The organism is Streptomyces sp. SID10853 (assembly GCF_010548145.1).
In the GTDB taxonomy this organism is placed as follows: Bacteria; Actinomycetota; Actinomycetes; order Streptomycetales; family Streptomycetaceae; genus Streptomyces.
The window spans coordinates 1-44,092 of record NZ_JAAGLN010000036.1; the positions used below are offsets into that span (position 1 = coordinate 1).

The following is a 44,092-nucleotide window of genomic DNA, read 5'->3' on the forward strand; positions in this document are numbered from 1 at the left end:
CGCCCGGGGCACCGGCGGCCACACCGGCCACCCCGGCTCCGCAGCCGGGCCACCGGCTCGCGGGCCGCCGTGCCGAGGTGGCGCGGCTGCGGGACCTCCTGGAGGACGTCCGCCGCGGTCGTGGCCACGCACTCCTGGTACTGGGCGAACAGGGCATCGGCAAGACCGAGTTGCTGCAGGAGATGACTCAGCTCGTCAATCCCGACGTGCGCGTGGTGCGCTCGTCGTGCAGCGCGATCCCCTCGTCACCGGTCTACTGGATCTGGGAACAGGCCGTACAGCAGCTGGGAGCCGAGGACGCGCACAGCGCGGATCTCCCGCCCCAGGCCGACTGGACGCCCGCCCAGCACTTCGCCCACCAGATGCGGATCTGCCGGGCCGTACTCACCGCGGCCGAACACGGCCCGCTCGTCGTGCTGCTGGAGGACCTGCACTTCGCCGACGCGCGGGTGCTCGACCTGCTTCACCTGCTGACCAGGCAGATCGGCCACGCCCGGGTGATGGTGCTCGCCTCGCTGCGCGACCACGACCTCGCCAAGGACCAGACGCTGCGGCGGGCCGTGGGGCGCATTCTCCAGGAGAGCAACACCAGCACGGTCTGGCTGAAGGGCCTCACCGACGCACAGAGCAGCGACCTCATCACCGCGGTCCGGGGCACGGCACCCCCGCAGGAGGAGGTGCGCAGGCTCCAGGAGGCCACCGGCGGCAACCCGTTCCTGCTGCACAGCCTGCTGTCGGCGCGGACGGCGGCGGCGCCCGGGGGCGGACCGGTGCCCTTCGAGGTGCGTGAGGTGCTGTACGAGCGCCTCAGCGAGTGCTCGGCCGACACCCGCGACGTCCTCACCCTGTGCGCCGTGATCGGCGTCCGCGTCTGGCGGCCGCTGCTCGCCGGGCCGCTGTCCTCGCGCGGTCTGCCGCCGTCCCTCGTCGACGACGTACTGCGCACCGGTCTGCTGCGCCCCGACTCCACCGACGAGAGCCATCTCTCCTTCACCCACGGGCTCGTACGCGACTTCCTCCTGGAGGGCGCGCAGCCCCTGACCCGCGCCCTGTGGCACCAGGAGGTCGCCGTCGTACTGGCCAAGCGGCACCAGCCGGGCGACGACACCGCGGAGATCCGCCGGCACTGCCTCCAGGCGGCCCGGATCCTGGGTGCCGACGAAGGCGTACACCCGCTCCTCGCCCTGGCCGACCAGGCGCAGGCGCGGTTCTTCCACCACGAGGCGCAGCGCCATCTGGAGGACGTGGCCTCCGTCATAGCGGCACTGCCCGGGGACGAGAGGACATCGGCGGTCGAGCTGTATCTGCACAAGCGGATGATGTGGCTGCACGCCCTGCTCGAAGGCTACGGCTCCCCACGGGTCAAGCACGCGTACGACCAGGCACGTCAGCTGGAACGGACCCTGGACAACACCCAGCCCACGGAGCTGCTCCACACCCGGGCCATCGTGGCCATCGCCGAAGGCCAGTACACCGCGGCGGCGGAGACCGCCGGCCTGCTCCATGAACTGGCCGAACACGGCGGGGGCCAGGCGGCCAGATCAGCGGCCTGCTACGCGGACGGCGTCACGCTGCATGTACGGGGCCGTCTCGACCAGGCACTCGACGCACTCGGCCAGGGCGTCGGCATCATCGACCGCCTCCTGGACGCGTCCGGCGGCCGGCCGAGCACGGCCAACGGCCTCCTGCACGACCAGCGGATCGACTACCGGGCCTACCTGGCACTCACCCACTGGCTGAACGGCGATCAGCGGCAGGCCCGGCACTACCGCTCCGAGCTGCTGCAGCTGACCCAGTCGGACCGCTACGAACGGCCCTGGGACCGCGCCTTCGCCCGCTATGTGGACGCCCTGCTCGCCATCGCGGAAGGAGACGTCCAGGGCGCCTGGAAGGCAGGAAAGGCCGGGGTGGACCTGACCACCAGGTGCCAACTCGTCTACTGGCACGACATGCTGGCCGTTCCGCTCGGCTGGGCCGAGGTGCGCCAGGGCATGCACGAGAGAGGACTGGCGCGGATCCGGGCAGCGCTGCGCGCAGCGGCCGGACACCGGACCCTGCTGCGCCGCACCCTGCATCTGGGGCTGCTCGCCGACGCCCTGCGGCACGCGGGCTGCGAGAGCGAGGCGCGGCGGACCATCGCCCGCGCCGCCCAGGAGATCGAGGAGCGGGGCGAGTACGTCTATCTGCAGCCGCAGTGGCCCTTCGCCGCCCTCCTCCGGGACCATCTCGTCGAAGGCGCATCCGGGGTGACGCCGGGGTACCGGACCGTGTCCACGCAGGGGTCAGCCGACTGACAGGTCCGTGTCGACCGATGCCGTCGCCAGCGGTGTCGGTCGCCGCAGCCGGGCCAGCACCAGATGCGCCGAGGCGGCCGACAGCGCCAGGACCACGCAGGCGGCCCAGACGACGGCGGAGCCGAACGCCTGGATGAGCTGCCCGCTGAGCAGCGGCGCCAGGGCCACGGACGCACTCCACACGGACAGGAACCACCCCTGGTAGGTGCCGTGACCGTGCGCCGGTGCCAGGGCGGCGACCAGCGCCATACAGGTCGGCCACACCACGATCTCCCCCAGGCTCCACAGCACGACCGTCGCCGCGTACCCCGGTACGGAGTGGACGACCGCGGTCAGCCCCAGCCCGGTCCCGGTGACGAGGGTGGCGGCGGCCAGTGCGATCTCGGGGCGCATCCGCCCGGCCAGCCGGGTCAACGGCAGCTGGAGCACCGCGATGACCAGACCGTTCATCATCATCACGAGGCCGTAGTCCGCGGGGGAGAGATGGTCGGCCGTCATGGTCAACGGCAGGGCCACCAAAGGCTGCTGGAACAGCAGGCCCAGCAGCAGCACCGAGCCGAGCAGCACCAGGAAAGGCCGGTCGCGGTGGACGCCACGGGTCCGCCCGGCCGAGGTCTCCTCGCTGGTCGCGGTCTTCTCGGGGCGCGTCTCCGGCACCCACCGGTAGACCATGGCCCCGGCCGCCACATTGGCCAGCGCGTTGACCACGAACAAGGTCAGGAAGCCGTGCTCGGCCGCCGCCCCCGCGGTCACGGCGGCGGCGGAGAACCCCAGGTTGGTGGCCCAGTACAGCAGCGAGTAGGCGCGCGGCCGGTCCGCCTCGTCCACCAGGTCGGCGACGGCCGCCGCCCGGGCGGGGCGCGAGGCGTTGAGTCCCAGCCCCACCACCAGGGTGCCCAGGAGGACCAGGGCCGGGGAGCGGGCCGTGCCGAGCAGCACCATGCCGGTGACGGCGAACGCCTCACTGGCCAGCAGCACGGCCCGGCGGCCGATACGGTCCGCGAGTACGCCGCCGAGCAGCGAGGCGATCCCGCTGCCGACGCCGAACACGGCGAGTGTCAGACCGGTGAACGACGCCGAGTAGCCGCGCTGGGTGGTCAGGTAGATCGCCAGGAACGGCACCACGAACCCGCCGGCGGAGGTGATGAGCATGCCACCCCAGAGCCACCAGTAGGAACGCGGCAGTCCGCCCACGGTGGGCCGGAGCGAGGTCACCAGGCGCCGCGCGCCGCGGCGTACCGCACGGTCGCTCTTGCTCAACCCTGTTCCTCGTATTCGACGTGCAGTGTCCGGGCCAGGTAGTCGCGGTAGGTCACGGCCGCGGCGTCCGAATCGTGCCGGGACAGCACGATCGCCGGGTACCCGGACCAGTCCGGATAGCAGCGCACCTGCGCGCCGGGGCCGACGGTCTGCACCACGTAGTCGACCTGCGGGTCGGTGCGCACGACGTCCAGGCCGCGTACCCGGTTGATCCGTCCGCCCTTGCCGACCGGCACGAGGTAGGCCGCGGCGTGGCCGGTCGGCACCGGCTCCTCGCTCCAGCAGAGCGGTTGCCGGCCGAGATGGATACGCAGCGCCTCGGCGGCCAGGTCGATGCCGCTGCTGACGTGGACGAGGTGGTGCATGAAGCCCCCGCCGCCGATACGCGCACCCATCTCAAGCAGCACCGGCCGCACCCCGCCGACCAGCCTCAGCTCGGTGTGGGTGGTGCCTTCGGTGACGCCGAAGGCGTGGTGGGCGCCGATCACCTCCGCCTCGATCGCGGCCAGTATCTCGGCGGGCAGCTGGGCGGGGGCCCGCAGCGTGGTCTCCTCGAAGTAGGGGCCGGTCAGCTCCCCCTTCCAGCTGATGGCGCAGACCCGCACCTCGCCGTGGAACACGAGGGACTCGGCGGAGATCTCCGGCCCGTCCAGGTACTCCTCGACCAGCACACCGGCCTGCTCGGCCGTCCCTTCGCCGGGCGCCAGATGGGTGTCGACGAGTGCCCGGGTGCGGGCGACGGCCTGCTCCAGGCCGTCCTTGTCGTCGGCGCGGATCACCCCGAGGCTGGAGAAGCCGCTCGCCGGTTTGACCACGACGGGGAACCGCAGGTCCAGTGCCTCGATCCAGCCGTCCGGATCGCCGACGACCCGGAAGCCGGGCGCCCCCAGGCCCGCCTTCCGCAGCCGCTGCCGCATGCTGCGCTTGTCGCGCACCACCGCGGCCGCCTCGTCGGACAGACCGGGGAGCCCCAGCTCGCGGGCGGCGCGTGCCACGAACGGCACGACCTTCTCGTTGCCCGCCATGATTCCGGCGAAGGGCTCCCGCCGGTAGCGGTCGGCGAGCGCGGACAGGGCTCCTTCCGGGTTCCCGTCGATGTCCAGCGGCAGGACCTCGACGACCGCGTTGGCCCGGGCGGCGGACTCCGCCGTGTCGTCTCCCCTGGGGACGAGGACCAGGTCGATGCCGGCACGCGCGGCGGCGTCGAACACCCAGGGGTGCGTGGACAGTTGTCCGACGAGGACGAGTTTCGGGCGCTGTGGCATGACGGCTCTCCGAAGGTTCGGCTGCAGGGGCGGGTCGGGGGTGCGCGGCGCCGGCCGGTACGGTCCTGCCGCAGATTACCCGGGTGATCTTGACGTCGGCTTGCAATCCCTTTGATGTGCGGGGCTCAGCGGCGCGCTCAGCGCACGTGTCCCTCGGCATCCGTCCTGCTCAGGACCGATCGCAGACCGTCGGCCAGTTCGTCGGCGTCCTCACGGGTGAAGATCAACGGCGGGTTGATGACCAGGGCGTAGGGGTTGGTCCGCAGGATGATGCCCGCCTGTACGCGAAGGGCGTCCGACACCTCCGACGTACCGTGCGGCAGGGGCCTGCGGGTCGCCCGGTCGGATGTCAGCTCCACGGCCATCAGCAGGCCGAGCCGCCGGACCTCGCCCACGACCGGCAGGTCGGTCAGTCCGGCCAGCCGCCGGCCCAGATGGTCACCGACCGCCGTGGCGTTGGCGAGCAGCCCCTCGCGCTCGATGATGCCGATGTTCGCCAGCCCCACCGCGCAGGCCGTGGGGTGACCCGAGTAGGTGTAGCCGACCGGGAAGCCGAGGTCGCCGGTCACGGTGGCCGCGACCTCGTCGGTCGTGAGGACAGCTCCGTGCGGGAGGTACCCGGAGGTGATCCCCTTCGCCGTGACCATGATGTCGGGGGTCACACCGAAGTGCTCGGCGGCGAACCAGTGCCCGGTGCGCCCGTAAGCCGTGACGACTTCGTCGGAGATCAGCAGGATGCCGTAGGAACGCAGCAGTTCGGCCACGCGCGGCCAGTAGTCGGCCGGCGGTACGACCGCGCCGCCGCCGCCCATGACCGGCTCACCGATCATCGCGGCGATCCGCTCCGGGCCGATCCGCTCGATGGTCTCGCGCAGCTCGGCCAGGCAGAAGTCGGTCACGTCGGCGCCGTCGAACAGCTCCCGGCGGTAGGGGTGCGGCGGGGTCAGGAACTCGACGTCCGGGAGCGAGGGCCCGAACCCCTCGTGGTAGACCGGGAAGCCCGAGACGCCGCCACTGCCGTAGCCGATGCCGTGGTAGGCCATCCGCCGGGACAGCACCCAGGTCCGCCCGCTCTCGCCGCGCCGGTGGTGGTAGAGGCGCGCCATGCGCAGCGCGATCTCGTTCCCCTCGGCCCCGCCGCTGGTGTAGTACACCCGGTTCAGCCCTTCCGGGGCCAACCCGGTGATCCTAGTGGCCAGTTCGACCGCGCGGTCGTTGCTGAGGGGCCCCCAGGTGTGGAAGTACTCCAGCCGGGTCATCTGCTCGGCCGCGGCCTGTGCGAGTTCCTCGCGGCCGTGTCCGACCTGGCACACCCCGAGCACGGCCGAGGCGTCCAGGTACTCCCGGCCGGCGGCGTCGCGCACCCGGCTGCCCGAGCCGGACACCAGCATCGTCCGGTCGGTGCGGTGCGCGGGAAGTGTGGGGTGGATGAGCGTGGCACGGTCCGCGGCAGCGAGCCCTGCGGCGAGCGCTTCGGGCACGGCGGAGGTTACAGAGGTCACGGTGGACTCCTTCGTCACGGCTGGGGCTCCTGTCCACCCTCACCGCGGCCGCTTGCCGGACGCTGGACGTTCCGCTGCGCCCGGAAGGGCCGCCGCGCGCCGGGCACGGGCGCCTCCCGGCCGCCCGGCAGGCGCCGCGTCAAACGGACGCCAAGAGCGCGGTGCGACAGTCGAGCCTCCTCCCCCGCCTTCCTGTCCCGCGCTTCCTGTCCCGCGCTTCCTGTCCCGCTTGCTGTCCTGCGCCTGCCGGCCCGGCGCCGCGACCCGAAAGGACCATGGTGAAGTCAATCCTCTTCTACCTGCCCACAGTTGGCAGCCACGATCAGATCCTGCGCGGCATGTCCGGCGTCAACCCGCAGAACTACCAGAACATGCTCCGGCAGCTCACCCGCCAGGCCCAGGCCGCCGACGAACTCGGCTACTGGGGCCTGTCCTTCACCGAACACCACTTCCACATCGAGGGGTTCGAGGTCTCCAACAACCCCATCATGCTGGGGCTGTACCTGGCCATGCAGACCAAGCACATCCGGGTCGGCCAGATGGCCAACGTGCTGCCCTTCCACAATCCCGTACGGCTCGCCGAGGATCTGGCGATGCTCGACCACATGACCCGCGGCCGCACTTTCGTCGGCATCGCACGGGGCTTCCAGAAGCGGTGGGCCGAGATCTTCGGCCAGGTGTACGGAGTGGGCGGAACGCTCTCCGACGCGGGCGACAAGGACCGGCGCAACCGCGCGCTCTTCGAGGAGCACTGGGAGATCCTCAAGAAGGCGTGGACCACCGAGACCTTCTCGCACTCGGGCGAGCAGTGGACGATCCCCGTCAAGGACCTGGAATTCCCCTACGACGCGGTCCGCCGGTACGGCCGGGGCGTCGACGAGAACGGCATCGTCCAGGAAGTCGGCATCGCGCCCAAGCCGTACCAGCGCCCCCACCCGCCGGTCTTCCAGCCGTTCAGCTTCAGCGAGGACACCTTCCGCTTCTGCGCCCGGGAGGGCGTGGTGCCGATCCTGATGAACACCGACGACCGGATCGTCCAACGTCTGATGGACCTCTACCAGGAGGAGGCCGAGGCGGCCGGACACGGCACACTGCGCCGCGGCGAGCGGGTGGGCGTCATGAAGGACGTCCTGGTGTCACGGGACGCCGACGAGGCGCACCACTGGGCGGCCCGCGGCGGCGGCTTCATCTTCGAGAACTGGTTCGGCCCCATGGGCTTCACCGAGGCACTGCGCAACGTCGGTGAGACGGGGCCGATCGGCTCGGACTACGGAACGCTGGTCGAGCGGGGTCTCGAATGGGTCGGCACCCCGGACGACATCAACCGCAAGATCGAGAAACTGGTGGAGAAGCACGACCCCGAGTACCTGCTCCAGTGCCAGTACTCCGGCCTGATCCCGCACGAGGTGCAGATGCGCAGCCTGGAGCTGTGGGCCACCGAGATCGCACCCAACTGGCTGTGAACAGGAGTGGTGACGGTGGACCACCAGGTATGCGAGATCGACGCACTCCCCCTGCTCGGCGGCGGGACCCTCACCGGCGCCCGGATCGGGTACGCCGTGCAGGGCAGCCTCGACCCGGACGGCAGGAACGCCGTGCTGTGCCCGTCCTTCTTCGGCGGTGACCACACCGGCTACGACTGGCTGATCGGCGAGGGCCGGCCGCTGGACACCGCCCGGTACTGCGTGATCACGGCGGGCCTGTTCGGCAACGGGGTCTCCAGCTCCCCCAGCAACCACCCGTCGGGGGCGGACTTCCCGCTGATCACCCCGCAGGACAACGTCGCCGCACAGCACCGGCTCCTGACCGAGCACCTGGGCGTACGGGAGCTGGCCCTGGTCACCGGGTGGTCGATGGGCGCGGCGCACACCTACCAGTGGGCGGTCTCCCATCCCGGGATGGTGCGCAGGATCGCCCCGGTCTGCGGCTCCGCGGTGACCAGCGAGCACAACCGGGTCTTCCTGACCGGTCTGGCCGCGGCGCTGGCGGCCGACGGCGGCGCTGAGCGGGGGCAGCGGGCCGCCGGCCGGGTCTTCGCGGGCTGGGCGGCCTCGCACCCCTTCTGGGCCGGGCGGGCCTACCGGGACATCGGCTTCGCGGACCGGGAGGGCTATCTCGCCGGGTTCTGGGAGCAGTTCTTCCTGGCAGGACCGGCCGCGGCGGACCTGCTGGCCATGGTCCGCACCTGGGAACACGCGGACGTGGGGGCGACCCCCGGCTACGGCGGCAGCGCCGATGCGGCCCTGTCGTCGGTCACGGCCGAGGCCGTGCTGCTTCCCGCCGCCCTTGACCAGTGCTTCGCGGTCTCGGACGAGGAGCGGGCCGCCGGCCTCATGCCGCACACGGCCCTTGAGGTGATCCCCGGAGTGTGGGGGCATCTGGCCGGGGCCGGCGCGAACCCCGCCGACCGGGAGTTCGTCGGCGGAGCACTGCGCGCGCTGCTGGCACGTCAGCCGTCGGCGGACGCGGTACGGGCCGGTTGACGGTTCGGTCGACGTACACGGCCCAAGGGGAATCGGACGGTGCCTGTGCGCACCGTCCGATTCCCCTTGGGCCGGTCAGGATCAGGTCGAATAGTCGGCGTTCAGCCGTACGTAACCCTCGGTCAGGTCGCAGCCGTACACCGTGAACGCGCCATCGGAGATGCCGAGTTCGATGCCGATGACGACCTCGGTGCCCGCCATCTCGGCGGCGACGGCTTCCCGCACCTCGTCCTCGTCGCGCGTGCCCGGCAGGCCCGGCGGATAGACCGCCACGTCACCGAAGCGGATGACCACGCGGTCCTGCTCGATGTCGGTGTCGTCGGAGCATTTGCCGATCGCCATGGCGACCCGGCCCCAGTTGGGATCGCCGCCGTGGACCGCGGTCTTGACCAGCGGTGAGTTGACCACGGCCTTGCCCACGCGCTTGGCCTGGGCGTCGTCCCTGGCCCCGGTCACCCGCACCTCGATCAGCTTGCCGGCGCCCTCGCCGTCACTGGCGATGTCCTTCACCAGCTCCAACGCCACGCCGTACAGGGCCTCTTCGAACGCGGCCGGGCTCACGTCGCCCGCCAGGCCGTTGGCGAAGAGCGCCGCCGTGTCGCTGGTGGAGGTGTCGGTGTCGATGCTGACGGCGTTGAAGGTGCGGTCCATCACCCGGCGGAAGATGCGGTCCTGCTCCCCGGGGTCCAGCCGGGCGTCGGTGGCGAAGAAGGTGAGCAGGGTGGCCATGTCGGGTTCCATCATCCCGACGCCCTTGGCGATGCCCACCAGAGACGCGTCGCCGATACGACGGCTGACCAGCTTGGGCCGGGTGTCGGTGGTCATGATGGCGCGGGCGGCCCGCTCGAAGCCGCCGTCCGGCAGGGCCGCGGTCAGGTTCTTCAGGTGGTCGCGGATGGCGGGCATCGGGTACTGACGGCCGATCACCCCGGTGGATGCGATGAGGAGTTCGTCCTCGGGCACGCCCGTGGCACGGGCGGTCAGTGCGCGTACCTCGCGGGCGTTGCGCTCCCCCTCGTCGCCGGTGGCGACGTTCGCGTTGCGGGCCAGCACCACCACGCCCCGGGCGTTGTGGTCCGCGCAGGCGGCGCGGCTGATCACGACGCTGGGGCCCGCGAAGCGGGACCGGGTGAAGACCGCGCTCACCGTGCTCGGCACGGTGGACATCAGGACGGTGAAGTCGTCGCGCCCGTCGTCCAGGAGACCGACCGGCGCGGTGTGCACCGCGAATCCCCGCGGCGCCTCGTTCTCTGCCATGCTCACTCGTCTCCCGGAGCGGATAGGGGGCAGGTCATGATTATCCATACCATGGAATGCATACAAATGCGATGGGAGCCGGCCGGCAGCAGCTCTTGCGCACTCCTCGTGCGCGCTCCCGCCGGCCGGCTCCCCGGACCGTGCCCGCGGCTCAGCTGCGCGGGGTGAAGCTCACCACGTCACCCGCCCGCTCCCCGCCCGAGAGCTGCCCGTTGCGGTCGGTACGGATGTAGACCCGGTGCAGCCAGCGGTCCCGGCCGTCCCAGCGGGGGGTGAACGGCGTACGGGCGTGTGTCGTACGGAAGTTGTCGACGATCAGCACATCACCCGGCGTGAGGTGGACCGCCTCGGTGACCTCGTCGAGCGCCTTCGACAGCGCGTCGACCGCCTTCGTGTCCTCGGGCCCGGCCGGTTCGAGCAGTTCCCTGTCATACCCGAGGAACGGGTCATCCGGATCGCCGTACAACGGCTTGACCTGCGCGATCGCACCCGGATCCGGCACGCCGCCCCGGAAGGCGACGTCCACGGAGCACGGCATCCTGCGGTCGAAGAGCCGCGCGCGCTGCTCGGCCGTGAGCAGCGGCAGCGCCTTGCGGACCGAGGCGACCAGGGTGGCCGCCGTACGCTCGTGGTCCGCCCGGGAGCAACCCAGCATCACGTAGTTCGGCTGGAGGGTGTGGTACGTCATCTCCGTGTGGAACTCCAGCAGCACCTCGGAGGTCTCGGACGACAGGTAGTGGGCGTTCGGGGAGGGGTACACGTCGTGGTAGACGGTGCCGGCGCGCAGCTCCCGGTACCCCGTGTGCAGGCCGAGGCGGCGGCCGACGGCGCCGAGCATGGCCTCCATGACCAGCAGCGGACGGTCCACCGGTGCCGGGGTGCTGTTCGGGGTCGTCGGCAGCGCCTCGTCGTCCTCCACGGGCAGGCCCCGCAGCAGCAGGTAACCGTCCTGGTTCCCATGGGCGTTGAACGAGTCCAGCTCGGCCACCAGGCCGGCGGGCAGGCCGGCGGCCGCGGCCTTCGCGGATTCCAGGAAGGCGTACAGGTCGGCGCGGGGGACCCGCGGCAGCGACGCGGCGAGGGCGCGCAGGTCCCCGGCGAATGGGGTGCAGTCGACGACTGTCACTGGGATTTCCTTTCGTGAGCGTGGGCGCGGGCGTACTGGTAGAGGAGCTCCGCGCCGATTTCGGTGGCGAGGATCGAAGTGATGCCGCCGTGGTCGTAGAGCGGCGAGACCTCCATGACGTCGAATCCGACCGGCCGCAGGTCACCCACCCCGCGCAGCAGGGCCAGCACCTCCCGGGACGACGGGCCGCCGGGGGCCGGTGTCCCGGTCCCGGGGGCGAAGGCCGGGTCCACGACATCGACGTCCACCGACACATAGAGCGGGGCGTCGCCGATGATGTCCCTGGCCAGACGTGCGGTGGCCTCCACGCCGAGCGAGGCGAACTCGTCGGCGGTGACGATGCGTACGCCGTGCCCGCGGGCGTAGTCGAGTGAGTCGGGCCGCGGGTTGTGCCCCCGGATCCCGATCTGCACCGTCCGCTGCGGATCCACCAGCTTCTCGTCGATGGCGTGGCGGAAGGGCGTGCCGTGGTGGTATTCGCCGCCGTAGAAGGCGGGGTTGGTGTCGCTGTGGGCATCCAGATGGAGCACGGCCAGCGGCCCGTGCTTGGCGGATGCGGCCCGCAGCGCGGCGAGTGTCAGCGAGTGGTCACCGCCGAGCATGAGGAACGCCGCGTTGTCGGCGAGCAGTTCGGTCAGCCGCCGCTGGGCGGTGTCCATCGCGATGTGCATGTTGAACGGGGTGAGATCGATGTCCCCCGCGTCGGCGCACCTGATCAGATCGAAGGTGCCCGGCCCGCGGTCGATGCCCACGCCGTGGATGAGTCCTGACTCGTTACGGATGGCCCGGGGGCCGAACCGCGCGCCCGGCCGGTAGCTGGTGCCGCCGTCGTACGGGGCGCCGATGACCACGACGTCCAGGCCCCTGGGGTCCGGGTCGTGCGGCAGGCGCATGAACGTGGGGAGCTGTGCGTAGCGGGGGGAGACGTTGGTGTCGATGCGTTCCACGCCGTCATGACTCCTTCGGTGTCGACGGGATGACCGGGCACGGGGTGACGGGACACGGGATGGCCGGCACGGGGTGGCCGGCCGTCATGCGATGACCGGTGAGCTGCGCGCCAGCCGGTCGGCGACCAGTTGCACGGTCTGCGCGGTGTCCACCTCGTCGGGATCCCGGCCGGCCACCACCACCTCGTCGAACAGTTCCTGTACGACCAGACGCTTGGCGTGGTGCACACCGGCCTCGCCGACACCCGCCCCGGTGAGCAGCCGGCTGAACGACGAGGTGGTGCCGGAGCCCTCGTGCACGCCGAGCTTGGGGCGCAGGACGGTCTGCGCGGGCAGCAGGTCACCCATCGCGGCGCGCAGCACCCACTTGTCCTGCCCGTAGCGGCGCTTGAGGCCCGCCTCCAGGGAGACCAGGAGGTCGAGCACCTCACGGTCCCAGTAGGGGTGGGTGGACCAGTGGCCGCCGACGCCGGAGAGCACGGGAGACATCTCGTTGAGCCCGTCGAAGGTCGCCATGTCGTGGGACAGGGCGGTGTCCAGGGCCGGCAGCCGGTCCTCGCGGTGCATACCGCCGAGCGGGATGTCGGCGCCGTATCCGGTCAGGATGCGCCGGCCCGCACCGCCCATCCGCAGGTAGAGAGCGGTGAGCGGGAGCAGGTACTCGATGATGTCCGGGTCGAGGGACTCCGCGGCCCGGACGGCGTGCGGCAGTCTGCGCAGCAGTTCCGCGGTGGTGATGGTGATCTCGCTGTGCGTGCTGCCGATGTGGTCGGCGACGACGCGGGCCTCGGGGAACTCGTCGGCGTCGTCGGTGCCCATCGACACCGTGTCGATGGGGCCGCCCCTTCCGAGGGCGGCCAGCGCGGCCACACTGGAGGAGTCGATGCCGCCCGAGAGGACCACCAGCGGAGTCTCCTGGCCCGTACGAGCGCGGACCGCGCGCTCCAGACTCCGGCGTACCGCTTCCACGGCCTCCTTCTCCGGCAGGATCCGGCGGGAGAGCTGCGGCGTCCAGGTCCGGTGTGCGGTGCAGTCTCCGGTGCCGAGCGCGATCTCAAGGACCGTGCCGGCCGGGACCTGGTGCACCCCGGGGAGCCGGCGGACCGGCCGGGCCGCGGCCAGCGGCCGGCCCCCGGGGGCGTCGCGCAGGGCCTTGGCCTCGGTGGCGGCCAGCACCCGCCCCGGCGCCGCGGTCAGATAGAGGGGCACCGAGCCGGCGTGGTCGGTGGCGAGCACGACCCGGCCCGCGGTGTGCACCAGCGCCGCGAAGCGTCCGTTGAGGAGCCGGAACGCGTGCAGGTCGTAGTGGTCGAAGAGCGCGAGGACGAGCCCGGCGTCATCGGCCGGGTCGGTGCCGCGGGGCAGCACCGACCGGAGTTCGCCCTGGTTGTAGAGCTCCCCGGCGAACACCAGCGCCGAACCCCGCCCCCGCGCCCTGGCTCCCTCCGGAGCCCCGGTGTGCAGAAGACTGGTGAAGAGGGTGTCACCGTCGATGTCGTCTCGCGTATCGGCGCGGTGCCCCAGCGATGCGAAGGTCCCCTGCGGGACCTGACCCGCACCGCGGTGGACGGCGGTCAGAAAGCCGATGGCGGCAGGCAGTGTCATCTCAGATACTCAGGGCGCCGAAGCCGCCGGCCGTGAAGTCGTAGTTCACCGGTACCTCGATGAGGAACGGCCGGCCGAGAGCGGCGCCCTTGCGCAGCGCGGCGAGCAGCTCGTCGCGGGTGCCGGCCCGCACCGCGTCCACGCCGTTGGCCTGGGCCAGCTTGGTGAAGTCGACGCCGGTGAACTTCACCGCGGGGTCGTGGGAGCGCTGGTGGCCGAGGTTCTGGTACAGCTCGATCAGCCCGTTGGTGTCGTTGTTGACGACCACCGTGACGATGGGCAGGTTGAGCCGTGCGATGGTCTCCAGGTCGGCGCTGTTGGAGTGGAAGCCGCCGTCGCCCGCGATGAGGAAGGTGGGCTGGCCCGGCCGGGCCATCTGTGCGCCCATCGCCGCGGGTATGCCGTAGCCGAAGCTGGAGCAGCCGGCCGATGTCAGGAAGCCGAACGGCTGGTCGGCGCGGGCGAAGAGCACCCCGTAGTGCCGGAAGAAGCCGATGTCGGACACGATGGTGCCCTCCCCCGACTCGGCGGACTCCCCCATCACCGTGTTCATGCAGTCGATCACCTGGTGGACCCGCATGCCGTCCGCGTAGTGCTCGGGGTCGGCCAGGAACTCGGCGACCCGCTCGCGCAGCGGGGTGATGTCGTGCGCGGTCTTCGGCGCGAGCCCGGCCGTCCGGCCCTCCACGTACTCGACGAAGGCCAGTACGTCCGCGACCACGTCCACGTCGGGCCGGTATACCCGGGGGACGGGGTTGACCGTGGGAGACACCCGGACGGTCTTCTTCGGGCCGCCGCGCTCCCACATCGAGGGCCGCAGGTCCTCGGCGTAGTCGTAGCCGAGGGTGAGGATCGCGTCGGCGGGGCCGAAGAGGGCCTCCAGCGCCGGGAAGGAGAGGATGCCGTCCATGTAGCCGGTGACCGCGCCGTAGTTGAGCCGGTGGCCCTGCGGCAGCACGCCCTTGGCGATGTAGGTGGTGATGACGGGGATGTCCAGCCGCTCGGCCAGGGCCCTGATGGCCGGTACGGCACCCGACCTGATCGCCGCCGCACCGACCACCAGCACGGGGTGTTCGGCTCCGGAGAGCAGTTCGGCGGCCTTCTCGGCCGCGTCCTGCCAGCCGTCCTGGACCGCGCCGACCGGCTTGCCCGGCGTGTGGGCAGGCGGGGCGACCCGCGTGGTGTCGATGTCGCTGCCGAGCAGGTCGACCGGGAGCGAGATGAAGCTGGGGCCGACCGGCTCGGTCATGGCAGCGGCGACCGCGGAGTCCACCAGGTCGGTGATGTCGTCGGGACGCTGCAGCTCCACCGCGTACTTGGTCAGCGGACGCATCACACCGACCGCGTCCAGGCACTGATGGGTGTCGTTGGGGAAGATGTCGTGCGACTCGGACTGAGCGGCCAGCGCGATGACCGGCGAGCGGTCCAGCACCGACGTGGCGACACCCGTGGACAGGTTCGTCATGCCGGGGCCCAGCGTCGCCCAGCACGCCTGCGGCCGGCCGCTGATGCGGGCCAGCACGTCGGCGGCGACACCGGCCGTGAACTCGTGGCGGGTCAGGACGAAGTCGATGCCCTCCACCTCGTCGAAGAGGATGGATGCGGCCTCCCGGCCGACCACGCCGAAGACGGTCTCGACTCCGTGGTCGCGCAGGCGCTGGAGCAGCGCGTGTGCGGTTGTCGGGTTGTTGCTCGGGGTGGTGGACACGCGCGACATGGAAACTCCTCGTAGCTTACGGATGCTGCTCGGTATCGGGCGGGGATTTCGACCTGAGCCGCTGCGTACCGTGGAATCGGCCCGCTCGGCACGCAGTTCCCACTGTGCTGACCGTGCCTTGCACGCGTATGGACGTCGCGCTTGCAGAAAATCCGTCACGCCCTGGAGAACACCGGCCGGTATTCCAGCGCAGCGTCAAACGCCCTGACTTGGGGGGCGTTGTGAGCCCCGGTGAGAACGGATACCGTGCTGCAGTCCTGACAGCGCGGCCAATTCCCCCTGTCGGCAGTTGAATTCACCGCTCCCGCATTAAAGGCCGTATGTATTCAGCCATATGACCTGATCCCGGCAACCCGTTCACCGGAGGTTCCGCCATGCCCTCGTCCTACGCTCCGCCCCTGCGCGACCTGCGCGGCCTACGGGTCAGCGCCCAGGGGTTCGGCTGCCTGCCGACCACGAGCTTCTACGGCCACCCGGACCCCGACCGGGCGATCACCACCATCCGCGCCGCCCTGGACGCGGGCGTCACGATGGTGGACACCGCCGACGTCCAGGGCCAGGGGGCCGGCGAGGAGCTGCTCGGCCGCGCCCTGGCCGGGCGGCGCGACGGCGTGGTGATCGCCAGCAAGTTCGGCATGGTGCGCGGCCCCGACGGCACCTTCGACGGCCTGTGCGGCGAACCCGCCTACGTACGCGCCGCCTGCGAACGCTCACTGCGCCGCCTGGGCGTGGACCACATCGACCTGTACTACCAGCACTGGATCGACCCGGCGGTGCCCGTCGAGGAGACCGCGGGCGCGGTGGCCGGGCTGATCCAGGCGGGCAAGGTCCGCCACTTCGGGCTCTGCGAGCCATCGGCGGCCACGCTGCGCCGGGCGGACGCGGAGCATCCGGTGACCGCGGTGCAGAGCGAATGGAGCCTGTGGAGCCGGGACATCGAGGACGAAGTGGTCCCCGCCTGCCGTTCCCTGGGGGTCGGGATCGTGGCGTACGCCCCGCTGGGCCGCGGCTTCCTGACCGGCGGGATCCGCACCACGGACGACCTCGCCACCGACGACTTCCGCCGCGGCCAGCCCCGGTTCAGCCCGGCCGGCCTGGCGCACAACCAGCTGCTGCTGCGGCGGCTGCGCCCCGTCGCCGACCGGCTCGGCCTCACCCTGGCCCAGCTCGGCCTGGCCTGGCTGCACCACCGGGGGACCGACGTCGTGCCCATCCCCGGAACCAGCGATCCGGCCCATCTGACGGAGAACCTGGCAGCCGGCGCCGTACGGCTGGAAGCGGACGACCTGGCCGCGGTGGCACGGGCGGCGGACGTTCCGGTGCACGGGGCCCGCTACGCGCCCGCGATGCTCGCCATGACCGGCAACTGAACGCCCTGCAAGCCGGACAGCAGAACGACGTCAAGGCAGCGCCAAGCGCGCCCTGCGAACGTGGATCACGGCCGCTCGGACGCCCCTCCCCCGATGCGGCGCGCTTTCCGGTAATTCCGGCAGTTCTGGAGGTCGTTCATGCCCGCGGCAGTAACCCCTATGACGGACGAGCAGCGGAAAGCTGTCGTCACCGCGTATCTCAAGGCATTCGACAATGGCGGGACCAGTCACGACGGGACCCCCATTCTCGACTATTTCGCCGAGGACGCCCAGTTCTTCTTCCCCAAGTGGGGTCTTGCGCACGGAAAAGCAGAAATAAGCCGGACGTTCGGCGATCTCGGCAGCGCGGTCAAGTCGGTCGAGCACCATTTCGCGGCCTTCAACTGGATCGTCACCGGAACCGACCTGCTAGCGGTCGAGGGAACCACACACGGTGAACACCGGGACGGTCCCTGGCGGGTGGGCGTGCCCGAGTGGGGGGCGGGCCGCTGGTGCGGGGTCTTCGAGGTGCGTGACCTCCTCATCCAGCGGGCCTTCATCTATCTGGACCCCGACTACGCGGGCAAGGACGTCGCCCGCTATCCGTGGCTCTGACGCCGCCCCCGCCCCGCCCCCGCCACCCCTTTCCCCCAGCACAGGAGCACTGATGGACGTCCTGGCCGCTCTCCAGCAGAGGCCCAGCCTCAACCTCTTCCCGATCGAGAACCGGCTCTCGCCCAGGGCCGCCGCCGCGCTCGCCACCGACGCGGTCAACCGCTACCCGTACTCGGAGACGCCGGTGGCCGTCTACGGCGACGTCGCGGGCCTCAGCGACGTCTACGACTACTGCGTGGACCTCACCAAGGAGTTCTACGGCGCACGGCACGCCTTCGTGCAGTTCCTCTCCGGGCTGCACACCATGCACACCGTGCTCACCGCCGTGACCCCCCGCAGCGGCCGTGTCATGGTGCTGGCGCCCGAGGACGGCGGGCACTACGCCACGGTCACCATCTGCGAGAGCTTCGGCTACCGGGCCGACTACATCCCCTACGACCGCAAGCGCCTGCAGATCGACCACAGCGCCCTCGCCGCGCGCATAGCCGAACAGCCCGTCGACGTCATCTATCTGGACGCCTCCACGACCCTGCACTTCCCGGACGCCCGGGCGCTGCGCGCCGCCGCGCCCGACGCCATCATCTGCCTGGACGCCTCGCACCTGCTCGGACTGCTGCCCGCCGCGCCGCAGACCCTCGTACTCGACGGCGGTTTCGACAGCATCTCCGGCAGTACGCACAAGACACTGCCCGGCCCGCAGAAGGGCCTGTTCGTCACCAACAGCGACACGGTCGCGGAGAAGGTGGCGGCCCGCATCCCGTTCACCGCGTCGAGCTCGCACTCGGCGACGGTCGGCAGTCTGGCGATCACCCTCGAAGAGCTGCTGCCGCACCGGGTGGACTACGCGCGCCAGACCATCGCCAACGCCCGCCGGCTGGGCGAGGAACTGGCCCGGCGCGGCTTCGACCTGCCCGGTGAGGACTTCGGCTACACCGATACCCACCAGGTCTGGGTGCATCCTCCCGAGGAGTGCTCCCCGCACGAGTGGGGCCGTGCGCTCACCCGCGCCGACATCCGCACCACCACGGTGGGGCTGCCCAGCAGCGGCCGTTCGGGGCTGCGCCTCGGCTCCCAGGAGCTGACCCGGTGGGGCATGAAGGAGGCCGACATGGCCGCGGTCGCCGAGCTGCTGGCCCGTCTGCTGCTGCGCGGCGACGACACCGGCCGGGTCGCCGCCGACGTCGCCGACCTGGCCCGCGAGTTCCCCGGCGTGGCCTACGCGGGACAGCCCGCCCCGGTCACCGTCACCTGAGGGGTCCTTGCACTGTGCCCGCCCGGGTCGCTCATAGTGCAAGGCCGCAGAGTCCCGCACGGGGGCGCGCCGCGTCGCACCGCGGCACGTCCCCGGCCGGTACGACCGGAGGAACTCCCCGAGATGTCGCACTCCATGGAGAACGCCCGTCCGACGCCCGGCAGCCCGACGCCCGGCAATCCGAGGCACGGCAGCCCGACGGCGGCGGCCACCGAGCAGTTCCGCCGGGTGGCCGGGCACTATCCGACCGGGCTGGTTCTGGTCACCGGCCCGCGCCCGGCCCCGCATCTGCCGCCTCCCGCGATGGTCATGGGAACCTTCACGTCCGTGTCGCTGCAGCCGACCCTGGTGGGCTTCCTCCCCTCGAAGTCCTCGACCACCTGGCCCCGTATCCGGGCGGCCGGCCGGTTCTGCGTCAATGTGCTCGCCGCCGACCAGGAGCAGCTGTGCCACAGCTTCACCAGCGCCGCGCCAGGCCGCTGGGAGATCCCGCACCGGGAGACCGCCACCGGCTCGGCCGCGCTGCTGGACGCCATCGCCTGGTTCGACTGCGAGCTGGCCGGTGAAGTGGACGCGGGTGACCACTGGTTCGTCACCGGCGCCGTCCGCGATCTGGGGGTCCAGCGGTCCGCACCGCCGCTGGTCTTCCTCCGGGGCGGCTACGGCGCCTGCGGCCCCCGCCCCGACACGGCCGCGGTCCAGCGGTGACCGACCCTGCCGGAGGTCCCGGGCCGCGCCGGCCCCGTCCGCGCGCTCACGGGACAAAACAGGTCACCGGCACGCTCACACCACTCAGTGTGTACGCGGCCGCCCGGCACGGCACTGCGGTCCCCTGGGCCGGGTCGGCGGCCGGCAGGGTCCGGGCGAACCAGCGGACCAGGTCGTGGAAGGAGTAACGGCCGAGTTCGAACTGCTCGACCAGATGGACATCCAGCAGATGCTCCAGCGTCTCCTCCGCCCGGCGCGGCTCGGTGCCCAGGAGCGCGGCCGCCGTGGCGACGTCGAGGTCGGCTCCCGTATGCAGGCTGAGCAGCCGGAAGTCGGCCCGGCGGTTGGGCGGCATGGCTTCGTACGAGACCCGCAGCACGCTCGCGACGCTGCAGTCGCCGGACTCCAGCTCCCCCAGGATGCGGGAGCTGTCCCGCAGCCGTTCGGCCAGGAAACCCAGGGTCCAGTGCGGTCGCTTGCGCAGCCTGGCGCCCGAAATACGCAGCGCCAGCGGCAGGTTGCCGCAGAGCCGTACGAGTTCGGAGGCCGCGTGGGGTTCGGTGGCGATCCGCTCGGCGCCCAGGATCCGGCTCATCAGCTCGGTGCTGTCGTCGTCGTCGAGCAGGCCCAGTGAAAGCCCCGCCGACCCTTCGAGCTCGGGCAGCCGGACCCTGCTGGTGATGATGACAAGGCTCCCCGGGCACGTCGGGAGCAGCGGCCTCAGCTGTGCGGTTTCGGCAACGTTGTCAAGAATCAGCAGAAGCCGCCGCCGTGCGGTCGTGGCCCGCCACAGGGCCATACGCCCGACCACGCCGTCGCTCATGGAGTCGGCCGGCACGCCCAGCACCCCCAGCAGCGCGCCCAGCGCCGCCCCCGCGGACAGCGGCTCCTCACCCGAGGTGAAGCCGCGCAGGTCGAGGTAGAGCTGCCCGCCGGTGTAGTCGTCCGCCAGCAGGTGCGCCACATGCACCGCCAGCGCGGTCTTGCCGCTGCCGCCCATGCCGTCGATCACCAGCACGCGCGGCCCCGGATGCCCCTCGTTCGCCCGGACGTCCTCGATGAGCCGGCGCACTTCCTCCTTACGTCCGGTGAAGTCCACCAGGTCGTGGGGCAGGGTGCACGGGGCCGCTCCGGCCACCGCCGGCGGCCGTTGTGCCGCAGCCACCTCGGGACGCCGTGGAGCCTCTGGCTCCAAGGAGCCGCGCAGGATCGCCACATGCAGCTCCGCCAGCCGGAAGCCGGGCTCTATGCCGAGGTCCTCGGCCAGCAGGGTACGCAGCCGGGCGTACTCCTCCACGGCCTCGGCCTGACGCCCCGAGCGGTGGAGCGCCAGCATCAGCTGACCGCGCAGGGACTCCCGGAACGGATGCGCGGAGATGAACTCACGTAACTCACTGACCAGTTCACCGGCCTCACCGCGGGCGAGACGGAGGTCGAAGCAGTGCTCGGCCGCGGCGATACGACGTTCCTCCCAGCCGGCCGCGGCGGCCTCGATGACGTGTCCGCCGGCGTCGGCGAGGATGGATCCGCGCCACAGGTCGAGCCCGGCCTTCAAGTGGGTCACGGCCTCGTCCAGAAGCCCTTCCGCGTGGGCCTCCTGGGCATGGCGGACCCGGGCGTCGAACACCTTCAGATCCACCTGGCCCTCCGCCACCGTCATGCGGTAGCCGGGAGGCTCGGTGGCGATCAGTTCACGCCCTGAGGGGATTCGCCGGCGCAGGGCCGCCACGGCCTTGCGGATCTGCTGGAGGGCCGTAAAGGGAGGCTTCTGATCCCAGACCGCCTGGATCAGCCGCGAAACCGGGACCACGCGCCCCGCTTTCAGCAACAGCATCACCAGAACACGTTCGTTGACAACGCCGCCGAGTTTCAGGCGCCGCTCTCCGTCCCAGCCTTCCAATGGCCCGAGGATTCCGAAAAAGACGTCGTCATGACTGGAGTTCGACTGCATTGCCCGTGCTCCAACTAGTGCCGGCCCCGTCGCGGGCTATCTGCCCCTGGGACGTCGGCGCCATGCCACGTATGAGCAGATTTTCTTCGCGCCCGGCAGGAGCCGGCGCACCGGGCGGATAACCGGATTCAACGGTTCCGGAAATGCTCCGGCCGCCGGGGCGGCCCTTGCGGCGGCCCCGACGACGGCGTGTGACCGACGCCGGGACGGCGCACAAGGCCGCCGATTGGCCTGGTATTTCAGCGTTTAGCGGTCCTTGCCCCCCTGGCATCAAGCTGACGTGCAGCATGTTGATCCATGCCTGGGTATGCATTCCCATCCGGGCCCCGGCAGAGTACGGGTAAGTCCACAACCGCTCATAAGCGAACAGTTTCTGAACGATCAGGGTGCCCGCAGAGGGCCGCCCTGTGCTCGGTGGCGCCCGTTCGCGCCCACGCATCCAGCCATCGCGACCCGGTGGTGAGTAAGGAACGACCGGCACAGGCCCGTTTCTACGTCACGGAGGCAGGAGTTTGATTCTCACCGGTAACGAGATCGAGCGTGAGTACCGAAATGGCCGCATCACGATTGATCCGTTCATTCCCGAGCAGGTAAATCCGAACAGTTACAACTTCCGGCTGGGGAAGACGCTGCGGGTGTACAAGGACCTGCCCCTCGACGCCCGGCGTGCCAACGAATTCGAAGAACTCACCATCCCCGACGACGGATACGTCCTGGAGCCGGGGCGCCTCTATCTCGCCCACACCATCGAGGTGCTCGGCAGCGAGCACTACGCCCCGACGTTCGCGGCCCGGTCGTCCGTGGCGCGCCTCGGGCTCTTCATCAACCTCTCGGCCAGCCTGGGCGACATCGGCTACACCGGCCAGTGGACACTCCAGCTGTACTCGATGAACCGGGTCCGGGTCTATCCGGGGATCAACGTCGGCCAGATGATGTGGTGGCGCCCGCAGGGCAAGGTCCTGCTGTACGACGGCAAGTACCAGGGCTCCGTCGGCCCGCGGTCCAGCGATATCCACGTCGACTTCGAGAAGCAGTTCGCCCGTCAGCGCTTCCCCGGGCTGGGCGCGAGCGGCGACTGGGCCGAGGTAGGGCCGAAATTCGGTCAACTCGCCGCGGTCCACCTCGACTTCCCGGTTCCTGCGGCATTCTGTGTTCCGGCGGCCGAGTTCACGGCCGCGCTGGACGAACGACAGGCGGCGGAGCTGAAGAACGCGTTCACGGATGTCCGGGCGACGGTCGGCGCCTTCTTCACGGAGTCACTGGCCAGGATCACGGACACGGCCCGCGGGATCCGGATCCCCGAAACGACCCGCTCGCTGCTGCGCACCCGGCTGCAGGACATGTTCAGCCTGCCCGGCGACCTCCTGGCCGTCCGTTCGTCGGGACTCGACGAGGACGGCGAGAACACCAGCCTGGCCGGTATCCACCACTCCGTCCTCCACGTCGACAGCGCCGACGCCGCACTGGAGGCCATCGAACGCTGCTGGCAGTCCCACTACGAGGCCCCGGCCGTCGCCGCCCGCGTACGGAGCGGCGACTTCGACGCGATGCCGCGGCTCGCCGTGTTCGTCCAGCGGATGATCAAGCCCGACCTGGCCGGTGTCGCCTTCACGGGACTCGACTCCGGGGCGCACGGCCCCGGGACACCCGGCTCCGGGGCGCACGGCTCCGGGGCGCACGGCTCCGGGGCGCACGAGGTGACACTCGAATACGTCGAAGGGCTCGCGGACGAGCTGGTGGCGGGCACCGCCGACCCGGTCTGCGTCGACAGCGGGTCACTGGAGTCCCCCGGCGCCGCACCCGCCCCCCACCTCGACGCGCTGCGCCAGGTGGTCACGATGGTGCGCGGCCTCAGGGAACGGGCCGGCCACGAGATCGACGTGGAGTGGGCCGCAGACCCGGAGGGTGTCCACCTGATCCAGGTACGGCCGGTCACCGCCCGCCGCTCGGGCCCGACCACGGACGACAAGCCGGTCCTGAACGTGCTCCGGCTCTACTTCGACGAACTCACCGACGACTTCGAACTCGGCGCCGTGGCCGCCGTGTACAGCGGTTACGCGGCGAAGCGCGGCCCCGCACACCGGCTCGCGCACGAGAGCGGTGTCACGGTCGGCCGCGGCTGGGTGGTGCGCTTCAACGGCCGGGGGCTGCACGACGCCGACTGCGCCGCCTCGTTCGCCGCCCTGCTCGCCGAGGGCCACATCCGCGAATGCGTACTGGACTTCGGGGAGACACTGCGGCAGATCGTGGTTCCCAAGGAGGACGTCGTCGCACGGCTGGCCGGGCTGACCGGCGCGGAGACGGACAGTACGGCGCTCCACAGCGTCGTCGTGCGGGACTTCGTCCGGGGCCGGCTCGGGGTGATCTCCCGCCGTACGGCCGAAGGCGGCCTGGTGGTGGAGTACACCGACGAGGGGCTGATGGCCCTCAACCGGGGCACCGCGGGCGGCGACACACTCCTGGTCGCGGACACCACACGCCCCAGTACCGCGGAGGGCAACCTCACCGCCGCGGACTCCGCCCGCCCGCTCGTACCCCACCTCGACGGCATGGCGCGCTTCACGCTCGCCATGTACGAGCGCTACGGCGACCTCACCCTGGAGTGGGTCCTCGACCAGGACCAGCTCTTCTTCGTGGACTACTCGCTCCTGGGCGGCGACACCGCGGTGACCGTCTCCCAGGGTGAGGTCTGCATTTCGGGCGGCCACGCCGAGGGACCGCTGCTGCGGCTGGACGACGACGAGCTGCTGCGCAGGCTCTCGATCGGCCCGGCCGTGAGCATCGACAAGTCGCAGGACGTGAGCGAGCACGAGGGGCTCGCCGATATCGCCGACCGGGTACGGGCGTTCAGCGAGAAGCCCATCATCCACGCCGCCCGCCCCTACGCCGTGCTGTCGGTACTTCTCGACGATGTGGCGGGCTTCGTCTTCGACAAGGGCTCCGCCCTCGGCCACCTCGCCATCCTGCTGCGCGAAGCCCGCATCCCCGCTGTCTCCGCCGCCGATGTCCACGGGACGCGGGCGGTCATCACCGACGGCACCGTCGCCACGACCCATGACGCCCCCAAGGAGCAGTGATCATGACCTCAACGGCCGACACAGCGCGCACCCGGCGAGCCTGGCTCGTCCTGGGCGGCCTCCATCTGCTCAACGGCTCCCGCGCCCTCGCGAAGGGCGACCCCCTCGTCCTGGCCGAGCTCGCCGAACCGCTGGAGGAGGTCTTCCCCAGCAACACCGTGGTGCTGCGATGGGCGGACCTCGGTGCTGTCTCCCTGAGCGCCGGCCGGTACGGGGAAGGACACCCCACGGCGCACGGCAGTGTGCCCGCGGACGGGCTCTTCCCCGGCATGCTGCCGGGGAAGGCACTCTCCGGCCTCCTCGACCCGCCGGCCGTGCCGCTCTTCTACCTGTCGCTGTCGGACGGTGAGCTCCACGTCCACAGCCAGGTCCGGTTCCTCGCCGAGGACGCCTGCTTCATCCGCACCACCGCCGAGCCGCTGCGTTCCGACGACCCCCTGACGCTCGACTGGCTGCCGGAGGCCGTGCAACTGCACGCAGGGAACTACCTGTTCCTCAACAACCACCAGCGCTACTACCAGAAGCTCTTCCCCGGCAAGGAGCTGGAGTACAAGTACACACTCGAACCGCCGGTGGACTCCTGGACCCTCATGGTCGAGATGTACCGCGAGCTGCTCGACGGCGTCCTTCCCGGCTACATCCCGGAGTTCCGCGACGAGTTCCAGGCGTGGGACTACGCCAACCACCTCTTCGAGATCACCGGGCCCACCGAGGCCGAGCGGGGCTACGCGTCCTTCATCCCCACCACCGACGGCAAGCACCTGCTGAAGCGCAAGTGGTACGTGGAGGACGGATTCGAGCGGCGTGAGACCCACACGTACGGTCTCGACCTCACCGACGACGGCGGCTTCGAGCGGCACATCACCGAGGTGCTGGGCGTCACCGGTGTCCGGCTGCCGTCCTTCCGGCGGGTGCGGTACGACATCAACTTCGAATCCGTCCGCACGGGCCACGTCTACGGAATCTTCTTCGACCACTGCAGCCTGGTCGACGACCCCGGCGTCACCCTCAACCAGTGCGAGCTGGAGTACCTCCGCAGCCGGGTGGCCGTCCCGGCGGCAGAGGCCGACGTCCTCGAAGAGATGTCGGCGATCACGACCTGGCTGGAGAGCTTCCTGCGGGCCCGCGGCCTGAACGACGAGGCCGGGTTCTACTCCAAGCGCACCTTCCTCAAGGACACCGTGAAGCTCCGGCCCGACCTGCTGCGGACGGTGGGCTGATGGGCACACCCCCGAAGGGCACACGGGTCGAGGCGGTCCTCCTGGACATGGAAGGCACCCTGTACGCCAACGGCGCGGCCCTTCCCGGAGCCGTCGAAGCGGTCGCGGCCCTGCGCGAACTGGGCGTCGGGCTGCGCTTTCTGACCAACACCGACTCCCTCACGGTGGAGCGCGTCCACGGACAGCTCACCGAGTACGGCTTCGCCGTACGGCCCGACGAGGTGTTCTCGCCGGTCGTGGCGGCCGGCCGGCTGCTGGAGGACGAGAAGGCGGTGACGTACGGGCTGGTCTCAGCGGATCTGGAGAGCACCCTGCCCACGGTGAGTGTCACCGGCCCCTACACCCATGTGGTGGTGGGAGACTGCCGGGACCGCCTGGACTACGCCCGCCTCGACGACGCGTTCGGCGCCGTCAGGGCCGGGGCGAAACTCCTGGCCCTGCAGAACGGCCGCTACTTCAAACGGCCCGGCAGGGACCACATCGACACCGGTGCGCTGGTGGCCGCCCTGGAGTACGCCACCGGCGAGAGCGCCCAGGTCCTGGGCAAGCCCGCCCCCGCCTTCTTCCGACTGGCCGCCGAATCCCTGGGACTCGGCGACCGGCCCGGCAGCTGCCTGGTGGTGGGCGACGACGCCACGACGGACGTACGCGGCGGCCACGACGCGGGGATGCGCACCGTCCAGGTGCGGACGGGCAAGTGGGCGGACCAGAAGGCGGACGGGCTGACCGGGCACGCCGGTCACGAGATCGGCGACGTCCGCGAACTGGCCGCGCTCGTCACGGAGGTGAACAGGGAGTGACGGTCTACTGGGTCGTCTTCGACGCGGCGGCGCACTGGGTCGTCGACCGGCTCGAACGTGAGGGCTCCCTGCCCGCGGTGTCCCGGCTGCGCCGTGGCGGCAGGATGACCGCCGCCCGGCCGGCCCGGCCGAACTGTCAGACGCCGCCCTCCCTCGCGACCCTGTTCACCGGGACGTGGGCGAGCGAGCACGGGGTCACCGGATACTCCGTGCCCGGCGCCGGCCAGGGGATAGGCAGCCATGTCAGCGGCTTCTCGCCGGGCTACCCGGCGGTGTCACCGATCTGGCAGACCGCCGCCGAACGCGACCTCACCAGCGCGTTCGTGCATGTGCCCTGGGTGTTCGGCAGCACCAGCCGGGTCGAGCCCGCGGTCGAGGGCGCCATCGAGGCGTACAGCCGCCGAGTGGTACGCCACGGCATACTGCGGCTGCCCCTCCCGGCCCAGGAGGGAGCCCCCTGGCGCATCGGGCCCTTCACGGTGGAGGTCACCGGGCCCGTCGGCGGCGGGAGCGTACGGGTCAGGACCGCGCACGGACAGGTCACCCTGGCCGCACGGGGGGCGTGGCGGCCCCTCGCCCTGGACGACCGGCACGGCACCTGGCTGGGCCTGACCGGATCCGGGGACGACATGACGCTGGTGCACACCGGCGTCTGGGAGCCCCGGGTCGACGGCAGCAGCACCGACCTGGTGAAAGCACTTGAGGCGTGCCCGCCGTTCGCCGGTGAAGGGGTGGGGCCCCTCTACCGGCGTGGTGTTTTCGGCCCCCGGCTCGTGGACGGGGGCGACGGCACGGCGGAAGACGTCTTCCTGGCGTCGCTGCGCTGCGTCGCCGAGTCCTTCGGGGCCTGTGCGACGGCGGTGCTCGCCAGGCACAGCGCCGACCTCGTCGTCGTGTATCTGCCGCTCACGGACGACATCGGTCACGAGATGCTCGGGTGGTGCGACGAGCGCAGCGGGGCCCACCGGCCCGATATGGCCGACGCCGTCTGGGACCGCATCCGGCAGTGCTACGGGTGGGCCGACGACGTGCTCGGCGAGGTGATCGACCGGGCGGGCGAGGAGGACACCGTGGTGCTCGGCGCCGACCACGGCATGGTGGGCAGCACCCACCTCGTCCACGTCAACCAGGCACTGCTGGACGCCGGACTGGCCGTACTGACCGGTCACGACGCGATCGACTCCGTACGCTCACGGGCCTTCTACCACCCGGCCAACAACGGCTCCCTGTGGGCGGGCGCACGGAGCGCGTCCGACCGGGACGAGGCCACCGCGCTCCGGCAGGCCATGGACGTGATCGCCGGGATCACCGAACCGGCGACCGGGCAGCCCCTGCTCCGGGGCTTCCAGGACAGTCACGGCCGGGGCATTTCGAGGGACCAGGTCACCTGCGGGCCCCTCTTCGTCTGTTTCGCGGACGACTACCAGCCCAGTTCGGTGCTGGACCCCGGCGGTGCCGTGGTGTGCGCGACTCCCAAGTCGGGTGCCCACGTGGTGAACACGGGAGACCCCAGACTCCACGCGATCCACGCCGCACTCGGACCTGGCATCCCCGCCGGCTCGGATCCCGGGGTCCTCGACAACACGGCGCCCGCCGCGCTCGTCGCACGGCAGCTGGGCTTCTGACCGCACCGGCTTCATATCCAGGAGGACGCACCGCGCATGCTTCCCGACTTCCCGCACCACCTGACCCCGCTCGATCTGGCGGCCCTGCGGCACAGCCGGGTGGAGAAGTTCCTCTCCTCCCGGGGGCTCAGCCCCGACTGGCTCACCGCCATCATGAAGGACCAGGTCGGTGACGGCCTGTTGATGCTGACCAGCTCGCCCGTGCACGGACTGGCCAACGCCACGTCCGACTTCGACTTCATCCGTATCCAGCCCGAGCCGATCGGCGGGCCCCGGATATCCACCAAGATCTTCGAGCAGGGGCACCACCTCGAAGTGGTGTCCTTCAGCGAAGCCGAGGTGACGGCGAACCTGGCGGAACTCCGGCGTCTGGCCGCCGCCCCCTTCGGCACGACGGTCGACGGGTTCCGCTCCTGGGACAAGACCCGGGAGCCGCGCCGCAAGCAGACCGAGCGCATCGTCAACGGCATCACCCTGGACGGCAGCGCCCCCTTCCTCGACGCGCTGCCCTCCCTCAGCACCGTATGGGCCCGCGCGGCCCTGCAGACCGCCGCCGAGCAGACCGCCCACCTGGTACTCGCCGAGCGGGCGGGCGAGACACGCGGGAGGGTCGGCTACGCCTTCAACGTCCTGCTGCACCTCATGGACGCCCTGCTCTCCCACCACGGCGACGTCTACACCACCCGCAAGTGGTACGTGCTGCGGTGGGCCCGGATGGTGCGGGACGGAGGCTGGCGCACCCCGGCCGCGCGCCGCGCCGCCGAAACGCTGGAGGGGCTGCGTACGGACGTCGCCGCCGCGCTGTCCCCCGAGGCCGCGGGACGGCCCCTGGGCCCGGCCTACCAGGCGCTGCTGCGCGATGTGCTGGAGGCCGTCGGTCACCAGGGCCGGATCGCCGTCACCCTGGAGCCCGCCCCGGGCGGGCCCGCGCCCTTCCTGCCCGGCGCGTCGATGCTCGTATCGGCCGAGAGCGCCGTGCTGCTGCCCGGACGTGACCACACCCGGCCACTGCCGCTGACCGCTCCCGGCGCCGAACTGCCGGATCTCGCCGGTCTCGCACCCGAGGACGCGGCCGTGGTGCTCCGCGCAGTCCGTGCCGGAGCCGCCCGGCTGACCGTCGTGCCCGAGAGCTGAGGAGAAACCGAGTGACCACCGCACGCCACCCCAGGGCACACGAACTCGCCCTGAGTCTGCCCGCCTTCCCCTCGGTGACGACAGGACACGCCATGCCGTCCGCACAGGGGGTCGCCGCCTGGGTCCAAGCGGCCTGGCTGATGCTCGCCGAGGGGCGGGCCTACGTCGAGGACCTGGAAGGCGGTGAGGAACAGCCGCAGATGCAGCAGGCCGTCAAGCTCCGCTTCCTGGAACAGCTCCTGGACATCGACCTCCGGCTGGCGGGCCGCGTCCCGGTCGACGACGCCCACTGTCTGGCCGTGGCCCTGGAGTACGGCATGACCGAGGTCCTGGGCGCCTCCGGCACCGATCTGGTCGAGGTCTTCGGCCTGGAGGAGGAGTTCGGCGGCGACGAGTGCCAGGTCGGCTCCGTGTACCCGCTGTGGGAGCGGCTGCTCGCCGCGTTCCCCGGCGAACTTCCCGACCGGCTCGTCGCGGAGGGCCAGCGGGACATGCTGCTCACCCTGCGCACCTGGGCCGAACTGGCCCGCCGGGCAGGGCTCGACATCGGATTCCTCGCCCCCTTCATGAAGGCGGCATGACCGGCCGCCGCATGACCGGCCGCCGCACGATCCACCGCGGCATGACCCACCAAGGTGAGGAGAAGTAGATGCCCGACGTCACCGTCAGCCGTGTGCTGCCCGGCCACAGCGCCGGCGAGGTATGGAACCTCGTCAAGGACAGCAGGGAGATAGGCTCCCGGGCCCGGAGCGTCCTGCACGTCCACTCGGTGTCGCACGCGGAGAAGCTGTTCCGGATCACCGACTGGAAGGTACTGCTCAACGGCAGCGCCGTCTCCTGGCGCCAGCGGGAAGCGGCGGGCCCCGGTCACAGTCTCCGGTTCGAGCAGACCGAGGGCGACCTGGAGAGCCTGTCAGGGGTGTGGCAGGTCCGCGCCCTCGGTCCTGACACCACCGAGCTGACCCTCACGATCAGCTTCGAGCTCGGCGTGGACGGTCTCGCCCCCCTGCTCGATCCCATCTGGAGCCAGTCCTTCCGCGCGCACGCGGACGAACTCGTACGCGGCGTCGACCGCCTGGCCCTGTGAAGGCCGGAAAGCCTGGCCTCGTGAAGGCCGGAAAGGCAGCCATGCTCTACCTCAACTTCCTGCACACCACCATCGAACTCGACGTCGACGCAGCCGCTGAGGCCGCCTTCGACCAGATCCGGCGGTTCTTCCGGCACCTGCTGGACGACACCCCGCGCAACGAGACGACCTTCCGGGTCGCGGTCGCCCCCTACGACCCCGACAGCGACGTGGACCCGGCCGTCTGGGCCGTACCGGAGTCGGTCGTACGGCTCAGCAGCGCCCGGGAGTTCACGTTCCACGCGCACATCGTGGACGACCCGGACCGCCGCCGCTACACCAACCGGAACATGGTCCTCGACGCTCCGCACGACGCCATGAAGGACCCCGTCTTCCGCACCCGCGTCACGGAGCGGGCAGCCGTACAGATGATCGACTTCCTCCGGGACCTCGTGATCAGGAACGAGGAGCAGCAGGGCACCGTGGTCCTGCACGCCTCCGGCATCCACGACGGACGGCGCGCCGTCTGCATCGCGGGCCCCAAGGGGGCGGGCAAGACCACCACCATGCTGTCCTGCCTGCGGCGCGACGACTGGTCGTACTTCAGCGGTGACAAGGTCTTCTGCACGTTCGACGCGAGCGGCGTGACCGTGCACCCGTGGCGGGACTACCCCTACGTGGGCGTCGGCACGATCCGGGCCGACAAGCGCCTGGAGCAGCTCGTCCGGGACGGCGTCGACGCCGCGGTCGACACCTACGAACCCGGGCACAAGATCCTCATCGATCCGGATGTCTTCGAGGAGTGGCTCGGCACCCCCTTCGACGCGACCCCCAGGCCGCTCGCCGCGCTGTTCCTGCCCCGCGTCGAGCCGGGCGAACCACTGCGTGCGCGCCGTCTCGACTCCGACAACGAGCGGTGGGCCCACCTCAACAAGATCATCGACCGGCAGGCCGACACGACGTTCTTCACCTGGCAGTCGTATCTGGTCCCGGACTACACGGAGTTCTACCGGTCGCTGTCGCGGTTGCGCCACGTGGCCGCGGACCTGCCGATGGTCAGGCTGACCGGGACCCTCGACGTCGATCCGTCCGATGTCCTCAAGAACCTCGACTCCGCGAAGGAGACGGCGTGACCACCACCACGGCCGGTCTGCGTATCTGCGTGACCGGGCTCGCCGGCGCGGGCAAGTCGACCTGCGGTTCCCTCGTCGAGGAGTGGGCCGCGGCCCGCGGCCTCTCCTTCTCCCGGGTCAAACTGGCCCAGCCGCTGTACGACCTCCAGCGCGCCGTGTACAGCAGAGCGAACGCCCCTCTCGCGGAAGGGGCCCAGGACCAGGTGCTGATGGAGGCGCTGGCCGACGCGATGCGCCGGGCCAACCCGCGCTCCCTGGCGGAGGACTTCCTGGCCCGCCTGGAGAACGCGCAGGCCCAGGTCATCGTGAACGACGACCTGCGGGACCCCCATGTGGACGCTCCGGTCCTGCGCGAACAGGGCTTCCGCGTCGTCCGGGTGCGGTGCGACGAGGACACCCGGCAGAAACGGCTGGCCGGCCGCAGCGACCCGTCCCGCACTGACCGGTCCACCAGCGAGCTCGACGCCATCACCCCGGACGCCGTGATCACCAATGACGGCGAGCTCTCCGACTACCGCGCGGCGATATCCGGCCTGCTGGAGGGATGGCTGTGATCCTCAGCGGCCCGGAGATTCTCAGCGAGGTGCGCGCCGGGCGCATCCACATCGACGACTTCGATCCGGAGCGCATCGAGCCCAACAGCTACGGATTCCGCCTCGCGGAGGACATCCTCTGGTACGAGCAGGACATCATCGACTGCTTCGAACCGCCGAAGGCCCACCAGGTCACGATGGGCTCCGACGGAATGGTCCTGGAGCCCGACCGCCTCTACCTCGGCGGCACCATGGAGGCCATGGGCAGCCCGCACTACGCGGCTGAGCTGTACGCCTGCCTGTCCACCTCCGCCATGGGGATCTGGATCCAGTACTCGGCGCCGCTCGGGCACAGCGGGGCGGTTTTCCCCTGGACACTGGAGATCAAGGTCGCCCACCCTGTCCGGGTGTACCCGGGCATGATGATCGGCAAGCTGGCCTTCTGGGCCATGCAGGGCACGGCCGTGGACTACAACGGCAAGTACACCGGCTCCACTTCGGCCGTCGCGTCCCGGCTGAGTCTGGACGCCCATGTCCCAGGCTGACCTGTTCCATGTCCTGCTCGGCATCGCGCTGCTGCTGGCCGCTGCCCACGGACTGGGGCGGCTGTTCGTACGCCTCCGGCAGCCCGCCGTCGTCGGAGAGATCCTCGGCGGTCTGCTCCTGGGGCCCACCGTGCTCGGACAGGCCGCCCCGGGACTGGCCGACTGGCTCTTCCCTTCCACCGGCGCCGGCGCTGTGGGCCGTGACCTCGTGTACCAACTCGGCCTGCTGCTCCTCATGTTCACCGCGGGCGCGCACATGCGGAAGGTCTTCTCGCGCCAGGACAGCAGAGTGGTGGTGCTGACCGCGACCATCGGCATGGTCGTCCCGTTCGCGGTGGGTCTCGCCGGCATGTCCCTGGTGAAGTCGGACGGGCTGATGGGCCCGGCCGGAAACACCGCGGCGCTGACCATCGTGGTCTCCTGCTCGATCGCGGTGACCAGCATCCCCGTCATCTCGCGGATTCTGCTCGATCTCGGGATCATGCGCAGCGCACTCGCCCGCGTGGTGCTGTCCGTCGCGGTGCTTGAGGACATCGTGCTGAACGTCCTGCTGTCGATCGCCCTCGGCATGGTCGCCGGCAGCTCGCACTCCGTCTTCGGACTCGCCAGGACGGTGCACGCGGTGTCGGGGACAGGGGCTGCCGTCTACTACGCGGCAGCCTCCATCGGCTTCTTCCTGCTGGCCCTGCTGGCGGCGGTCCTGCTCAGAAAAATACCGAACGGCCGTGCGTGGCGGCGGCCGTGGGACTCGGTGGCGATGCGGACCACGGTCGTACTGGGCACATCGGCACTCTGCCTCGTCCTCGGGGTCGCTCCGATGTTCGGCGCGTTCGTGGTCGGTCTGCTCACCGGCACCACCGGCCGCGCCGGGACCGCCGCCACGGGCCCCACACGTACGGTGCAGGACTTCGCCGCGGGCTTCTTCATCCCGGTGTACTTCGCCGTCGTCGGACTGAAGCTGGACCTGATCCACTCGTTCAGCATCGGTTTCACGCTGGTCTTCCTCGCCGTCGCCTGCGTCTCGAAGGCCAGCAGTGTGTACGCCGGAGCGCGGTTCGCCGGCCGGCGGGGAGCGGAGTCCCTCGACCTTGCGGTGGCACTGAACGCGAGAGGAGGCCCGGGCATCGTCATGGCGACCACCGCCTACGACGTGGGCATCGTCAGCGCTTCGCTGTTCACCACACTGATCGTCACCGCGGTCCTCACCTCGCAGCTGGCCGGCTGGTGGCTGGAACGCGCGGTCCGGGACGGCCGGGTGACCCCGGCCCCCGATACTCGGGTGGACGAGCGTGCCGCGGCCCGCTCGCCGTCCCCGGCGGGTAGCTCATGACCGGGCCACCCGCACCGCATCCGAACCGGCGTCAGGGAAAGGAGGCCGGTCACATGCCGCAGCGCGCCGCCAGGGGTCGTGACGCCTACGTCGTCCGTAAGCCCGGTCTGCCGTTCCGTGATGTGGAGTGCTCGGCCTGGGACGATCTACCGGACGCGTATCTGTCGGTGCCGGAGGCGATCCGGGCGGGTGGGTTCGCCAACCGGGCGCGGGTCAAGGTCAAGTGGGTGACATCCGACGAGTGCCGGACCCAGGCGGGTGCGAGGAAGCAGCTCGGGGATGTCGACGCGGCCTGTATCCCGGGCGGGTTCGGTGAGCGCGGGGTCGACGGCAAGGTCGGTGCGATCCAGTACGCGCGGGAGAACCGTGTCCCGCTGCTGGGTCTGTGCCTGGGTTTGCAGCGCATCGTGATCGAGGCCGCGCGGAACGTCGCGGGTGTTCCGGACGCCGACTCCACCGAGTCCGACGCTGCCACCGCCCCTCCGGTGCCGTACGCCGAGGAGCGCCACCGTCACCGCTACGAGGCCGACAACTCCTACCGTGCGGAGCTGGAGACCAAGGCCGCACTGGTGTTCTCCGCAACCAGCCCCGACAACAAGCTCGTCGAGTACGTCGAATACCCCCGCGACGTCCACCCCTATCCGGTGGCCACCCAGGCCCACCCCGAACTGCGCTCCCGGCCCACCCGGCCCCACCCGCTCCTCGCCGGCCTGGTCGAGGCCGCGGTGGCCCGCAAGACGGCAGTACCCACAAGCACCCGAGAGTTCATCGCGCCGTGAGGCCCGACTTACTCAGCTACCGAAAGGAGCCGCAATGAGCCCCGCCTCACCCCGCCCGGTCGTGGCCATCGTGGACGGCTACTCCACGGGCAGCCACCTGGCCCCGCTCTTCGCCGACCGGGGGTACGACTGCGTCCATGTGCAGAGCACCCCCAGACTGCCGGAGCTCTACACCTCCACGTACCGGCCGGGCGACTTCACCCACGAGGTCGTCCACGCGGGCGACGCGCGGGCGACGGCCTCGGCACTGCGGGCGTACGCGCCGACGGCCGTGCTGCCGGGCGCCGAATCCGGAGTCGAACTCGCCGACCAGATCTCTGAATCCCTCGGGTTGCTCACCAACGGGACGGCCCTCACCGAGGCCCGCCGGAACAAGTTCCGCATGATCGAGACGGTCAAGGCAGCGGGCCTGCCCGCAGCGGACCAAGTGCTCGCGACCGACCTCGAAACCCTTCTCACCTGGTACGGCGATGTGCCGCGCACCGTCGTGCTCAAACCGGTCAACAGCGCACTCAACGACGGCGTTTCCTTCTGCACCTCCCGTGAGGAGGTCATCGCGGCCTTCAACGCGCTCCTCGGCACCGACTCGGCGTTCGGCCTGAACAACCGCGCCGTCGTGGCCCAGGAGTATCTGGTCGGCGCCGAGTACTACGTGAACTCGGTCAGCCGGGACGGCAAGCACTATGTGTGCGACGTCTGGAAGACCCAGCATCTGCAGGTCAACGGAGTCCGCGATCTGCTGGGCGGCTCCCAGCTGATGACGCGCCGCGGCCCGGAACAGGACGTGCTGGTCGCCTACGCCTTCGGAGTGCTGGACGCGCTCGGCATCAGCAATGGCCCGGCGCACACCGAGCTGAAACTGACGCCTCAGGGGCCGCGCCTGGTCGAGACCGGGGCACGGGTCTGTGGCGCCCAGCTCCCCCTGCTCACCCGCGCGGCACTCGGCAGCAGCCAGCTGGAGTGGACGGTCCTCGCCTACACCGACGCGGACGCCTTCCACACCCGCGCCGAGCAGGACTACGTCGTGGATCAGCACGCCATCTGCGTGAACATGATCGCCCCCAAGGAGGGCAAGCTCAGCGGTCTTCCGCGGATGGACGAGGTCCGCGCGCTGGAGAGCTTCCACGACGTCCTGCTGAAGGTCGCTCCCGGCGGGTTGATCAAACAGACCAGAAACGACCTGACCTATCCGATGCTGGTGCATCTGCTCCACCCCTCCGAAGGCGTCACCGTCAGGGACTACATGACGGCCCGTTACCTCGACGGGGAGGGCTTCTACGATGTCGATTAAGCGGAACGCCTCAGTCGTGGGGCCCCTGTTCGTCACCGGCTACTGCATCATCAACTCGACCAAGTCGGTCCTCGAAGGCGCGCTCGTCCAGGACCTGTCACCGGAGTTCATCGCCCTCAACTCCTTCGTCCTGGCCCAGCTCTTCTACTTCCTGACGCTGCGGGACAAGAAGGCGCTCTTCCGTGATGTGCGCCGCTGTCTGCCGGACGTCATCATGCTGAACATCATGACGGCGATCTGCTGGATCGCTGTCCTCTACGCGTTCACGGTGTTCGAACCGGCCATGGCGAACGCCATCATCATCGGCCTGGGCCCGACCGTGACCATCCTGCTGGGATTCAAACTGCGTCCCGGTGTCCGGGCCTACCGGCTGGAGATCGCCGCCGCGGCGGGGATGCTGGCGGTGATGGCCTATCTGCTCGTCGAAGCACTCGACGGCTCCAGCGCGATCGGGAGCGTATCGACCGGAAGCATCGTTTTCGGTGTGTGCATGTGCGTGGCCACTTCCGTCTCCCTGGCGGGCATCACGTACTACACCAAGCGGCTCAGCGACCAGGGAATGGTCGTACGGCAGATGATGGCCTCCCGATTCCCCGTCCTGATCGTCTCGACTTTCGCGCTCATGCTCTTCAGGTCCAGCTTCGGCACCTACACATTTGCCAATACCGGCGCGATTCTGGCGATCAGCATCGTCGGGGTCATCATTTCGCTCTACCTTCTCCAGCAGGGCATCGTCCGCACCGAGCCGATCACCGTCTCCATGCTGTACGGAATGAATCTGGTGATCACCTATCTCACCCAGTTCCTCGACCCGCGGCTGCACCAGTCGTTGAGCACCTTCGTCGGTATCGCGCTGATCACGATGGCCATGGTGCTCGGCACTCTGACGCGCTGGCGTGCCGACCGCAAGAGGGAAGCAGCCGCCGCTCCGGTGGCCCAGCCCGAGACCGAGGGCATCGAGGCATGACACTGATCGCCCACCTCAGTGATCTGCACGCGGGCGCCGGCGCGGACAGCGGCGAGCGCATCGCCGCTGCCGTGGCGACGGTAGCGGCGACGCCGGGGACGCTGGACGCCGTACTGATCACAGGCGATCTCGCCGATCACGGCGCCCCGGAGGAGTACCGGCAGGTCGCGGCGGCGCTCGCCCCGCTGCGGGAGCGCTGCCCGGTGCTCGTGTGTCCCGGGAACCACGACAGCCGGGAGGAGTTCCGGAGATGGTTCCCGGATGACGGCGACGGCGGAGGCGACACCGACGGCTCACCCGGCACGCAGAGCCACAGCGGCCCGCTGAACCGGTCGGTCCTCCTGGATACGAACGGCCCGCGTCTCCTGCTGTGCGACTCGTCCGTACCGGGAGCCGCACACGGAGTCCTCGACGAGGAGACCCTCGGCTGGCTCGACAGCCGGCTGGCCGCCGCCCCGGACGTGCCGGCCTTCATCGCGTTCCACCACCCGCCGGTTCCGCTGGGCATGCCGTACATCGATTCCATCGGCCTGCGCGCCCCCGAGGCCCTGGCGGCGCTCATCGAGCGGCATCCCCCGGTCCGGGCGGTCTGGACCGGCCATGCCCACACGGCCGCCTTCGCCACCTTCGCCGGCGTCCCTCTGCTCAGCGCCCCGGGCATCGCATCGACCGGACTGATCACCGCGGAGCAGCATTCGGATTCCACTGGATGGAAGAGCGCCACCATGCGGCCTCAGTACTTCCTTCATCTCTTCGAAAACGGTCGGCTCGTCACACACGTCCGCAATGCAGAGGAAACAAGGTTGTAATCGGCCACCCTGCCCACACATGACTGAAAGCTCTCTATTCGCCGCCCATGGGCGGCTATTCTGCGCGGCACCCCGGTATGAACCAATACATTGGAGGTTGTCTTGGACACGGAGACAGTCAGCCGCGACGTACTGATCGACGTGTACAGCCATGTGCTGAATCACGCGCCGAATCAGGAGATGGAGCACAGCGTCGTCTCGGCGAGGCTCGCCGAGGAGCTCTCACTGTCCCGCCCGGCGGCCGAAGCCGCGGTCGAGTACCTGCTCACCAGGGGGTTACTCCGTGTGCTCTCGGGCGGACGGCTCATCGCGGTCCCTCCGGACGAGGCGGCATCCGAGGTCCTCATCCCCCTGGAGCGGGAGATACGGACGCGGCGGGCCCGCATGGACCGGACCCGCCGCGACCTCATGTCCTTCATGCCCGTCTTCGAGGCGAGCGTCTCCCCCCAGCAGCCCCGCAACCAGTTCCAGGTCATCCAGAACCTCACCGACGTGCAGTCTGTGATCGCCGACCTGACCGGTCACTGCAAGGAGGAGATCCTCACGGCGCAGCCCGGAGGAGGGCGCGAGGAGAGCGTCCTCGCCGAAGCGGCACCCCTGGACGAAGACGCCCTGAAGCGTGGCGTCCGCATGAAGGTCCTGTACCAGCACGCCGCCAGGCTGAGCCTGGGCACCAGTGCCTACGTCGAGCGCATCAGCCGGCTCGGAGCCCATGTACGCACGCTGGACGACCGTTTCACCCGCATGCTGGTCTTCGACCGGAAAGCGGCGGTGATCCCGGTCCCGGACAACCCGCACGCCGCGGCCCTCATCCAGCAACCCCACGTGGTGGCACTGCTGGTGGAGGTCCACGAGCGACTGTGGCTGGCCGCCGAGCCGTTCACGGTGGGCGCCTCCCGCCAGCCGGACATCACCGAGGGCCTGCGGCAGACGATCATCCGGCTGCTGATCGAGGGCATGACGGACGCCTCCGTCGCCAGCCGCCTCGGCATCTCCGTACGCACCTGCCGCCGCCACGTCGCCGAGATCATGGCCGAAGTGGGCGCCCAGAGCCGCCTCCAAGCGGGCTATCTGCTGGCTGCCCAGGAGCGCACGAGAGCCTGACGCGCCCCGGTGGTGGACGCGTACGCGAGCCTGACACGCCCCGGTGGTGGACGCGTACGCGAGGACGGACGCCCGGGCGGGGCGAAGACCGGCGCCAAGGCCCCAGCCGTCATCCGTGGGGTCAACACGCCTGTGACAGAACGCGGACGTCGCGGAGGACGGGCTGTAACCCGGTGCGGGATAGAAATACTTCAGTCCGCACGCACCGCGCCCGTCCTGGGGGAACACCGTGAAGTACACCCGCATAACCGCTCTCGCCGCCATCAGCCTCGCCGCCACCCTCTCGCTCACCGCCTGCGACAACGGCTCCGGACAGGACTCGTCCTCCAAGGACTCCTCGTCCGCGGCTGCTTCGTCCTCGGACGGCGGCTCGAAGCAGGAGAGCGGCTCCTCGGAGAGCGGCTCGGGCTCGGCCTCCTCCTCTTCGTCCTCGGCCGGCAACGCGGCAACGAAGGACTCCTCGGGCTCCGGTGAGGGCACCGAGGCCCGCGCCGGTGCTGCGAACGGCGGGACGGCGAGCAGCGGCAAGCTCCCGATCTGCAAGACGGCGGACCTGGCCATCGACGCCGCGGACGCCTCGCCCGACGGCAAGGCCGGCGTCATCGACATCACCATGGTCAACCGGGGTTCGGCCACCTGCTCGGCGAGCGGCTACGCGGGCGTCGACATCACGGACACCGACCACACGTCGGAGCCCATCACCCGCGGCAAGGCCGTCCCGCGCATCACCAACCTGAAGCCCGGCGACGCCGCTGTCTTCAACCTCTCCTACACCATCGACCCCACCGGCAAGAGCTACACGCACCCGACCAAGCTCGAGGTGACGCCCCCGAACGAGACCCACACCGTGAGCGTGAAGTGGCCGGCCGGCGCAGGGCAGGTCAAGGGCTCGTACGTCGGCGTCGAGGTCTACCCCACACACAACAAGTAGAGCCGGCGCAAGCGGCCGGGGCTCCGACCCGGGAGACGGCCAAAAGGCTTTGCGCGGGCCGCCGTCCGAGTGCTGGGGTGGCACGATGACCCATCCTGACGACGCGCTGTCCCCTCACCATGACGCACTGCCCCCTCACCAGGACGCGGCAACCGTCCGGCCGTTGACACGGGCCTGGGTGAGCCGGCACCTGGAGGCCGGCGAGCGGATCGTCGGAACCGTGGCGCTGCACGGCGGCATCACCGCCGAAATGCGGAGGCTGACCATCGGCGGCCGGGACGGAGGCACCCGCGACCTGGTGCTGCGGACCTTCGTCGACGTGGAGCAGGCCGAGGACTGGCTGAACAGGGAAGCGGGCACCCTGACGCTGCTCACGGGGACCGGCGTGCGGGCTCCAGGACTGGTCGCGGCCGACCCGACCGCCGCGCAGTGCGAGTACCCGTCGCTCCTGATGACCCACCTGCCGGGCAGCCCGGTCATCGCCGACGCGGGACTGGAGAAGCGCGTCCCGCTGCTGGCCGGCCAGCTGGTGGCGATCCACGCGCTGCGCCCCGCCGAACGGCCGGGAAAATACGTGACGTTGACGACCCCCGACACCGTCGTGACTCCGCAGGGCGCCGACGCGACGGCCTGGGCGGCGGCGATCGACATGATCCGCTCCCCCGCCCCGCCCTACGAAGGACGTTTCCTGCACCGGGACTTCCAACCGGGCAACGTACTGTTCGACGCACCGTCCCCGAGCCCGGAGGCCCCCCGGATCACCGGCGTCATCGACTGGGTACAGACCTCCTGGGGCCCGGCCGACCTCGATGTCGCGCACTGCTCCACCAGTCTCGCGCTGCTGCACGGCCCGGCATGGGGCCTGCGATTCGCCGAAGCGTACGAGAAGGCCGGCGGGTCACTGGCAGCGACCACGGACGAGCGGCGGTACTGGCTGGTACGGGACGCGCTGGCGGCCTCCGAAGAGGTGCAGGAGGTATCGCAGCCGTGGCGGGAGGCGGGGCGGACAGAGCTGACGCCCCGGACCGTGGAGAAACGGCTCGACACCTACGTCACCACCCTGCTGGACACACTGCGCTGAGCCAAGAGGCTCCCGTCACGCCGTAACGCCGTAACGCCGTAACGCGCCGAACATGAAAAACCCCAGGTCAGAAGCGTCCGACCTGGGGTCCCACAGAGCCCCCTATCGGATTCGAACCGATGACCTACGCATTACAAGTGCGTTGCTCTGGCCAGCTGAGCTAAGGAGGCGCGTCGGAGCATTCTAACCGCAGCGCGAGGGTGGTCACGCCGGAAATTTGCCGGGTCCGGAACTACTGACAGACCGCAAACCGCCAGGTAGCGTCTCGTTGCAGTTCACCCGTGTGGACTACACCACTCACCTTTACTCGGATCGTCCGGCACGTTCCTGCCGGTGAAGGAGCACACACTCATGGCAACAGTCACGTTCGACAAGGCCACCCGGATATACCCCGGATCCACCAAGCCCGCCGTGGACGCGCTGGAGATCGATGTCGAGGACGGCGAGTTCCTCGTCCTCGTCGGCCCCTCCGGCTGCGGAAAGTCGACCTCCCTGCGCATGCTCGCGGGTCTTGAGGACGTCAACGGCGGCGCGATCCGCATCGGTGAGCGTGACGTCACGCACCTTCCGCCGAAGGACCGTGACATCGCGATGGTGTTCCAGAACTACGCGCTGTACCCGCACATGACCGTCGCGGACAACATGGGCTTCGCCCTCAAGATCGCCGGTATCAACAAGACCGAGATCCGCGCCAAGGTCGAAGAGGCCGCGAAGATCCTCGACCTCACCGACTACCTGGACCGCAAGCCGAAGGCGCTCTCCGGTGGTCAGCGCCAGCGTGTCGCGATGGGCCGTGCCATCGTCCGTGAGCCGCAGGTCTTCCTCATGGACGAGCCGCTGTCGAACCTCGACGCCAAGCTCCGCGTCTCGACCCGTACGCAGATCGCGTCGCTCCAGCGCCGCCTCGGCATCACCACCGTCTACGTCACGCACGACCAGGTCGAGGCCATGACCATGGGCGACCGCGTCGTGGTGCTCAAGGACGGTCTGCTCCAGCAGATCGACTCCCCGCGCAACATGTACGACCGCCCCAGCAACCTCTTCGTCGCCGGCTTCATCGGCTCCCCCGCCATGAACCTGGTCGAGGTCCCGATCACCGACGGCGGCGTGAAGTTCGGCAACAGCGTCGTCCCCGTCTCCCGTGAGGCCCTCGCCGCCGCGTCCGAGAAGGGTGACACCACGGTCACGGTCGGTGTCCGGCCGGAGCACTTCGAGGTCGTCGAGCACGACGAGGTCCCGAAGTCCCTCGCCAAGGAGAGCGCCGAGGCCCCGGCCGGTCTCGCCGTCGCCGTCAACGTCGTCGAGGAGCTCGGCGCCGACGGTTACGTGTACGGCTCCGCCGAGGTGAACGGCGTGGACAAGGAGCTCGTGGTCCGCGTCAACGGCCGCAAGGTCCCGGACAAGGGCACCAAGCTCCACGTCGTCCCGCGCACCGGCGAGATCCACGTCTTCTCGACCTCGACCGGCGAGCGCCTCAGCGACTGACGGCCTCCGCCAGGACCACCCGCGGCCCCGCACCTCTCCCACCGGGAGGCGCGGGGCCGCGGCGCGTTCCCGGTAAACACCCCGGCAGAGCGGGCATTTCGCAGCGCACCGTCAACACCTGATTCGAAAAGCAAACTCGAACCATCCCCCGCACGAGTGACTAAATGTCGCCAAATCATCACCGACCGCTACGCTCCACAGCGTGACCCACACAGCCCGCCGAATCGGCCGAACTCTCGCACTTGTCCTGCCCGTCGTCCTGGTTCTCTCCGGGACGCTCGCGGTCACCCGCGTCCCGTGGGCAGGCACCTCCAACGGCTCGCAGATGCTGACCGCCTCCAGCAAGGAGGCGCCGGTGCGCGCCAAGACCCGTACACCGCAGGACATTCTGCGTGACGAGCTCCTCGTCGAGCTCCAGGAGAAGGATCCGGGCAAGGCCCTCACACACCTCCAGCGCGAGGTCGAGAGCCGGCCGTCGCTGGCGAGCCACTGCATGTCGATCGCCCGCTCGCTGGGCCGCGCCGCGGTCGAGCGGTACGGGCCGACGCGCGCCCAGTCGTTCTCCCGCCCGGTCTGCGACACGTCCTTCGCGTACGGAGTCGCGCACCAGCACTGACCCCCACCGAGTACCGCGTGAGGGCCGGCGCTCGCACCGGCCGGCACCGACGTTCCTGAGGCGTACCAGGTCATAGGGTGCGCCTCATGACGACGACCGCTGATCCTCACGCACACGCGCTGCCCACCCAGGCCGTGGTCCTGGCAGGCGGCCAGGGCTCCCGGCTGCGCCCGTACACCGACGACCGTCCCAAGCCGATGGTCGAGATCCCGGGCACCGGTACGCCGATCATCGGCCATCAGCTGGCCTGGCTGGCATCCGAGGGTGTCACCGACGCTGTCATCTCCTGCGGCCATCTCGCCGAGGTGCTCCAGGAGTGGCTGGACTCCGCCGAACTGCCCCTGCGGGTCACCACCGTCGTGGAGTCCGAGCCGCTCGGCCGCGGTGGGGGTCTCAAGTACGCCGCCGCCCGGCTGCCCCACGCCGACCAGCCCTGGTACGCGACGAACGGCGACATCTGGACGCGCTTCTCACTGCGCGAGATGGCCGCCTTCCACACCGAGCGGGACGCCGTCGCCACCCTCGCTCTCGCTCGCCCGCGGATCCCGTGGGGAGCGGTCGAGACGGACCGGTTCGGGCATGTACTGGATTTCATCGAGTCGCCCCCGTCGCCGTACCTCATCAACGCGGGCATCTACGTCTTCTCCGCGGGCTTCACGGCCCTTCTGCCGGACCGCGGCGACCACGAGCGGTCCACCTTCCCGCGGCTGGCCCGCGAGCGCAGGCTGGCCGGCTACCCGCTGCCGCACGGGGCGTACTGGCGGGCCATCGACACCGCCAAGGACCTCACGGAGGCGGCGAAGGAACTCAACCGGCCCGTCCCGTCGCACGGGTAAGGGGCACGGATAAGGGGCACGGGTAAGTCGCACGGGTAAGGGGCGACCGCCCTGGCGATCGCCCCTTACCCGCACACATCCCGCCGGCTACAGCTGACTCCATCAGTCAGCCGAAAGGCCGGTCAGCCGACCAGCCAGCCCCTCAGCCGAGAAGCCCGCCGATCGGGTTCTTGTTGCTTCCCCCGCCGGACGAACTGCCGCCCTCGCCGCCGCCCGAAGTGCCGGAGCCGCCACTGGCGCTGCCTCCGCCGGTGCTCGTACCACCCGAGGCCGAGGGGCCCGCGCTGGTGGCCGCCGGGGGCGGCGGGGCCTGCTGCTGCTGTTGCTGCTGCGACGGCTGCTGCTGGCCCGTCCCCTGGGTCGCGCTCGGCTGCTGCCGGCCCGTGGAGCCGGCGGTCG

The 44,092-nt window shown here is 70.4% G+C and carries 36 protein-coding genes, 1 tRNA gene and 2 pseudogenes; 28 read left to right on the forward strand and 11 right to left on the reverse strand.

The features are described from left to right. Positions 1 to 2,294 (forward strand): AAA family ATPase (locus tag G3I19_RS10150; protein ID WP_164262323.1); only part of this gene is annotated, 2,294 nt, incomplete at its 5' end. Here G3I19_RS10150 and G3I19_RS10155 read toward each other — a convergent pair. The 3 genes from G3I19_RS10155 to G3I19_RS10165 form a co-directional block, all read right to left on the reverse strand. After that, entirely contained in the window at positions 2,283 to 3,554 is a 1,272-nt protein-coding gene (locus tag G3I19_RS10155) for an MFS transporter (protein WP_164262325.1), read from the reverse strand. The genes G3I19_RS10150 and G3I19_RS10155 overlap by 12 nt on opposite strands. Then, positions 3,551 to 4,819, reverse strand: coding sequence for an ATP-grasp domain-containing protein (locus G3I19_RS10160; protein WP_164262327.1), 1,269 nt, complete (start codon positions 4,817 to 4,819; stop codon positions 3,551 to 3,553). The genes G3I19_RS10155 and G3I19_RS10160 overlap by 4 nt, the downstream gene beginning before the upstream one ends. 137 nt (positions 4,820 to 4,956) lie before the next feature. Next, complete coding sequence (locus G3I19_RS10165) at positions 4,957 to 6,321, reverse strand: aspartate aminotransferase family protein (protein WP_164262329.1); 1,365 nt, start codon at positions 6,319 to 6,321, stop codon at positions 4,957 to 4,959. Between the two features lie 275 nt (positions 6,322 to 6,596). Here G3I19_RS10165 and G3I19_RS10170 point away from each other — a divergent pair, with 275 nt between their 5' ends. Both G3I19_RS10170 and G3I19_RS10175 read left to right on the forward strand, forming a co-directional pair. After that, positions 6,597 to 7,784: an LLM class flavin-dependent oxidoreductase gene (locus G3I19_RS10170; RefSeq protein WP_203599401.1), complete on the forward strand. Its 1,188-nt coding sequence runs from the start codon at positions 6,597 to 6,599 to the stop codon at positions 7,782 to 7,784. 15 nt (positions 7,785 to 7,799) lie between these two features. Beyond that, a complete protein-coding gene (locus tag G3I19_RS10175; RefSeq protein WP_164262331.1) occupies positions 7,800 to 8,804 on the forward strand; it encodes an alpha/beta fold hydrolase in 1,005 nt (334 codons plus the stop codon). Between the two features lie 81 nt (positions 8,805 to 8,885). Here G3I19_RS10175 and argJ read toward each other — a convergent pair whose 3' ends face one another. From argJ to G3I19_RS10200, 5 genes are all read right to left on the reverse strand, one after another. After that, positions 8,886 to 10,067 carry a bifunctional glutamate N-acetyltransferase/amino-acid acetyltransferase ArgJ gene (argJ, locus tag G3I19_RS10180; RefSeq protein ID WP_343235046.1) on the reverse strand — a complete coding sequence of 394 codons (1,182 nt, stop codon included), beginning with the start codon at positions 10,065 to 10,067 and terminating at the stop codon, positions 8,886 to 8,888. A gap of 145 nt (positions 10,068 to 10,212) precedes the next feature. Continuing rightward, positions 10,213 to 11,187 carry a clavaminate synthase Cs1 gene (cs1, locus tag G3I19_RS10185; protein ID WP_164262335.1) on the reverse strand — a complete coding sequence of 325 codons (975 nt, stop codon included), beginning with the start codon at positions 11,185 to 11,187 and terminating at the stop codon, positions 10,213 to 10,215. After that, the gene (gene speB / locus G3I19_RS10190) at positions 11,184 to 12,134 is read right to left on the reverse strand and encodes an agmatinase (RefSeq protein ID WP_164262337.1); all 951 of its coding nucleotides are present in this window, start codon (positions 12,132 to 12,134) and stop codon (positions 11,184 to 11,186) included. Before speB ends, cs1 begins: the two co-directional genes overlap by 4 nt. Before the next feature lie 84 nt (positions 12,135 to 12,218). Then, positions 12,219 to 13,739: an asparagine synthase-related protein gene (locus G3I19_RS10195; RefSeq protein ID WP_164262340.1), complete on the reverse strand. Its 1,521-nt coding sequence runs from the start codon at positions 13,737 to 13,739 to the stop codon at positions 12,219 to 12,221. A 1-nt stretch (position 13,740) separates the two neighbouring features. After that, complete coding sequence (locus G3I19_RS10200) at positions 13,741 to 15,456, reverse strand: thiamine pyrophosphate-binding protein (protein WP_164262342.1); 1,716 nt, start codon at positions 15,454 to 15,456, stop codon at positions 13,741 to 13,743. Positions 15,457 to 15,830: 374 nt separating this feature from the next. Here G3I19_RS10200 and G3I19_RS10205 point away from each other — a divergent pair, with 374 nt between their 5' ends. The 4 genes from G3I19_RS10205 to G3I19_RS10220 all read left to right on the forward strand — a co-directional run bounded on the left by G3I19_RS10205 (position 15,831) and on the right by G3I19_RS10220 (position 19,380). Further along, positions 15,831 to 16,826, forward strand: a complete 996-nt coding sequence (locus G3I19_RS10205; protein ID WP_164262344.1) for an aldo/keto reductase — start codon at positions 15,831 to 15,833, stop codon at positions 16,824 to 16,826. Between the two features lie 138 nt (positions 16,827 to 16,964). Next, complete coding sequence (locus G3I19_RS10210; protein ID WP_164262346.1) at positions 16,965 to 17,420, forward strand: nuclear transport factor 2 family protein; 456 nt, start codon at positions 16,965 to 16,967, stop codon at positions 17,418 to 17,420. 52 nt (positions 17,421 to 17,472) lie between these two features. Then, a complete protein-coding gene (locus tag G3I19_RS10215; RefSeq protein WP_164262348.1) occupies positions 17,473 to 18,672 on the forward strand; it encodes a serine hydroxymethyltransferase in 1,200 nt (399 codons plus the stop codon). A gap of 123 nt (positions 18,673 to 18,795) precedes the next feature. After that, complete coding sequence (locus G3I19_RS10220) at positions 18,796 to 19,380, forward strand: flavin reductase family protein (protein WP_239074124.1); 585 nt, start codon at positions 18,796 to 18,798, stop codon at positions 19,378 to 19,380. A 46-nt stretch (positions 19,381 to 19,426) separates the two neighbouring features. Here G3I19_RS10220 and G3I19_RS10225 read toward each other — a convergent pair whose 3' ends face one another. After that, positions 19,427 to 21,214 carry a BTAD domain-containing putative transcriptional regulator gene (locus G3I19_RS10225; protein WP_239074127.1) on the reverse strand — a complete coding sequence of 596 codons (1,788 nt, stop codon included), beginning with the start codon at positions 21,212 to 21,214 and terminating at the stop codon, positions 19,427 to 19,429. Between the two features lie 629 nt (positions 21,215 to 21,843). Here G3I19_RS10225 and G3I19_RS10230 point away from each other — a divergent pair. From G3I19_RS10230 to G3I19_RS10310, 18 genes and pseudogenes are all read left to right on the forward strand, one after another. Beyond that, entirely contained in the window at positions 21,844 to 24,408 is a 2,565-nt protein-coding gene (locus G3I19_RS10230) for a PEP/pyruvate-binding domain-containing protein (protein WP_164262352.1), read from the forward strand. 2 nt (positions 24,409 to 24,410) lie between these two features. After that, positions 24,411 to 25,628 (forward strand): hypothetical protein, encoded by a 1,218-nt coding sequence (locus tag G3I19_RS10235; protein WP_164262354.1) that lies wholly within the window; start codon positions 24,411 to 24,413, stop codon positions 25,626 to 25,628. Further along, complete coding sequence (locus tag G3I19_RS10240) at positions 25,628 to 26,428, forward strand: HAD hydrolase-like protein (RefSeq protein WP_164262356.1); 801 nt, start codon at positions 25,628 to 25,630, stop codon at positions 26,426 to 26,428. Before G3I19_RS10235 ends, G3I19_RS10240 begins: the two co-directional genes overlap by 1 nt. Beyond that, positions 26,425 to 28,053 carry an alkaline phosphatase family protein gene (locus G3I19_RS36835; RefSeq protein WP_203599403.1) on the forward strand — a complete coding sequence of 543 codons (1,629 nt, stop codon included), beginning with the start codon at positions 26,425 to 26,427 and terminating at the stop codon, positions 28,051 to 28,053. Before G3I19_RS10240 ends, G3I19_RS36835 begins: the two co-directional genes overlap by 4 nt. A 36-nt stretch (positions 28,054 to 28,089) precedes the next feature. Beyond that, on the forward strand, positions 28,090 to 29,187 hold the full coding sequence (locus tag G3I19_RS36840; protein WP_203599404.1) for a DUF6001 family protein: 1,098 nt from the start codon (positions 28,090 to 28,092) through the stop codon (positions 29,185 to 29,187). A gap of 11 nt (positions 29,188 to 29,198) precedes the next feature. After that, positions 29,199 to 29,768 (forward strand): DUF6031 family protein, encoded by a 570-nt coding sequence (locus tag G3I19_RS10250; protein WP_343235047.1) that lies wholly within the window; start codon positions 29,199 to 29,201, stop codon positions 29,766 to 29,768. Positions 29,769 to 29,836: 68 nt separating this feature from the next. Beyond that, positions 29,837 to 30,274, forward strand: coding sequence for an SRPBCC family protein (locus tag G3I19_RS10255; RefSeq protein WP_164262358.1), 438 nt, complete (start codon positions 29,837 to 29,839; stop codon positions 30,272 to 30,274). Positions 30,275 to 30,294: 20 nt separating this feature from the next. Beyond that, a complete protein-coding gene (locus G3I19_RS10260) occupies positions 30,295 to 31,386 on the forward strand; it encodes a hypothetical protein (protein ID WP_343235048.1) in 1,092 nt (363 codons plus the stop codon). Further along, entirely contained in the window at positions 31,383 to 31,940 is a 558-nt protein-coding gene (locus G3I19_RS10265) for an AAA family ATPase (protein ID WP_164262360.1), read from the forward strand. The genes G3I19_RS10260 and G3I19_RS10265 overlap by 4 nt, the downstream gene beginning before the upstream one ends. Further along, positions 31,931 to 32,464: a deoxycytidine triphosphate deaminase gene (locus G3I19_RS10270; RefSeq protein ID WP_203599405.1), complete on the forward strand. Its 534-nt coding sequence runs from the start codon at positions 31,931 to 31,933 to the stop codon at positions 32,462 to 32,464. The genes G3I19_RS10265 and G3I19_RS10270 overlap by 10 nt, the downstream gene beginning before the upstream one ends. Then, a complete protein-coding gene (locus tag G3I19_RS10275; RefSeq protein ID WP_164262362.1) occupies positions 32,451 to 33,794 on the forward strand; it encodes a cation:proton antiporter in 1,344 nt (447 codons plus the stop codon). Before G3I19_RS10270 ends, G3I19_RS10275 begins: the two co-directional genes overlap by 14 nt. Before the next feature lie 74 nt (positions 33,795 to 33,868). Continuing rightward, positions 33,869 to 34,573: pseudogene (locus G3I19_RS10280) on the forward strand (CTP synthase); the annotation flags it as partial. Positions 34,574 to 34,607: 34 nt separating this feature from the next. Beyond that, positions 34,608 to 35,864, forward strand: a complete 1,257-nt coding sequence (locus tag G3I19_RS10285) for an ATP-grasp domain-containing protein (protein WP_164262364.1) — start codon at positions 34,608 to 34,610, stop codon at positions 35,862 to 35,864. Beyond that, positions 35,854 to 36,831 (forward strand): DMT family transporter, encoded by a 978-nt coding sequence (locus tag G3I19_RS10290; protein WP_164262366.1) that lies wholly within the window; start codon positions 35,854 to 35,856, stop codon positions 36,829 to 36,831. Before G3I19_RS10285 ends, G3I19_RS10290 begins: the two co-directional genes overlap by 11 nt. Continuing rightward, a complete protein-coding gene (locus G3I19_RS10295; RefSeq protein ID WP_164262368.1) occupies positions 36,828 to 37,640 on the forward strand; it encodes a metallophosphoesterase in 813 nt (270 codons plus the stop codon). The genes G3I19_RS10290 and G3I19_RS10295 overlap by 4 nt, the downstream gene beginning before the upstream one ends. 102 nt (positions 37,641 to 37,742) lie before the next feature. Next, entirely contained in the window at positions 37,743 to 38,744 is a 1,002-nt protein-coding gene (locus G3I19_RS10300) for a LuxR C-terminal-related transcriptional regulator (RefSeq protein WP_239074125.1), read from the forward strand. Positions 38,745 to 38,973: 229 nt separating this feature from the next. After that, positions 38,974 to 39,675 (forward strand): DUF4232 domain-containing protein, encoded by a 702-nt coding sequence (locus G3I19_RS38250; RefSeq protein ID WP_164262370.1) that lies wholly within the window; start codon positions 38,974 to 38,976, stop codon positions 39,673 to 39,675. Between the two features lie 85 nt (positions 39,676 to 39,760). Further along, positions 39,761 to 40,756, forward strand: coding sequence for an aminoglycoside phosphotransferase family protein (locus tag G3I19_RS10310; RefSeq protein WP_203599406.1), 996 nt, complete (start codon positions 39,761 to 39,763; stop codon positions 40,754 to 40,756). Positions 40,757 to 40,852: 96 nt separating this feature from the next. On the opposite strand, the gene G3I19_RS10315 is transcribed toward G3I19_RS10310, so the two are convergent. Beyond that, positions 40,853 to 40,926 (reverse strand) — tRNA-Thr (locus G3I19_RS10315). Positions 40,927 to 41,107: 181 nt separating this feature from the next. Here G3I19_RS10315 and ugpC point away from each other — a divergent pair. From ugpC to G3I19_RS10330, 3 genes are all read left to right on the forward strand, one after another. Further along, a complete protein-coding gene (gene ugpC, locus G3I19_RS10320; RefSeq protein ID WP_164262372.1) occupies positions 41,108 to 42,241 on the forward strand; it encodes a sn-glycerol-3-phosphate ABC transporter ATP-binding protein UgpC in 1,134 nt (377 codons plus the stop codon). Between the two features lie 202 nt (positions 42,242 to 42,443). Beyond that, complete coding sequence (locus G3I19_RS10325; protein ID WP_164262374.1) at positions 42,444 to 42,857, forward strand: hypothetical protein; 414 nt, start codon at positions 42,444 to 42,446, stop codon at positions 42,855 to 42,857. Between the two features lie 86 nt (positions 42,858 to 42,943). After that, positions 42,944 to 43,693 carry a nucleotidyltransferase family protein gene (locus tag G3I19_RS10330; protein ID WP_164262376.1) on the forward strand — a complete coding sequence of 250 codons (750 nt, stop codon included), beginning with the start codon at positions 42,944 to 42,946 and terminating at the stop codon, positions 43,691 to 43,693. A 142-nt stretch (positions 43,694 to 43,835) separates the two neighbouring features. Here G3I19_RS10330 and G3I19_RS10335 read toward each other — a convergent pair. Continuing rightward, positions 43,836 to 44,092 (reverse strand): annotated as a pseudogene (locus G3I19_RS10335) (hypothetical protein); the annotation flags it as partial.

Excerpts from the sequence above, each read along its gene's own strand:
- G3I19_RS10290 (WP_164262366.1), top strand. The coding sequence starts at position 35,854 with ATGTCGATTAAGCGGAACGCCTCAGTCGTGGGGCCCCTGTTCGTCACC.
- G3I19_RS10330 (WP_164262376.1), top strand. The coding sequence starts at position 42,944 with ATGACGACGACCGCTGATCCTCACGCACACGCGCTGCCCACCCAGGCC.
- G3I19_RS10215 (WP_164262348.1), top strand. The coding sequence starts at position 17,473 with ATGGACGTCCTGGCCGCTCTCCAGCAGAGGCCCAGCCTCAACCTCTTC.
- ugpC (WP_164262372.1), top strand. The coding sequence starts at position 41,108 with ATGGCAACAGTCACGTTCGACAAGGCCACCCGGATATACCCCGGATCC.
- G3I19_RS10225 (WP_239074127.1), bottom strand. The coding sequence starts at position 21,214 with ATGCTGTTGCTGAAAGCGGGGCGCGTGGTCCCGGTTTCGCGGCTGATC.
- G3I19_RS10200 (WP_164262342.1), bottom strand. The coding sequence starts at position 15,456 with ATGTCGCGCGTGTCCACCACCCCGAGCAACAACCCGACAACCGCACAC.
- G3I19_RS10270 (WP_203599405.1), top strand. The coding sequence starts at position 31,931 with ATGGCTGTGATCCTCAGCGGCCCGGAGATTCTCAGCGAGGTGCGCGCC.
- G3I19_RS10310 (WP_203599406.1), top strand. The coding sequence starts at position 39,761 with ATGACCCATCCTGACGACGCGCTGTCCCCTCACCATGACGCACTGCCC.
- G3I19_RS36840 (WP_203599404.1), top strand. The coding sequence starts at position 28,090 with ATGCTTCCCGACTTCCCGCACCACCTGACCCCGCTCGATCTGGCGGCC.
- G3I19_RS10170 (WP_203599401.1), top strand. The coding sequence starts at position 6,597 with ATGGTGAAGTCAATCCTCTTCTACCTGCCCACAGTTGGCAGCCACGAT.
- G3I19_RS10210 (WP_164262346.1), top strand. The coding sequence starts at position 16,965 with ATGCCCGCGGCAGTAACCCCTATGACGGACGAGCAGCGGAAAGCTGTC.
- G3I19_RS10205 (WP_164262344.1), top strand. The coding sequence starts at position 15,831 with ATGCCCTCGTCCTACGCTCCGCCCCTGCGCGACCTGCGCGGCCTACGG.
- G3I19_RS10195 (WP_164262340.1), bottom strand. The coding sequence starts at position 13,739 with ATGACACTGCCTGCCGCCATCGGCTTTCTGACCGCCGTCCACCGCGGT.
- G3I19_RS10275 (WP_164262362.1), top strand. The coding sequence starts at position 32,451 with ATGTCCCAGGCTGACCTGTTCCATGTCCTGCTCGGCATCGCGCTGCTG.
- G3I19_RS10255 (WP_164262358.1), top strand. The coding sequence starts at position 29,837 with ATGCCCGACGTCACCGTCAGCCGTGTGCTGCCCGGCCACAGCGCCGGC.
- G3I19_RS10240 (WP_164262356.1), top strand. The coding sequence starts at position 25,628 with ATGGGCACACCCCCGAAGGGCACACGGGTCGAGGCGGTCCTCCTGGAC.
- G3I19_RS10285 (WP_164262364.1), top strand. The coding sequence starts at position 34,608 with ATGAGCCCCGCCTCACCCCGCCCGGTCGTGGCCATCGTGGACGGCTAC.
- G3I19_RS10295 (WP_164262368.1), top strand. The coding sequence starts at position 36,828 with ATGACACTGATCGCCCACCTCAGTGATCTGCACGCGGGCGCCGGCGCG.
- G3I19_RS10160 (WP_164262327.1), bottom strand. The coding sequence starts at position 4,819 with ATGCCACAGCGCCCGAAACTCGTCCTCGTCGGACAACTGTCCACGCAC.
- G3I19_RS10220 (WP_239074124.1), top strand. The coding sequence starts at position 18,796 with ATGTCGCACTCCATGGAGAACGCCCGTCCGACGCCCGGCAGCCCGACG.
- G3I19_RS10235 (WP_164262354.1), top strand. The coding sequence starts at position 24,411 with ATGACCTCAACGGCCGACACAGCGCGCACCCGGCGAGCCTGGCTCGTC.